Annotated in this window: 43 protein-coding genes and 1 pseudogene (2 of these 44 only partly in view); 28 read left to right on the top strand and 16 right to left on the bottom strand. The window is 67.2% G+C overall.

Annotation, left to right across the window (positions count from 1 at the left end):
- Positions 1-97: the start of a DNA mismatch repair protein MutS gene (gene mutS / locus SNE35_RS14805; RefSeq protein WP_320423682.1), read on the bottom strand. Its footprint begins 2,486 nt before the window's first position; 97 of the gene's 2,583 nt are visible here — the first part of the coding sequence; it begins with the start codon at positions 95-97; the stop codon falls past the left edge of the window.
- 193 nt (positions 98-290) lie between these two features.
- On the opposite strand from mutS, the gene SNE35_RS14800 reads away from it, so the two are divergent.
- From SNE35_RS14800 to SNE35_RS14785, 4 genes are all read left to right on the top strand, one after another.
- On the top strand, positions 291-5,912 hold the full coding sequence (locus tag SNE35_RS14800) for a CHAT domain-containing protein (RefSeq protein WP_320423681.1): 5,622 nt from the start codon (positions 291-293) through the stop codon (positions 5,910-5,912).
- A 63-nt stretch (positions 5,913-5,975) separates the two neighbouring features.
- Complete coding sequence (locus SNE35_RS14795) at positions 5,976-6,695, top strand: GntR family transcriptional regulator (RefSeq protein WP_320423680.1); 720 nt, start codon at positions 5,976-5,978, stop codon at positions 6,693-6,695.
- A gap of 224 nt (positions 6,696-6,919) precedes the next feature.
- Positions 6,920-9,610 (top strand): TonB-dependent receptor, encoded by a 2,691-nt coding sequence (locus SNE35_RS14790; RefSeq protein WP_320423679.1) that lies wholly within the window; start codon positions 6,920-6,922, stop codon positions 9,608-9,610.
- A gap of 219 nt (positions 9,611-9,829) precedes the next feature.
- Entirely contained in the window at positions 9,830-11,296 is a 1,467-nt protein-coding gene (locus tag SNE35_RS14785) for a sodium:solute symporter (protein WP_320423678.1), read from the top strand.
- 37 nt (positions 11,297-11,333) lie between these two features.
- On the opposite strand, the gene SNE35_RS14780 is transcribed toward SNE35_RS14785, so the two are convergent.
- The 6 genes from SNE35_RS14780 to SNE35_RS14755 all read right to left on the bottom strand — a co-directional run bounded on the left by SNE35_RS14780 (position 11,334) and on the right by SNE35_RS14755 (position 17,500).
- Positions 11,334-12,452, bottom strand: coding sequence for a porin (locus tag SNE35_RS14780; RefSeq protein ID WP_320423677.1), 1,119 nt, complete (start codon positions 12,450-12,452; stop codon positions 11,334-11,336).
- 142 nt (positions 12,453-12,594) lie between these two features.
- Positions 12,595-13,515 (bottom strand): 2-hydroxy-3-oxopropionate reductase, encoded by a 921-nt coding sequence (locus tag SNE35_RS14775; RefSeq protein ID WP_320423676.1) that lies wholly within the window; start codon positions 13,513-13,515, stop codon positions 12,595-12,597.
- 22 nt (positions 13,516-13,537) lie between these two features.
- Positions 13,538-14,326, bottom strand: coding sequence for an HpcH/HpaI aldolase family protein (locus SNE35_RS14770; RefSeq protein WP_320423675.1), 789 nt, complete (start codon positions 14,324-14,326; stop codon positions 13,538-13,540).
- A 31-nt stretch (positions 14,327-14,357) separates the two neighbouring features.
- Positions 14,358-15,683 carry a glucarate dehydratase gene (gene gudD / locus SNE35_RS14765; protein ID WP_320423674.1) on the bottom strand — a complete coding sequence of 442 codons (1,326 nt, stop codon included), beginning with the start codon at positions 15,681-15,683 and terminating at the stop codon, positions 14,358-14,360.
- Between the two features lie 23 nt (positions 15,684-15,706).
- Entirely contained in the window at positions 15,707-16,621 is a 915-nt protein-coding gene (gene kdgD, locus SNE35_RS14760; protein WP_320423673.1) for a 5-dehydro-4-deoxyglucarate dehydratase, read from the bottom strand.
- 105 nt (positions 16,622-16,726) lie between these two features.
- Positions 16,727-17,500 (bottom strand): FadR/GntR family transcriptional regulator, encoded by a 774-nt coding sequence (locus tag SNE35_RS14755; protein WP_320423672.1) that lies wholly within the window; start codon positions 17,498-17,500, stop codon positions 16,727-16,729.
- Positions 17,501-17,600: 100 nt separating this feature from the next.
- On the opposite strand from SNE35_RS14755, the gene SNE35_RS14750 reads away from it, so the two are divergent.
- The 6 genes from SNE35_RS14750 to garD are packed head-to-tail and all read left to right on the top strand — an operon-like array spanning position 17,601 to position 23,864.
- The gene (locus tag SNE35_RS14750) at positions 17,601-18,431 is read left to right on the top strand and encodes an NAD-dependent epimerase/dehydratase family protein (protein WP_320423671.1); all 831 of its coding nucleotides are present in this window, start codon (positions 17,601-17,603) and stop codon (positions 18,429-18,431) included.
- A gap of 50 nt (positions 18,432-18,481) precedes the next feature.
- Positions 18,482-19,468 (top strand): TRAP transporter substrate-binding protein, encoded by a 987-nt coding sequence (locus tag SNE35_RS14745; RefSeq protein ID WP_320423670.1) that lies wholly within the window; start codon positions 18,482-18,484, stop codon positions 19,466-19,468.
- Between the two features lie 17 nt (positions 19,469-19,485).
- Positions 19,486-19,980, top strand: coding sequence for a TRAP transporter small permease (locus SNE35_RS14740; RefSeq protein ID WP_320423669.1), 495 nt, complete (start codon positions 19,486-19,488; stop codon positions 19,978-19,980).
- Entirely contained in the window at positions 19,971-21,326 is a 1,356-nt protein-coding gene (locus SNE35_RS14735) for a TRAP transporter large permease (RefSeq protein WP_320423668.1), read from the top strand. Before SNE35_RS14740 ends, SNE35_RS14735 begins: the two co-directional genes overlap by 10 nt.
- Positions 21,327-21,336: 10 nt before the next feature.
- The gene (locus SNE35_RS14730; RefSeq protein ID WP_320423667.1) at positions 21,337-22,314 is read left to right on the top strand and encodes a lactonase family protein; all 978 of its coding nucleotides are present in this window, start codon (positions 21,337-21,339) and stop codon (positions 22,312-22,314) included.
- A complete protein-coding gene (gene garD, locus SNE35_RS14725; RefSeq protein WP_320423666.1) occupies positions 22,308-23,864 on the top strand; it encodes a galactarate dehydratase in 1,557 nt (518 codons plus the stop codon). The genes SNE35_RS14730 and garD overlap by 7 nt, the downstream gene beginning before the upstream one ends.
- 8 nt (positions 23,865-23,872) lie before the next feature.
- On the opposite strand, the gene SNE35_RS14720 is transcribed toward garD, so the two are convergent.
- Entirely contained in the window at positions 23,873-24,547 is a 675-nt protein-coding gene (locus SNE35_RS14720) for an HD domain-containing protein (RefSeq protein WP_320423665.1), read from the bottom strand.
- Between the two features lie 136 nt (positions 24,548-24,683).
- On the opposite strand from SNE35_RS14720, the gene SNE35_RS14715 reads away from it, so the two are divergent.
- From SNE35_RS14715 to SNE35_RS14655, 13 genes and pseudogenes are all read left to right on the top strand, one after another.
- The gene (locus SNE35_RS14715) at positions 24,684-25,655 is read left to right on the top strand and encodes a GlxA family transcriptional regulator (protein WP_320423664.1); all 972 of its coding nucleotides are present in this window, start codon (positions 24,684-24,686) and stop codon (positions 25,653-25,655) included.
- A gap of 169 nt (positions 25,656-25,824) precedes the next feature.
- Entirely contained in the window at positions 25,825-26,400 is a 576-nt protein-coding gene (locus tag SNE35_RS14710; RefSeq protein WP_320423663.1) for a hypothetical protein, read from the top strand.
- Positions 26,401-26,439: 39 nt separating this feature from the next.
- Positions 26,440-26,973 (top strand): hypothetical protein, encoded by a 534-nt coding sequence (locus tag SNE35_RS14705; protein ID WP_320423662.1) that lies wholly within the window; start codon positions 26,440-26,442, stop codon positions 26,971-26,973.
- A gap of 192 nt (positions 26,974-27,165) precedes the next feature.
- Positions 27,166-27,639: a hypothetical protein gene (locus SNE35_RS14700; RefSeq protein WP_320423661.1), complete on the top strand. Its 474-nt coding sequence runs from the start codon at positions 27,166-27,168 to the stop codon at positions 27,637-27,639.
- Positions 27,640-27,894: 255 nt separating this feature from the next.
- Positions 27,895-28,212, top strand: a pseudogene (locus tag SNE35_RS14695) (helix-turn-helix domain-containing protein); the annotation flags it as partial.
- 42 nt (positions 28,213-28,254) lie between these two features.
- Positions 28,255-30,306, top strand: coding sequence for an AfsR/SARP family transcriptional regulator (locus tag SNE35_RS14690; protein WP_320423660.1), 2,052 nt, complete (start codon positions 28,255-28,257; stop codon positions 30,304-30,306).
- A gap of 101 nt (positions 30,307-30,407) precedes the next feature.
- Positions 30,408-31,091: a DUF7901 domain-containing protein gene (locus SNE35_RS14685; protein WP_320423659.1), complete on the top strand. Its 684-nt coding sequence runs from the start codon at positions 30,408-30,410 to the stop codon at positions 31,089-31,091.
- A gap of 151 nt (positions 31,092-31,242) precedes the next feature.
- Positions 31,243-31,419: a glutathione S-transferase family protein gene (locus SNE35_RS14680; RefSeq protein ID WP_320423658.1), complete on the top strand. Its 177-nt coding sequence runs from the start codon at positions 31,243-31,245 to the stop codon at positions 31,417-31,419.
- A 233-nt stretch (positions 31,420-31,652) separates the two neighbouring features.
- Positions 31,653-35,351, top strand: coding sequence for a DUF4132 domain-containing protein (locus SNE35_RS14675; RefSeq protein WP_320423657.1), 3,699 nt, complete (start codon positions 31,653-31,655; stop codon positions 35,349-35,351).
- Positions 35,341-36,450, top strand: coding sequence for an ATP-binding protein (locus SNE35_RS14670; protein WP_320423656.1), 1,110 nt, complete (start codon positions 35,341-35,343; stop codon positions 36,448-36,450). The genes SNE35_RS14675 and SNE35_RS14670 overlap by 11 nt, the downstream gene beginning before the upstream one ends.
- Positions 36,425-38,890, top strand: coding sequence for a DUF5682 family protein (locus SNE35_RS14665; RefSeq protein ID WP_320423655.1), 2,466 nt, complete (start codon positions 36,425-36,427; stop codon positions 38,888-38,890). The genes SNE35_RS14670 and SNE35_RS14665 overlap by 26 nt, the downstream gene beginning before the upstream one ends.
- A complete protein-coding gene (locus tag SNE35_RS14660) occupies positions 38,887-40,008 on the top strand; it encodes a VWA domain-containing protein (RefSeq protein WP_320423654.1) in 1,122 nt (373 codons plus the stop codon). Before SNE35_RS14665 ends, SNE35_RS14660 begins: the two co-directional genes overlap by 4 nt.
- Positions 40,005-42,125, top strand: coding sequence for an SWIM zinc finger family protein (locus SNE35_RS14655; protein WP_320423653.1), 2,121 nt, complete (start codon positions 40,005-40,007; stop codon positions 42,123-42,125). Before SNE35_RS14660 ends, SNE35_RS14655 begins: the two co-directional genes overlap by 4 nt.
- Before the next feature lie 30 nt (positions 42,126-42,155).
- Here SNE35_RS14655 and SNE35_RS14650 read toward each other — a convergent pair whose 3' ends face one another.
- From SNE35_RS14650 to SNE35_RS14620, 7 genes are all read right to left on the bottom strand, one after another.
- Positions 42,156-44,735: a PKD domain-containing protein gene (locus tag SNE35_RS14650; RefSeq protein WP_320423652.1), complete on the bottom strand. Its 2,580-nt coding sequence runs from the start codon at positions 44,733-44,735 to the stop codon at positions 42,156-42,158.
- Positions 44,736-44,750: 15 nt separating this feature from the next.
- Positions 44,751-47,324, bottom strand: coding sequence for a PKD domain-containing protein (locus SNE35_RS14645; protein WP_320423651.1), 2,574 nt, complete (start codon positions 47,322-47,324; stop codon positions 44,751-44,753).
- 249 nt (positions 47,325-47,573) lie between these two features.
- The gene (locus tag SNE35_RS14640) at positions 47,574-48,110 is read right to left on the bottom strand and encodes a DUF2894 domain-containing protein (RefSeq protein ID WP_320423650.1); all 537 of its coding nucleotides are present in this window, start codon (positions 48,108-48,110) and stop codon (positions 47,574-47,576) included.
- Entirely contained in the window at positions 48,107-48,754 is a 648-nt protein-coding gene (locus tag SNE35_RS14635; RefSeq protein WP_320423649.1) for an OmpA family protein, read from the bottom strand. Before SNE35_RS14635 ends, SNE35_RS14640 begins: the two co-directional genes overlap by 4 nt.
- On the bottom strand, positions 48,747-50,966 hold the full coding sequence (locus SNE35_RS14630; protein ID WP_320423648.1) for a hypothetical protein: 2,220 nt from the start codon (positions 50,964-50,966) through the stop codon (positions 48,747-48,749). The genes SNE35_RS14635 and SNE35_RS14630 overlap by 8 nt, the downstream gene beginning before the upstream one ends.
- Positions 50,963-51,580 carry a DUF3348 family protein gene (locus tag SNE35_RS14625; RefSeq protein WP_320423647.1) on the bottom strand — a complete coding sequence of 206 codons (618 nt, stop codon included), beginning with the start codon at positions 51,578-51,580 and terminating at the stop codon, positions 50,963-50,965. Before SNE35_RS14625 ends, SNE35_RS14630 begins: the two co-directional genes overlap by 4 nt.
- A gap of 189 nt (positions 51,581-51,769) precedes the next feature.
- Entirely contained in the window at positions 51,770-53,941 is a 2,172-nt protein-coding gene (locus SNE35_RS14620) for a carboxy terminal-processing peptidase (protein ID WP_320423646.1), read from the bottom strand.
- A 112-nt stretch (positions 53,942-54,053) separates the two neighbouring features.
- Between SNE35_RS14620 and SNE35_RS14615 the strand changes: the two genes are divergently transcribed.
- Positions 54,054-55,217, top strand: a complete 1,164-nt coding sequence (locus SNE35_RS14615) for a DUF4034 domain-containing protein (protein ID WP_320423645.1) — start codon at positions 54,054-54,056, stop codon at positions 55,215-55,217.
- 28 nt (positions 55,218-55,245) lie between these two features.
- Here SNE35_RS14615 and SNE35_RS14610 read toward each other — a convergent pair whose 3' ends face one another.
- Positions 55,246-55,626 (bottom strand): hypothetical protein, encoded by a 381-nt coding sequence (locus SNE35_RS14610; protein ID WP_320423644.1) that lies wholly within the window; start codon positions 55,624-55,626, stop codon positions 55,246-55,248.
- A 98-nt stretch (positions 55,627-55,724) separates the two neighbouring features.
- Between SNE35_RS14610 and SNE35_RS14605 the strand changes: the two genes are divergently transcribed.
- The 4 genes from SNE35_RS14605 to SNE35_RS14590 all read left to right on the top strand — a co-directional run.
- Entirely contained in the window at positions 55,725-56,009 is a 285-nt protein-coding gene (locus SNE35_RS14605) for a DUF5990 family protein (protein WP_320423643.1), read from the top strand.
- A 194-nt stretch (positions 56,010-56,203) separates the two neighbouring features.
- On the top strand, positions 56,204-56,704 hold the full coding sequence (locus SNE35_RS14600) for a Csu type fimbrial protein (RefSeq protein WP_320423642.1): 501 nt from the start codon (positions 56,204-56,206) through the stop codon (positions 56,702-56,704).
- Positions 56,705-56,715: 11 nt separating this feature from the next.
- A complete protein-coding gene (locus SNE35_RS14595; protein WP_320423641.1) occupies positions 56,716-57,048 on the top strand; it encodes a hypothetical protein in 333 nt (110 codons plus the stop codon).
- Between the two features lie 104 nt (positions 57,049-57,152).
- Positions 57,153-57,671 carry the 5' portion of a GAF domain-containing protein gene (locus SNE35_RS14590; protein ID WP_320423640.1) on the top strand. It continues 174 nt past the right edge of the window, so 519 of the gene's 693 nt are visible here — the first part of the coding sequence; the start codon lies at positions 57,153-57,155; the stop codon falls past the right edge of the window.

The following is a 57,671-nucleotide window of genomic DNA, read 5'->3' as shown; positions in this document are numbered from 1 at the left end:
TACGGAAGAACACGAGCGAGTCCGGATGGTCCGCCTTCAGGCGGAAATATTGCTGCATGACCGGCGTGTGGGCCGAGAAATCCGGGGCTTGGCTCATGGGGCGGGTAAGGGCAGGGGCGCAGAAATGAACAGAGCCCTCGTCGGGCGAGGGCTCCTGCGGGCCGCAGTTTAGACGGATTGACGTTGACGCTGCCGTAACGCGCTTCCTAAACTGACCCGTCAAGAAGCGCCCCGACAAGCGCCGTCCGAGCAAGCGAAGCATCAAGACCTGACCCCAAGGAGACGAGACCATGGCGGAAACCATCAGCTTCCTGCTCAGCGGCGAAGCGCAGGGCGGCACACGCGGGGGCGGCGGCGCTGCCGTGTCGGCCGATCTGCCGCTGGTGCCGGGCCTGGGCGGCGAGGTGATGCACTCGGTGCGCCTCGGTGCGCGCCGCGGCGGCAATGCCGAGGCCTCGGTGCGGGTGGAGGCCGAGCCGGGCCGCGACGTCGTCGTGCTGCAGGTGGCCGACGGGCCGACCCTGGTGCTGCACCCCGAGACCGCGCGCGACCTGCTGCTGGCGCAGACGGCCGGCCAGCGCGACACCGCGCAGCCGCTGCCGCGCGAGGTGGGCGTGCCCGAGTCGCTGCAGTGGCAGGCCTTGCAGCAACTGGCCGCGCCTGCCGGGCCGGCTTCGCGCGGCGCGGTCAGCGACAAGCTCGCCGGCCTGTTCGGCAGCATCCGCATCTCGGCGCTGCAGCTGGTGCGCGGCGTGGTGGAGGACAAGGCGGCGGAACTGGCGGCCGGCGGCATCGCCCGGGCGGTGGACGAGCAGGTGGACAACGCGGTGTACCGCTTGAGCGTCACCGGCCTGGGCAAGCTCAAGGGCAGCGATTCCCGCGTCGATGCCGTGCCCGCCGCGCCCGATGGCGGCCCGCTGCTGGTGCTGCTGCACGGCACTTTCTCGACGGTGCAGGGCACCTTCCACAAGCTCTGGGAAAGCCATCCGAACCTGGTCGGCCAGATGTTCGCGTTCTACGCGGACCGGGTCTACGGCTTCGACCACCCGACCCTGGGCGAGAGCCCGATCGCCAATGCGCTGACCTTGGTGAAGACGCTGCCCGCCGGCGCGCGGCTGCACCTGCTGAGCCACTCGCGCGGCGGCCTGGTCGGCGAGGTGCTGGCGCGCGTCTGTGCCCAGCCCGACATCAGCACCGAGGCGTTGGCGCTGTTCGCCGCGGCGTCGGACCAGCAGCAGGCGCTGAAGGCGCTCGGCGCGCTCGTCAAGGCGAAGGGGATCAAGGTCGAGCGCTTCGTGCGCGTCGCCTGCCCGGCGCGCGGCACGCTGCTGGCCTCCAAGCGGCTGGATGCCTATGTGTCGGTGCTCAAGTGGACCTTGGAGCTGGCCCATGTGCCGGTGGCGCCGGAACTGGTCGGCTTCCTCGGCGCGGTGGCCAAGCAGCGCACCAGCGAGCAGACCATCCCCGGCCTGGCCGCGCAGGTGCCCGGCAGCCCGCTGATCACCTGGCTGCACGCGGCCGACGAGCCGCTGCCGGGCCAGTTGCGCGTGGTGGCCGGCGACATGCAGGGCGACTCGATCGGCTCCTGGATGAAGACCCTGCTGGCCGATTCGCTGTTCTGGACCGACAACGACCTCGTCGTGCAGACCAGCTCGATGTATGGCGGTGCGCCGCGGCGGGTCGATGCGAGCTACCTGCTGTCGGTGGGCGGCCAGGTCTCGCACTTCAGCTACTTCGACTACGAGCCGAGCGCCGAGGGCATCGTCAGCGGGCTCATCGACGACGCGCCGCAGCGCTTCCAGCGCATCGGGCCGATGTCTGCCGCCGGCCTGTCCGCCGAGGGCTGGCGCGGCACGGCGCCGGACGATGGCCAGCCGGCCGCGGCCAAGCCGGCGGTGTTCGTGCTGCCCGGCATCCTGGGCAGCAACCTGGCCGTGGGCGACCAGCGCATCTGGCTGGGCGTGCGCGTGCTCAACGGGCTGAAGCGCCTGGAGCTGAAGCCCGGCGACGGCGTGCGCCCCGACGGGCCGGTGGGCCTCAGCTACGACAAGCTGATCGATTTCCTCGGCGCCACGCACGAGGTCGTGCCCTTCGGCTACGACTGGCGCAAGCCGCTGGCGGACGAGGCGAAGCGGCTGGCCGCGGCCATCGAGGCCAAGCTCGATGCACGCAAGGCCAGCGGCCAGCCGGTGCGGCTGATCGCCCACTCGATGGGCGGGCTGCTGGCGCGCACGATGCAGATCGAATGCCCCGCCACCTGGGACCGGCTGATGGCGCACAAGGACGCGCGGCTGCTGATGCTGGGCACGCCCAACGGCGGCTCCTGGGCGCCGATGAGCGTGCTCTCGGGCGACGACACCTTCGGCAACGTGCTGGTGGATTTCGGCGCGCCGTTCCAGGACCACTCGGCGCGCCAGATGATGGCGCAGTTCCCCGGCTTCATCGAGCTGCAGGCGGGGCTCACCGACCCGCAGCTGGCGCTCGACAAGCAGCAGACCTGGGCCGACCTCGCCGACCGCGACTACAAGGCCGTGCAACAGCACAACTTCTGGCATGTGGACGACGGCGGCCAGCTGAACCAGTACCGCTGGGGTGTGCCGGACCAGGCGGTGCTGGACCAGTCGGTGGAGCAGCGCCGCAAGCTCGACGCGCAGCGCACCGATGCGCTGCCGAAGTTCGCCGACAAGCTGCGCCTGGTGGTCGGCCACGCCAAGTTCACGCCGGCGGGCATGCAGTTCGGCGAGCAGGGCCTGAGCTACCTGAACGCCGAATCCGGCGACGGCCGCGTGCCGCTGGACAGCGCGATGCTGCCCGGCGTGCGTGCCTGGCAGCTCGATTGCGAGCACGGCGACCTGGGCAACGTGCCCGCGGCCTTCCCGGCCTATCTGGAGCTGCTGCAGACCGGCAACACGGCCCTGCTGGCGGTGCAGCCGCCGCTGGGCACGCCGGCCGCGCGCGGCGCCGGCAGCAGTGCCGCGTCTGCGGCCACCTACGTGCCGCTGCGCCCCTCGCGGATGCTCCAGGGTGCCCGCGCGCCGGCCTCGGCCGGCGACCTGGGCCGGCTGGTGCCCGAAGAGTCGCTGCCCGTGCGCCAGCCGCCGGCCGGCGGCGCGCTGCGCATCGGCGTGCTCAACGGTGACCTGAAGTTCGTCCGCCACGCGCTGGTGCTGGGCCACTACCGCTCGATGACGCTGACCGGCACCGAACTCGCCATCGACCGGCTGATCGGCGGCACGATGCACGAGTCGCTCGCGATCGGCCGCTATCCCGATCTGCCCGGCACCTTGCAGATCTTCGCCAACACGGCGCCCTGCAAGGGCAACCCGCTGCAGATGCCGCGGCCGGCGAACGTGATCGTCGTGGGCCTCGGGGCGGAAGGCAGCCTGCGCGGCGCCGACCTGGCCTACACGGTGCGCCAGGGCGTGATCGCCTGGGCGCAGAAGACCTTCGAGCAGGCGGGGCTGCCGCAGGAAAGCTTCGAGCTGGCTGCCACGCTGATCGGCAGCGGCGGCTCCGGCGTGAGCCCGGGTCTCTCGGCGCAGTGGATCGCGCAGGGTGTGGCCGATGCCAACGAGCGCCTCGCCGACCCGCGCCACAACCCGCGCGGCTGGCCGCGCGTGGGCCGGCTGACCCTGGTGGAGCTGTACCTGGACCGCGCCGCCGAGGCCTGGCGCGCGTTGCAGGCGCAGGCCGCGGCGATGCCCAGCCGCTTCCGCATCGACGGCTCGGTGGAGAGCGTCACCGGCGCGCTGCGCCGGCCGCCCGATTCGGGCTATCGCGGCGCCAGCTACGACCTGATCAGCGCGATCGCCAGCGAGGACCTGAACGGCGCCGTCAGCATCGCCTACACGCTGGACACCAAGCGCGCCCGCTCCGAGATGCAGGCGCGCCAGACCCAGGGCCCGCTGGTGCGCGAACTGGTGCGCCAGGGCTCCAACGACCACAACCAGAACCCGCAGATCGGCCGCACCCTGTTCCGCCTGCTGGTGCCCATCGAGCTGGGCAGCTACCTGGCCGGCACCAGCGAGATGCTGATCGAGCTGAACCACGGCTCGGCCAGCATTCCCTGGGAGATGCTGGATACGCAGGACGATGCCAGCCGCCTGGGCGGCGACCAGCGCCCCTGGGCGATCCGCTGCAAGCTGCTGCGCAAGCTGCGCATCGAGGGCGCGCGGCCGCGCGTGCAGGACGCCAGCTTCGACGACGCGGTGCTGGTCATCGGCGAGCCGCTGGTGACCAGCAAGGGCTATCCGCGCCTGGCCGGCGCGCGCAACGAGGCCACCGCGGTAGCTGGCCTGCTCGGCGAGCCCTCGGCGCTGGGGCCGAACCTGGTGCACGCGCTGGTCAGCCCGGCGGACGAGCGCCTGCCGGGGCCGGACGCCGGCACCGTGATCAACAAGCTGATGGAGCGCGACTGGCGCATCGTCCACATCGCCGGCCACGGCGAGCCGCCGCTGCCGGCCAATCCGCGCGGCGTCGTGCTCTCGGGCGACATCTTCCTCGGCTGGCGCGAGATCGAGGCGCTGCGCGTGGTGCCCGAGCTGGTGTTCATCAACTGCTGCCACCTCGGCGCGATCGAGCTGATGCCCCTGGCCGCGGACGCGGCGCCGACGCACGACCGCGCGCAGTTCGCCGCCTCGGCGGCCGAGGCGCTGATCCGCATCGGCGTGCGCTGCGTGGTGGCGGCCGGCTGGGCGGTGGACGATGCGGCCGCGTCGACCTTCGCCACCGGCTTCTACAAGGCGCTGCTGAACGGCCGCCGCTTCATGGACGCGGTGGCGCTGGCGCGCGAGAGCGCTGCGGCGCTGGGCGGCAACACCTGGGCCGCCTACCAGTGCTACGGCGACCCGGACTGGATCTTCCGCCGCTCCGGCTCCGACGCGCAGACGGCCGTGGCGAAGGCGCCGCCGTCGCCGGCCGAGGAGTTCGCCGGCATCGCCTCGTCGCCGGGCCTGGCGCTGGCCGTGGAGAGCATTGGCATCCAGGCCAATTTCGACGACGTCTCGCCCGAGCTGAAGGCGGCGCGCCAGGAAGAGGTCCGCGCCAAGCTGCGCCACCTGGAAGGCCGCTTCGGCGCCGCCTGGGGCGGGGAGGGTGCGGTGGCCGAGGCCTTCGGCTATGCCTGGAACGCCGCTGGCGACCGCGCGACGGCGCTCGACTGGTACCGCCGCGCGGTGGCCGCGCCGGACGGCTCGGCCTCGTTCCGCGCGATCGAGCAGCTCGGCAACCTGCAGGTGCGGCAGGCCGAGGCCGGCGTGCGCGCCACCAGCAAGCCGGCCGAGCTACGCGCGGCGATGAAGGCGCTGCACGGTGCGATCGACATGCTGGTGCGGCTCGCCACCCTGCAGCCGACGATGGAGCGGCTGTCGCTGGTGGGCTCGGCCTGGAAGCGCATGGCGCTGATGGCCGACGAGGTGAAGCTGCCGCGGGCCCAGGCCCGCGAGGCGCTGACCCGCATGGTGGAGTTCTACGAGCGTGCCGAGGCGCTGGGCCGGCAGCAGGGGCTGGACAGCTACTACCCGGCGGTCAATGCCTTCGTCGGCCGGCTGACCCTGGGCCGGCGCGAGATCGACGAGCGGCAGCTTGCCGAGATGCGCCAGGTGCTGGTCGCGAAGAACCGCGACGACCCGGACTTCTGGAGCGTCGTCGGCCTCACCGAGCTGCGCCTGTTCGAGGCTATCGCCCGCGGCCGGCTGCAGGCGGAGCAGGCCGCCATCGCTGCCGAGTACGCGGCGCTGCGCGACCGCGTGTCGTCCACGCCGATGTGGGACTCGGTCCACAAGCAGACGGAGTTCCTGCGCCAGTACGCGATGGCGGGCGCGGGTGCGGACGAGCAGGCGGCGGCCGCGGCGCTGGTGGCGCAGCTGCGGGGCTACGCGGGCGGCGGCGGAGGAATGGACGGGGGCGGCTGAAACGCAAATCGGCGGCTCGATTGGTCCGGTCGTGGTACGGACCATCGGCTAGACTCCGGCGCCATGGACTCTTCCATCCTGCCGCGAACCGACAAGCGCCAGAAGCTGCGCCAGGGTCTGCTGGCCCTGATCGGCCAACACCCGGCCGGTGCTCGGCTGCCGACCGAGCGGGAACTCAGCGAGCGCTTCGAAGTCGCGCGCGAGACCCTGCGCCACTGCCTGCGCGAGCTGGAGGACGAGGGCGTGCTGCACCGCCGCCAGGGGGCCGGCACCTTCGTCTCGGCGCAGCCGGTCGTCAAGGAGGCGCGGCTGATGTCTTTCTCCGAGGAGATGCGCCAGCGCGGCCTCGTGCCTTCGAGCCGGTTGCTGTCCTGCACCACCGTGCAGGCCGGCGCCAAGCTGGCGCACCGGCTGATGGTGATGCCCGGCTCGGCGGTCATCGAGATCCGCCGGCTGCGCCTGGCCAGCCAGGAGCCGATGGCGCTGGAAACCTCCTACCTCGCCGCCGACCGGGTGCCGGGCTTCGATCCGGCCGTGCTGGAGCAGGGCTCGCTGTACGAGCTGCTGGAGCAGCGCTGGGGTCTGCAACTGCGCGGCGCGCGGCAGCAGATCGAGGCCACCGTGCTGAGCCGCGAGGAGGCCGAGCAGCTCGGCGTGCCGCCGTTCTTCCCGGCGCTGGTGATCGAGCGCACCAGCACGTCGACCACCGGCGAGGTGATCGAGTTCGCGAAGTCGCTGTACCGCGCCGATCGCTACCGCTTCGAGATCAACGTCAGCCGTTGAACCGAGGTTGAACCTCCCTGGTCTGGCTTTGGTCCAGACCCTTCCCGATGTCAAACCGGGTTTCCCCCAGGCGGAGCCCTGGAGTGCTCGTCTTCATCGGTAAAGCGCTTGCCTCGATGATTTCCGAGTGTTGCTACTTGTCTAACCCGCATTGCTTTGCCTGAACGATAGGTATACAAAAGGTACGGAACAAGACAAGACGACAACCGCAACGGAGATCGCGCATGAACCACCCGAAACCGACCCAGCTCGCCACCGCCGCGGCGAGCCTGTGCCTGCTCCTGCAAATGGCGCCCGCAGCCCGCGCTGCCGATGACCCGGACCAGAAGCTCGAGACCGTGACGGTGACGGGTATCCGCGCGTCGATCGAGAAATCGATGACGACCAAGCGCAACGCCGACACGAACATCGAGGCCGTCACCGCCGAGGACGTTGGCAAGATGCCCGACAAGAACATCGCCGATGCGTTGTCGCGCCTGCCGGGTGTCAACGTGCAGTACGGCGGCGCGCTGGCGATGGACGAGGCTGAGCGCGTCGCGATCCGCGGCACCAGCCCGAACCTGAACTTCGTGACGATCAACGGCCACTCGCTGTCCGCCGGCGACTGGCACCTGGGCGACCAGGCCGGCTCGGGCCGCAGCGTCGGCTTCGGCCTGATGCCTTCGCAGCTGATCGGCCAGACCATCGTCTACAAGACCGGCCGCGCCGACGTGCCCGAAGGTGGCATCTCCGGCAGCGTGGACATCATCACGCGCCGGCCGCTGGACTTCGCCAAGTCGATCAACGGCGAGATCTCGGTCGGCGCCGCGCATGCGACCTTGGCCAACAAGACCGACCCGCAGGTCAGCGGCCTGTTCGCCTGGAAGAACGACAGCAAGACCTTCGGCGTGCTGGTGCAGGCCTTCAAGGAAGATCGCCACCTGCGCCGCGACGGTCAGGAGGTGTTCGCCTACGACGTGCTCACGCAGGCCCAGGCCACCGCCGCCGGCCACCCGGAGCTGGCCGGCAAGCGCATGAGCAACAGCTTCAACGCCGCGATGTTCGAGGGCGTGCGCAAGCGCTCCGGCGGCTTCGTGGATCTGCAGTTCAAGCCCAGCCAGAGCGTCGAGCTGAACCTCAGCGGCTTCAAGGACCAGCTGAAGGCCGACAACTACAACAGCTCGGCCTACGCGCTGCCCTCGCAGCTGGTGCGGCTGGGCGGCTACCAGATCGTCAACCCGGTTGTGGACGGCAACGTGATCACCAGCGCCACGCTGGTGCGCCCGGCCGGCTCGACGTCGCAGGTGATCGGCGTCGAGTTCGACCACTTCATGCGCCAGGGCGCCAAGTCCACCAGCCAGTTCTTCGACCTGGACGGCAAGTGGGACGCCACCGAGACCTTGAGCTTCAAGGGCCGCATCGGCAGCACCAAGGGCGAGGGCCTGACCAATTCCGAGCCGAGCATGGTGCTCGGCCTGCTGAACCCGGCCTCGATGACGTATTCGCAGACGCCCGGCTCGCCGGCCTCGTACGCGGTGCTCGACGCCGCGGGCAAGCCGATCAACATGGGCAATGTCTCCAACTTCCAGCTGATGAGCGCTTTGGCGCCGGCCGTGACATCCACCGACAAGGAGAGCTATGCCCACGTGGACGGCGACCTGAAGCTCGGCGGCAACATCTTCACCGCGTTGAAGTTCGGCGTGCGCGGCACGCGGCACGAGCGCCAGTACGACCGCTGGGAAGGCCGCTACAACATCCAGGACCAGCCGGGCGGCCCGAACCCGCCGTTCACCAGCGTCGGCGGCGGCGTGCTGGTGGGCGGTGCGATCCCGGTCTCGGCGCAGCCGGTGCCGGCCACCAGCTATCCGTCCAACTGGTTCAGCGGCGGCAATGCCAACTTCCCGCGCGACTACTTCCGCTACGACACCTCGCAGCTGCAGGCCTGGGCCGATGCCAACGTCAACTGGGACCGCACGCTGAACCACAACTGGACCAGCGGCTTCCACATCAAGGAGACGAACACGGCCGCCTACGCGATGACCGAGTTCGAGCTGAGCCCGACCTTCAGCGGCAACGCCGGCCTGCGCTACGTGCAGACCAAGCTGGAATCCACCTCCTACCAGGCCGTGCCCGCGGCGGTCTGCGCGGCGCTGCAGCCCTGCTCGGTGCCGGATGCGATCGTCGGCTCGCGCCTGGGCACCTACGTGCCGCAGACGGTCAACGCCACGCAGCGCGACTGGCTGCCCAGCCTGAACCTGCGCTGGGACCTGGGCCGCGATCTCGTTGCCCGTGCCGCGCTGACGCGCAGCCTCGGCCGTGCCAACTACAACGAGCTGGCCGGCGCGGTGATCCTGGACGACCTGCGCGGCACCGGTTCCAGCGGCAACCCGAACCTGAAGCCGATCACGTCCAACAACGCGGATCTGACCCTGGCCTGGTACTTCGCGCCGCGCGCCATGGTCAGCGGCGGGCTGTTCACGCAGCATGTGCAGAACTACGTGAAGGCCGGCACCTCGCAGGTGGACTACTTCAACATCACGCAGGGCAAGGTGACCACCTACACGGTGACCTCGCGCAAGGGCGTGACGGCCACGATCAACGGCCTGGAGGCGGCGGTGGAGCTGCCGGTGGCCGGCGGCTTCGGCATCGGCGCCAACTACACCTACGTGGACTCGAAGGACCAGGACGGCGTTGCACTGCTGGGTACCTCGCGCAACACCTACAACCTGCGCGGCTACTACGAGGACGACAAGTTCAGCGCCAGCCTGGCCTGGAACTACCGCAGCTCCTACGGCTACGCGCTGCTGGGCGACGGCACCAACACGATCCTGCGTGATGGCTCCGGCGTGGCCACGCAGTACAACGGCCTGAACCAGTACGCCGGCTACGGCGCGCTGTCCCTGTCGCTGGGCTATACAAGATCACGCCGAACCTGAGCGTCCATTTCGACGGTAACAACCTCAACGATCCGATCCGCCACACCTACTACATCACCGAAAATGCGACCGGCTATTTCCACCAGAACGGCCGTCAATACTTCCTCGCCCTGCGCATGAAGTTCTGATTTCGGGCGATCTGCGGATGTTTCGCAGAGTTCAGGGGCGCCAACGCGGCCAGGAGGCCTGTTGGCGCCCATTCCATTTCGTCGATTGCCCATGAGTCCGATTCTTCTGCTCGTCTTCATCGCCGCCTACTTCCTGCTGCTGCTGGGCATGGCGCACTGGAAATCGAAGGGCGCGAACAGCGAGAGCTTCTTCGTCGGCAACCGCGACAGCCACTGGATGCTGGTGGCCTTCGGCATGATCGGCACCTCGCTCTCGGGCGTGACCTTCATCAGCGTGCCGGGCGCCGTGGGGCTCACGGCGTTCAACTACCTGCAGATCGTCATCGGCCAGTTCTTCGGCTACCTGCTGATCGCCTTCGTGCTGCTGCCGCTGTACTACCGGCTGCGGCTCAGCTCGATCTACGACTACCTCGGCCGCCGGCTGGGGCCGCGCTCCTACCGCACCGGCGCGGGCTTCTTCATCGTCTCGCGCACCCTGGGCGCCACGGCGCGGCTGTACCTGGTCGTCGGCGTGCTGCAGGACGCGGCGCTGGACGCGATGGGCATCCCGTTCTGGCTCACCACCGCCGTGATCCTGGCGATGATCCTGTTCTACACCTACGAGGGTGGCGTCAAGACCATCGTCTGGACCGACACCCTGCAGACCGCCGGCATGCTGCTGGGCCTGGTCATCTGCGTGGCCTTCCTGCTGCAGGCGCTGGGCCTGTCGATGCCCGAGGCGCTGGGCGCGATGCGGGCCAAGGGCCTGTCGGACGTGTGGGTGCACGATGCCGACAGCCGCTCGTTCTGGTTCAAGCAGCTGCTCGCCGGCGCGGCGATCGCCGTGGCGATGACAGGGCTGGACCAGGAGATGATGCAGAAGAACATCTCGGTGAAGACGCTGGGCGGTGCGCAGAAGAACATCGTCGTGCTGGCGCTGATCATGGTGGGCGTCGTCGCGCTGTTCCTGTTCCTCGGCGGGCTGCTGTACCTGTTCGCGGCCCAGGCCGGCATGACGGAGAAGGGCGACCACCTGTTCGTCGCCGTCGTGATGCAGCACCTGCCGGGCTGGGTGCAGATCGTCTTCGTGCTGGCCTTGATCTCGGCGCTGTTCCCGAGCGCCGACGGCGCGATCACCGCGCTGACCTCCAGCTTCTGCATCGACCTGCTGGGCCTCACGCGCCGCAGCGACTGGAGCGAGGCGAAGAAGGTGCAGGTGCGCCAGCGCGTGCACCTCGGCTTCGCGCTGGTGTTCCTGGCGATGGTGCTGCTGTTCCACGCCATCGGCAACCCGAGCATGATCGGGCTGATCCTGAAGCTCGCCGCCTACACCTACGGCCCGCTGCTGGGCATGTTCGCCTTCGGCATCCTCACGCAGCGCGCCGTGCGCGACGGCATGACGCCGCTGGTCGCGCTGGCCGCGCCGGCCCTGTGCTGGCTGCTGGAGAGCCGCTCGGCGCAATGGCTGGGTGGCTACGAGGTGGGGCTGGAGCTGCTGCTGGTCAACGGGGCGCTGACCTTCCTGGGCCTGTTGGCGTTTTCGCGGGCGGGCCCGCAAGCGGCGGCGACCGGCGCCTGAACCGGCCGGCCGCCGGGGGCAGACTCTGCCCCCGCGATCAGAAGCGATGAACGATGCCCACCTCCAGGCTGTTGATCGTCCGGCCGTTGATGTCGCTCGGGTTCGTGAACGTCGTCTTCGGGCCGGCCGATCCGCTGGGGCGCCAGCCGCCGTTGGCGTCGTTGCGCATCGTGTCGGCCATGGCCCACAGCATCGTGCGCTTGCTCATGTCGTAGTACACGCCGATCGAGCCACCGTCGCCGCCCTGGTTGCGGCCGGACTTGTCCTTGATCTGGCCCCATAGCGTACCGACGCGCATCTGCGGCGTGACGCGATAGTCCGCCGACAACTGCCAGATGTCGTAGAAGTTGTTCAGGTTGGGATCGGTGCCGGCGTTGAAGCCGCCGGAGTTGCCGACGATCGTGCCGGCGTTGTTGCTCACCGCCGTCTTCGTGTTGTTGTTGCTGTGCACGTAGGCGAGGTACACCGTGCCCTGGCCGTACATCCAGTTGAAGTACACGTTGTCGTAGACCATGTCCTTGTCGATCGCGGCGTTCGCAGGCGGCCGGCCGCGGATGCCCATGTAGCCGGCGCGCACGACGTCATTGGTCCAGTCCATCCAGAGCTGGTAGACGAGCGCATGGTTGCCGGTCGGCGTCTCCGGCAGCGAGACGTGGGTCTCGAAGGCGAAGCCACTCCAGCGCGGCGACAGGTAGCCCAGATCGTTGTCGTAGCGCGAAGGCACGCCGAAGTTGTTGATGATCGAGCCCAGGTCGCGTGCGGTGTAGTCGACGTAGGCGCCATGGGTCTGGATCGGGCCGTTCTGGCGGCCGAGGCGGATCTCGCCGAGATCCTTGGTGCCGAGTCCGACCCAGGCTTGGCGGTCCCAGAAGCGGGTGGTGTCGGCGGAGGCGCCGTTGTCGGCGCTGAAACCGCCTTCCATCTGGAACTTGGCGAACATGCCGTCGCCCAGGTCTTCCTGCCCGCGCACGCCGAAGCGGCTGCGCAGCCAGGCACCGTCTTCCAGCGCCTTGAGCTTGGTGCCGGAGCTGCTGTGCATGTAGTGCAGGTACTGGTCGAGCACGCCGTACAGCGTCACGCTGGACTGGGCCTGCGCGGCCAAGCTCGCACAGGCCAGCGCGGCGCCGGCGGCGAGGGTTTTCTGGTTCAGTTTCATCGTCTCTCTCCTTTTTCCAGGGTGGTTGCGAGTACTTCTTCGGGAACTCTGCTTGTGTCGCGTTCCGGGCGAACGCGAGCCCGCACCCGCGGCTCGACGCCGCGGATGTCCTTGTCTTCTCAGGCGCCGGGGGCGCTCGCGCTCAGCGCGGTGCGAGCTGGTGCGGGGTCAGTTCGTGCCCGGCCATCAGTTCGAGCGCACGGACGAGGGCCGAGTGGTCGAGGCCGGCCATGTCGTGCGCGGTGCAGACCTGCATCAGCTGCGCTGCGCCGGCTGTCTGCGGCAGCGCCACACCCAGCTCGCGCGCGCCCTGCAGCGCGAGGCCCAGGTCCTTCTGGTGCAGGCCGATGCGAAAGCCGGGGTCGAAAGTGCGCTTGACCATGCGCTCGCCGTGTACTTCGAGGATGCGGCTGGCCGCGAAGCCACCCATCAGCGCCTCGCGCACCTTGGCCGGATCGGCACCGGCCTTGCTGGCGAAGACGAGCGCCTCGCCGACGGCAGCGATGTTCAGCGCCACGATGATCTGGTTCGCGACCTTGGTGGTCTGCCCGTCTCCGTTGCCGCCGACCCGCGTGATGTTCCTGCCCATCGCCTGCAGCAGCGGCAGCACGCGCTGGAACACAGCCTCGTCGCCGCCGCACATGATCGTCAGCGTGCCGGCCTTGGCGCCGACCTCGCCGCCGGAGACCGGCGCGTCGATGTAGTCGGCGCCCAGTGCGTTGATCTTCTGTGCGAAGGCCTTGGTGGACATCGGCGAGATCGAGCTCATGTCGATGAGGATCTTGCGTGCGACCCCTTCGGTGGCCGCGCCGGCGAGGCCCTCGGCCACGCCGCCCTCGCCGAACAGCACCTGCTCGACGTCCGGCGTGTCCGGCACCATCGTGATGACGACGTCGGCATGACGCGTGACTTCGGCGGCGCTGGCGCATGCGGTGGCCGGCGACGCGGCGATGCCCTCGGGCAGCCTGCTGCGCGTCTTCACGAACAGCTCGTGGCCGGCGTTCACGAGGTTCAGCGCCATCGGCGCGCCCATGATGCCCAGACCGATGAATCCGACTTTCATTCAGAGCTCCTTGCTTGTCGATTCAATAGACGCTGCCGTCGCCCGTGGGCGTGCCCGCGCGCATCCGCGCCATCACCGCCTGCGCGCCGGCCGCCATCAGCCGCGCGTCCGAATTGATCGTCACGAACTGGAAGCCCATCGCGATGCGCTTGAGCGCCGCCTCGGTGCTGCCGTTGTGGATGCCGGCGACGACACCGTGTGCCTTCGCGCGTTCGAGGATGTGCTCGACGGCGTCGGCCGCCTTCGGCTCCAGGTCGTCGAAGCTGGGCTTGCAGCCGAGCGCGATCGACAGGTCCGACGGACCGATGTAGATCGCGTCGAGTCCCGGAGTGGAGAGGATCTCGTCGAGGTTCTCTAATGCCTTTGCCGTCTCGATCATCGCGAAGCAGACGATCTCGTCGTTCGCATGCTGGGGGTAGTCGGCGCCGCCGTAGATCTGCGCGCGGATCGGGCCGAAGCTTCTCGTGCCGCGCGGCGCGTAGTGCGTCCAGGCGACGAGCTTCTCGGCGTCCTCGCGGCTGTTGACCATCGGGCAGATGACCGCATAGGCGCCGGCGTCCAGCGTCTTCATCAGGATGCCGGGTTCGAGCCAGGGTACGCGGACGACGGGCACGGTGGCTGTCGTCGAGATCGCCTGCAGCATCGGGATCATCGTGCTGTAGTCCACCAGGCCGTGCTGCAGGTCGATCGTCAGCGTGTCCCAGCCGGCATGGGCCATGGTCTCGGCCGAGAAGCCGTTCGGGATGGCCAGCCAGCCGTTGACGGCCGCGCCGCCTGACGCCCAGATTCGACGGAGTCGGTTCACTCGCATGGGACGCTCTCCTTGGATTCGGCCTGACCGTTCAGCGGACGAGGGCCGGCCGCTTGGGATCGAACTTCCAGCCGGGAATCAGAAACTGCATCGCGACCGCATCGTCGCGGGCGCCGAGGCCGTGCTGCAGGTAGAGCTGATGCGCGGCCTCGACGGCATTCATGTCCAGCTCGACGCCCAGACCCGGTTTCTTCGGCACCTGCACGTGACCGCCGACGATCTGCAGCGGCTCCTTCGTCAGGCGCTGGCCGTCCTGCCAGATCCAGTGCGTGTCGATTGCGGTGACCTTGCCCGGCGCGGCGGCGCCGACGTGCGTGAACATCGCCAGCGATACGTCGAAATGATTGTTGGAGTGCGAGCCCCAGGTCAGGCCCCAGTCGCGGCAGGTCTGCGCGACGCGCACCGAGCCGGCCATGGTCCAGAAATGCGGGTCGGCCAGCGGGATGTCCACACTCTGCAGCGAGAGCGCGTGTGAGAGCTGGCGCCAGTCGGTGGCGACCATGTTGGTGGCCGTCGGCAGGCCGGTGGCGCGGCGGAACTCGGCCATCACCTCGCGGCCGGAGAAGCCTTCCTCCGCGCCGCACGGGTCCTCGGCGTAGGCGACGATGCCGCGCATGCGCTGGCCGAGGCGGATCGCATCCTTCAGCAGCCAGCCGCCGTTGGGGTCCAGCGTCACGCGGGCCTCGGGGAAGCGCTCGTGCAGCGCGGTGACGGCATCCACTTCCTCGTCGCCGCGCAGCACGCCGCCCTTGAGCTTGAAGTCGTTGAAGCCGTAGCGCTCGCGGGCGGCTTCGGCCAGGCGCACGACGGCCTCGGGCGTCAGCGCGGTCTCGTGGCGCAGGCGGGACCAGGCGTTGTCGGCATCCGGCTCGCTGCGGTAGGGCAGGTGGGTCTTGCCCTTGTCGCCGACATAGAACAGATAACCCAGCATCTCGACGGCGTCCCGCTGCTGGCCCTCACCGAGCAGCGCGGCCACCGGCACGCCGAGATGCTGGCCCAGCAGGTCCAGCAGCGCGGATTCGATCGCAGTGACTGCGTGGATGGTGGTGCGCAGGTCGAAGGTCTGAAGCCCGCGCCCGCCGCTGTCGCGATCGGCGAACTGCTGCTGCACCGCCTGCAGTACGCGCTGCTGCGCGCCGAGCGGCTGGCCGACGACCAGCTCGCTAGCCTCTTCCAAGGTCCTGCGGATCTTCTCGCCACCCGGCACCTCGCCGACACCGGTGTTGCCGGCGCTGTCGGTGAGGATCAGCAGGTTGCGGGTGAAGAAGGGCGCGTGTGCGCCGCTGAGGTTCATCAGCATGCTGTCGCTGCCGGCGACCGGGATGACGCGCAGGGCGGTGATGACAGGCGTGTTCATGGCGGGACTTCCTCGCGGCTTGCTTACTGCGGACCGAGCTTGGCGACGAGTGCCTTCAGTTCCTCGACCTCGGCCGGCAGCAGGTCCGACAGCGGGGGGCGCACCGGCCCAGCGCCATGGCCCGCCAGCGTGGCCCCCGCCTTCACGATCGAGACGGCATAGCCTTCGCCCTTGTTGCGCAGCGCGATGTAAGGCAGGAAGAACTCGCGGATCAGGCGGTCGCAGGTGGCGGTGTCGCCGGCGGCGTGGGCCGTGTAGAAGTCCAACGCCGTCTTCGGGATGAAGTTGAAGACGGCCGACGAGTAGACCGGGCAGCCCATCGCCTTGTAGGCGCCGGCGAACAACTCGGCCGTCGGCAAACCGCCGAGGTAGGCGAAGCGCTCGCCAAGCGTCTGGCGGATGGCGACGAACTTCTCGATGTCGCCGACGCCGTCCTTGAAGCCGATCAGGTTCGGGCAGCGTTCGGCCAGGATCTGCAGGCTGGCAGGCGTCAGCCTGCAGGCGCCGCGGTTGTAGACGATGACGCCGATCTTCACGCTGCTGCACACGGCCTCGACGTGCGCTACCAAGCCCGCCTGGCTCGCTTCGGTCAGGTAGTGCGGCAGCAGCAGCAGGCCCTGCGCGCCGAGGCGTTCGGCCTCCTGCGCGTACTTGATCGCGAGCGTCGTGCCGCCGCCGGCGCCGGCAATGATCGGCGTGCGACCGCGGCAGGTTTCCAGCGCGACCTGGATCACCTGGCTGAACTCCTGCGGCTCCAGCGAGAAGAACTCGCCGGTGCCACCGGCCGCGAACAGTGCCGATGCGCCGTAGGGCTGCAGCCATTCCAGCCGCTCGGCGTAAGGCCGCGGCGCGAAGCTCAGGTCATCGGCATTGAAATCGGTCAGCGGGAAGGACAGCAGGCCAGACTGCAGGACCTGCTTCAACTCGTTCGGGGACATCGATACACCTCGTCGTTTCGTTGTCAGTCATCGTACAACTAGCGGCGAAGCGAAAAACTGGGGTTAACGCTGAGGTCGGGCTTGAGTTGGTGGGGAGCCGGGGGCTCAGCCGAGGCTGGCCTGGGCTCGCCGGCGGCGTTCCCGGCTGTTCGCGAGGTGGGTGCGCATCGCGGCACGGGCGGCGTCGGCGTCCTGCGCAGCGATCGCGTCGAGGATGCTCTCGTGCTCGCCGTTGACACGGCGCAGATAGGCGCGGCGCTCGTCGCTCACGGTGCCGTCACGCGCCTCCAGCCGGGCACGCGGGATGATCGTGTTGCCCAGCGTGTTCATCAGGTCGGTGAAGTGGCTGTTCTGCGTGGCGCGGGCGATTTCGAGGTGGAACTGGAAGTCGGGCGGCACGGCGTCCTGGCCGGCCTCGACGGCGGCGGCCACAGCCTCCAGCGCCAGCCGCATCGCTTCCAGGTTCGCCGGGGTGCGGCGCTGCGCCGCCAGCGCGGCGGCTTCCGTCTCCAGGCCGATGCGCAGTTCCAGCACGGCGATCACGTCCTGCAGCGTGCCGACCTGGTCGGGCGTGATCTTGAAGCCGGGCGTCTCGCCGATGCCCAGCACGAAGGTGCCGATGCCGTGCCGCGTCTCGACCAGGCGCGCGGCCTGGAGCTTCGAGATGGCCTCGCGCACGACGGTGCGGCTGACGCCGTAGGCCTGCATCAGCGCCGACTCGGTCGGGAGCTTGTCCTCGGCCTTCAGCTGCTGGTTGCGGATCTTCTCGCTGAGGTCTTCCACCAGACCGTGTGCCAGGCTGCGGGCGCGCTGGCGGGGGCGGGCGCTGGTGGCGAGTTCGGCGGAGTTTTCGGGAATTCCCTTAGCCACGGTGTCCATGTCCCGATGATAATTCGCCGCAAGTTGTACGACGACTGATAACTGACATGACAAAGCGTAGCCCATTCCAGGCGAAGCCGCATCGGGGAAGCCTCTGCCCATGAGTACCAGCAACGAAATTTCACCCCCGCAGCGTCCATGCGGTCGGCTGCTGCTGACCGGCGCCGCCGGCGGCCTGGGCCGCGTGCTGCGCGAGCGCCTCGTCCCCATGGCCAAGGTGCTGCGCGTGTCGGACCTGGTGCCGCTGGGCGACGCGCTCGGCGCGCACGAGGAGCTGCGGCCCTGCGACCTCGCCGACAAGGCGGCCGTGCAGGCACTGCTGGAAGGCTGCGATGCGGTCGTCCACCTCGGCGGCGTCTCGGTGGAGCGTTCGTTCGAGGAGATCCTGCAGGCCAACCTGCGCGGCGTGTTCCACCTGTACGAGGCGGCGCGGCTGAACGGCGTGCGCCGTGTCGTCTTCGCAAGCTCCAACCACGCGATCGGCTTCTATCGGCAGGCCGAGCGTATCGGGGCGGATGTGCGGCATCGCCCGGACGGCTTCTACGGCCTGTCCAAATGCTTCGGCGAGGACATGGCGCAGCTCTACTTCGACCGCTACGGCATCGAGACGGTGAGCATCCGCATCGGCTCGTCGTTCGAGGAACCGAAGAACCGCCGGATGCTGCACACCTGGCTCAGCTTCGACGACCTGACATCGTTGGTGGAAGCGGCGCTGTTCACGCCGCAGGTGGGCCACACCATCGTCTACGGCGCCTCGAAGAACGGCGAGGCCTGGTGGGACAACGCGGGCGCCGGCGTGCTCGGCTGGGCTCCGAAGGACAACTCCGAGCTCTACCGCGCGAAGGTCGAGGCCGAGCAGCCGCCGCTGGCCGCCGACGACCCGAACCTGCTCTACCAGGGTGGCGTATTCACCACGCAGGGGCCGTATTGAACACCAGTCACTGAACGATTACTTGAATCCAAGATAACAAGGAGACAGACATGAAGAAGACAACATCGATCACCATGACACTGATTGCCGCCGCCGTCCTGGCGCTGGCCGGCGGCGCCGCCCAGGCCCGCGACTTCCGCTCGGCCGAGGTCCACAACAAGGATTTCCCGACGAACAAGGCGGTGATGTTCATGAGCGAGCAGCTCGCCAAGGCCAGCGGTGGCAAGGACAAGATCAAGATCTTCGGGGACAGCGCGCTGGGTTCCGAGAAGGACACCGTGGAGCAGGTGAAGATCGGCGCGCTGGACATGGTGCGCGTGTCGTCCGCCTCGTTCCACGGCATCGTGCCGGAATCGGTGATCCCGTCGCTGCCCTTCCTGTTCCGCGACATCGAGCATTTCCGCAAGGTCATGTACGGCCCGATCGGCGACAAGCTGCTGGCGTCCTTCGAGAAGGCCGGCTTCGTGGGCCTGTGCTGGTATGAGAGCGGCGCACGCTCGGTCTATGCGCGCAAGGCCATCAAGACCGTGGCCGACATGAAGGGGGTGAAGATCCGGGTGCAGCCCTCGGACCTGATGGTGGGCCTGACCAGCGCGATGGGCGCTTCGCCGACGCCGATGCCCTTCGCCGAGGTCTACACCGGGCTGAAGACGGGCCTCGTCGACGCCGCCGAGAACAACATCCCGTCCTACGAGGAGTCGAAGCACTACGAGGCCGCGCCGTTCTTCTCCGAGACGATGCACGTGATGACGCCCGAGGTGCTGGTCTTCTCCAAGAAGATCTGGGACACGCTCAGCAAGGAGCAGCAGGCGCTGCTGCGCAAGTCGGCCAAGGACTCGGTGCCGTACTACGTGAAGCTGTGGGAAGCGCGCGAGACGGAGGCGAAGGCGGGCGTCGTCAAAGGCGGCGCCAAGATCACCGAGGCCAAGGACATCGACCGGGCGGGCTTCGTGGCTGTCGAGAAGCCGGTGTGGGATAAGTTCGCCGCCACGCCCGAAATGAAGGCGCTGGTCCAGGACATCGTGAACACGAAGTGAACCGACGCGGGCAGTCCATGAACTGGTTCACCATGATCAACGCGCGCCTGTCGCGCTGGGTGATGTACCTCGCCTGTCTCTGCCTGGTCGGCCTGCTGGCTGTGGTGGTCTATGGCGTGGTGCTTCGTTATGTGTTCAACGACGCGCCGGCCTATGTCGAGCAGGTGGCGCTGCTGCTGGTTGTCTCGGTGGCGATGTTCGGCGCCGCGGCCGGCGTGCGCGACGCCGGCCACATCGGGCTCGACTCGCTGGTGAAAGTGCTGCCGAAGGTGGTGCAGCATTGGTGCAAGGTGCTGGTGCTGCTGCTGACGCTGGGCTTCGCGCTGGCGCTGATCGCCGGTGGCGCCGAGATGGCCGTCTCCACGCACCACGACACGATCCCGACGCTGGGCATCACCGAGTCCGTCCGCTACCTGCCGGTGCTGATCGCCGGCGTCCTGATCTCGCTGTTCTCTGTCGAGCACCTGATCGCCCAGTTCTCCGGCAAGGAGGTGCATTCCTCATGGCACTGACCGTCCTCTCCCTCGGCTTCCTGGTCTTCCTGCTGCTCGGGATGCCCGTCGCCTTCGCGATCGGCCTTTCGTGCCTGCTGACCTTCGCCTTCGAGGGCCTGCCTTTCGAGACCGCCATCCAGATGATGGTCTCGGGCATGAATGTGTTCTCGTTCCTCGCGATCCCGTTCTTCATCTTCTCGGGCGAACTGATGCTGCACGGCGGCATCGCCGACAAGATCGTCGCCTTCGCGCGCAGCCTCGTCGGCCACTGGCGCGGCGGTCTGGGCCTCGCCAACGTCGTCGCGTCCACGCTGTTCGGCGGTGTCTCCGGCTCGCCGGTGGCCGACACGTCCGCGATGGGCGGCGTGATGATCCCGGTGATGAAGAAGGAGGGCTACGGCGCCGACTACGCGGTCAACGTGACCACGCACGCCTCGCTCTCCGGCGCGCTGATGCCCACCTCGCACAACATGATCATCTACGCCTTCGCGGCGCAGGGTGCGGCCGGCGTGATCGCGGGCAACACGATCCGCGGCGTGTCCATCGGCGACCTGATGTTCGCCGGGCTGGTTCCGGTGTTCTGGATCATGGTCTGCATGCTGGTGACGGCCTACACGCAGGCGGTCAAGCACGGCTACCCGAAGCGCGAGGACGGCTCCTCGATGGTGTTCACGCAGTTCGCCGGCTGGGGCCAGGTGCTGCGCACCTTCATCGCCGCGATCCCGGGGCTGGCGGTGATCCTCATCATCCTGGTCTGCGTGATGAAGGGCATCGCCACGGCCACCGAGGCGGCGGCGATCGCGGTCACCTACTCCTTGCTGCTGACCGTGCTCGTCTACCGCACGATGACACGGCAGAACCTGCTGAAGTCGCTGGCCAAGGCCAGCAAGACCACCGGCGTGATCCTGCTGCTGATCGGCGTGTCCAACATGCTGCGCTATCAGATGGCCTACCTGGAGATCCCGGACACCATCGAGGCCGCGCTGCTGCAGGCCACCACCACGCCGTGGCTGATGCTGCTGTACATCAACATCATCCAGATCTTCCTGGGCATCTTCCTGGACATGGCGGCGCACATCCTGATCACCACGCCGCTGTTCCTGCCGCTGGCGATCCAGATGGGCGTGGGCCCGGTGCAGTTCGGCATGATGCTGCTGCTGAACTGCGCGCTGGGCCTGGTGCACCCGCCGGTTGGCACGGTGCAGTTCATCGGCTGTGCAATCGGAAAGATCTCGATCGGCGAGGCCACGCGCACCGCCTGGCCGTACTACGCGGCGATCTGCGTGGCGATCACGCTGGTGACCTACGTGCCGGCGTTCTCCACCTGGCTGCCCTCGCTGATCACCGGGCACGTGGTGCTGTAAGTTGCAGGTCATGAAGAAGTACGCCGTCTACGTCTCCAACGCCGAAAGCGGCGATATCGCCGTGCTGCGCCTGGACGACGGGCAACTGCATCCGCTGCAGACGGTCGCGGCCGGCGGCGAGTTGATGCCGATGGCGCGATGCGGTGAACGGCTGTATGTAGCGCGCCGCTCCGAGCCGCGCGAGGCGCTGAGCTTCGCGATCGGCGCGGACGGCACGCTGACGCAGATCGGCGCCGGCCCGCTGCCGCACAGCATGGCCTACATTGCCACCGACCGCAGCGGTCGCTGGCTGCTCAGCGCGTCCTACGGCGGCAATCTGGTGGCGGTGAACGCGATCGATGAAGCCGGCATCGTGGGCGCGACGGTGCAGATCGTGCCGACCGGGCCGAACGCGCACGCGATCCAGTGCGACGCATCGAATCGGCAGGTGCTGGCGACGAGCCTCGGCGGCGGCGTGCTGATGCGCTTCGATTTCGATCCGGCAAGCGGCCGGCTGAGCCTGCGTGACACGGTGGCGCCGCACACCGGGGCGAGCCCGCGGCACTTCCGCTTCGGCGCGGACGGGCGCTTCGTCTACCTGCTGGGCGAACTGGACGGCATGATCGACGTGCTCGACGCCGCCACGCTCGCCACGCTGCAGACGGCCAGCCTGCTGACGCCGGATTTCAGCGGCGAACCCTGGGCGGCCGATCTGCAGCTCACGCCGGACGGGCGTTTTCTGTACGCCAGCGAGCGGCGTTCCAGCCTTCTGGCCGGCTTCCGCATCGACCCGGCCAGCGGCCTGCTGGGTCTGATCGGGCACACCCCCACGGAAGCCCAGCCGCGGGGCTTCGCCATCACGCCGGACGGTGGCTGGCTGCTCAGCGTCGGTCAACGCTCCGAGCGCCTGCGCGTGTTCGCGATCGACGCCGAGACCGGCGCGCTCCAACCCACAGCCGAGGCCCCGGTCGGCCGCGGCGCCAACTGGATCGAAGTATTTCCATGTTGAACAAGCCCCTCTTCATCACGATGGACGAGCGTGACAACGTCGCCATCGTCGCCAACGACGGTGGACTGCCGGCCGGCACCGTGTTCGACAACGGCCTCACGCTGGTCGACAAGGTGCCGCAGGCTCACAAGGTCGCGCTGGTGGATATTCCAGAAGGCGGGGAGGTGCGGCGCTACAACGTGCCGATCGGCTACGCGCTGAAGCCCATCCCCGCGGGCAGCTGGGTTCACGAACGCCTGCTGCGCATGCCCGAGGCGCGCGGGTTGGACGGCCTGCCGATCGCCACCATCAAGCCCGAGCCGCAGCCGCCACTGGCGGGCTACACCTTCGAAGGCTACGTGAATGCCGATGGCTCGGTCGGCACGCGCAACATCCTCGCGATCACGCAGACCGTGCAGTGCGTGGCCAGCGTCACCGCGTTCGCGGTGCAGCGCATCAAGGCCGAACTGCTGCCGAAGTACCCGAACGTGGACGACGTCGTCGCGCTGGAGCACGGCTACGGCTGCGGCGTGGCCATCGATGCGCCGGACGCGATCGTCCCGATCCGCACGCTGCGCAACATCAGCCTGAACCCGAACTTCGGCGGCGAGGTGATGGTGGTGAGCCTCGGCTGCGAGAAGCTGCAGCCCGAACGGCTGCTGCCGCCGGGCAGCATCGCGCTGAAGGATGAACGCCAGGAACCGCAGCCGCTCGACGTGGTCTGTCTGCAGGACGCGGTGCACGTCGGTTTCATGTCCATGGTCGAGTCGATCCTGCGCCAGGCCGAGACGCACTTGCAGCGGCTGGACGCGCGTCGCCGCCAGACGGTGCCGGCAAGTGCGCTGGTGGTTGGCGTGCAGTGTGGCGGCAGTGATGCTTTCAGCGGCGTGACGGCCAACCCGGCGGTCGGTTTCTGCACCGATCTGCTGGTGCGCGCCGGCGCCACCGTGATGTTCTCCGAGGTCACCGAGGTGCGCGACGGCATCGACCAGCTCACCTCGCGTGCGACCACGCCCGAGGTGGCCGAGGCGATGATCCGCGAGATGGCCTGGTACGACGCCTACCTGAAGCGCGGCAGCGTCGACCGCAGCGCCAACACGACACCGGGTAACAAGAAGGGCGGGCTTTCGAACATTGTTGAAAAGGCGATGGGTTCGATCGTCAAGAGCGGCTCATCACCCATTGCCGGCGTGGTCCCGCCGGGCGAGCGCGCGGCGCAGAAGGGTCTGCTCTACGCCGCCACGCCGGCCAGTGACTTCATCTGCGGCACACTGCAGCTCGCTGCCGGCATGAACCTGCACGTGTTCACGACCGGCCGCGGCACGCCCTATGGCCTGGCCGAATGCCCGGTCATCAAGGTCGCCACGCGCGACGACCTGGCCCGCCGCTGGCACGACCTGATGGACGTCAACGCGGGCACGATCGCGACCGGCGAGCAGACGATCGCCGAGGTCGGCTGGGAGATGTTCCGGCTGATGCTGGACGTGGCCAGCGGGCGCAAGAAGACCTGGGCCGAGCACTGGAAGCTGCACAACGCGCTGGTGCTGTTCAATCCGGCGCCGGTGACCTGAACCGATGTTCAGGCGCAAGCGGGACAGCCACCCGACTGCGCATGGTCGTTCCACGCGGAGCCGAGGATGATGCTGCAGAAGTTCAGCCGCCGGTAGCTCGGGTCCTTCAGCGCCAGCACGTCGGCCTTCACGTTGCCGAAGGTGGTCTCGGGCTTGTGGCGCGTGCCCTCGGCGAAGGCGTCGATGATCGCCTCCTTGAAGTTCTCCTGGCGCGGATGCACTGCCACGACCTGCTCGCGCTGCTCGCGCGGGAACTGGTCATAGGCCAGGCCCAGCACGTCCATCTCCACGCCGGAGGTCAGCAGCGCCACCACCGGTTTCTTGTGCTGCGGGATGCCCGGCGTCGTGTGCAGGGCGATGGCGTCCCAGACCTGCTCGATGTCGGCCTCGGGCACGTGCCACGCGTCGAGGAAATCGCGCGCCGCGTTGGCGCCGTCCACCTCGAAGCGTTCGGTCTTGCTGGAGAACTTCGGCACCAGGCCCATGTCGTGGAACATCGCGCCGACGTAGAGTAGCTCGGCGTCGAACTTCAGGCTGCGGCGCTGGCCGGTCAGCGCGCCCCACAGGAAGACGCGGCGGGAGTGGTGGTACAGCAGGTCGCTCTCGCTCTCGCGCACCAGATCGGTGGCGGCGCGGGTGATAGTGCTGTCGGGGATAGCGATGCCGGCGATGGTCTGACTCATGAGAGGGCGCTCCTGCGTGGAAGAATGACTTGAGGATTCAAAGTCTCGCGGCGGGGCCGGCACGCTGGCCGCCATTCCGCCGTCGATCCCTGCCAGCCATCCGTCGTTGGCTGTCACCCCTTGCCGTGGATGCACCGTGCGCCGAGTTGTCCTTGCCATCTTTCCCGGCGTCCAGGCGCTGGACGTCTCCGGTCCGCTGGACGTTTTCGCGGAAGCGAATGACTACCTGCCCGAGGGCGAGGGCTACTACGCCGTGCTGGCGAGCGCGGACGGCGGCGCGGTGCGCGCCTCCAACGGCATGTTGATCGGTGCGGACCTGCCGTTCGACGAGGCCACAGGCCCCTGGGACATCGCCCTGGTCGCCGGCGGCGCGGCGCTGCCCGGATCAGACGTGGACGAACCGCTGCTCGCCTGGCTGCGGGCCATCGCCGCCAGCAGCGCCCGCTACGGCTCGATCTGCACCGGCGCCTTCGCGCTCGGCGCCGCCGGCCTGCTCGACGGCAAGCGCGCCACGACCCACTGGCAGTCCGCCAGCAAGCTCGCAGGCCGCTTCCGCGCGGCCCGGGTCGAGCCCGACCGCATCTTCTGCCGCGACGGTGCCTTGATCACCTCGGCCGGCGTCACCGCTGGCATCGACCTGGCGCTGGCTCTGGTGGCCGAGGACCACGGCGCGGACCTCGCGCTGATCGTCGCAAAGCGCCTCGTCGTCGTCGCGCAGCGGCAGGGCGGCCAGTCGCAGTTCAGCCCCTACCTGGTCGCGCCGCCCAACGATCCGCAAGACCCGATGGCCAAGGTGCAAGCCCATGTGCTGGCCAACCTGCGCGAGCCGCTGTCCGTCGACACGCTGGCCCAACTCGCCGGCATGAGCGCCCGTCACTTCGCACGCGTCTTCGTCCAGCGGACCTCGGTGACGCCGCACGAGTTCATCGAGCGCGCCCGCGTGGACGTCGCGCGCCGCCTGCTGGAAACCAGCGAGCAGCCGCTGAAGACCATCGCCTGGGAATGCGGCTTCGCCTCAGCCGACCGGATGCGGCTGGTCTTCCTGCGCCGGCTGGGTGTGACGCCGGGGCAGTACCAGGCGAGCTTCGTGCGCAAGGAGTCGACCTGAGGGAACTCCTGCTGTCGGCAACGAGCCGGCAATATTTGGCGAAAAGGTTTGTCTGGAGCGCGTTCAGACCCGATTTCCCTCTTCCGAGGGAGCGCAGTGTTCAAACACTGACGGTAGCCTGACTTCAGATGGCAGCAAGCAGTTCCGTACGGAACTACAGGATGAGCACATGGCGGCGTTTCGGGGACTGGTTGCAATATTTCTATCGCTCGTGCTTGCCGCCTGCGGTGACAAAACCTATGCGTGGCGCGAGCAGGTACTCCTGCAGGATGGGACGCGGGTGCTCGTGGATCGCACGGCGCGCTTTAGCGAGAACTGGGTCGCGGGCGGTGGTGGCGGATCGGTCAACAAGGGCATGACACTGCGTGTGGTGCAGGGTCCCACACTCACATTGCCGCCGGTCTGGGACGACCGTTTCGTTCCGATCGTGCTGGAGCTGGATGCGAGCACCGGGGAGTGGGTCATCGTCGCCACCTTCTTCCACTGCGACAGCTGGTACGAACTGGGCCGGCCACCCTTGCCTTACGCGGAGTATCGCTATCGCGATGGTCGTTGGACGCGGCAGGCGCTACTCAAGCATTGGGTGGGCCACTCAGCCAATGTGCTGGTCGTAGATCTCACGGACAAGGATGTGATGACCGGGCGCGAAGTGCTCACCATAGAGCGCAAGAAGGCCATCGATGAGCTATCGAACGCACTCCCCGAATACAAGCGTGTCGTCGATCACTGGACCACGGGGTGCTGACCAGCTCAACAGTACAGAGACTTCGATATGACTCGATGGATGAAGCGCCGCTGGTGGTTGATTGCCCTGCTGCTCGGGTGGGCGGGGCTCGCCTATGGCTGGTACGTCTATCGCTTTTCCGCTTGGACCGAAGAGGTGCTGCTGCCGGACGGGCGGCGCATTGCAGTGCATCAGCGCCGCGATCTGATCGAAGGCTACGGCACACGCCGGACCTGGCTGCGCTTTTCATTGCCTGAGATGGGTGGAGAGCAGGTGTGGTCCGAATGGCTCTACCCCACGATGATTGGTGCGGCCGACGGCAAGGTGTACGTGATCGGTCGGGCTCCTGGTGGCAAAGAGTTCCGCATGTACTCGGATCCGCGCTACATGTACGTTGCCTACCAATGGCAGCACGATCGCTTCGTGCGCATTCCGTTCATGAGCGTCGCTGCGTCTGCGCGAGAACGTGCGCTGGTGCCTTCCGGGCGGCCGCGATTCACGCGAGCCTGCATCGGTCCCGGCTGGGGCTTGGTGCAGTTGGCCTGCACCGCCGATCCGGAGCGACCCATATTTCGCCAGACCACAGGACGTTGACCTGGCAATACGCGAGCGCGAGGCCATATTCTGGGCACGCCTGAGTGGCAGCAAGCCAAGCTCCGATTGAGGGACTTCAAGGACACGCGACATGAAGAACTCACTGTTTATCAGGACCACGACCACCGGCTGCCTTGTCATCGGGCCTGAATCGGACCTGGCGGATCGCTACGCCCTCTCGCGGGAGCGCCTTTGAACCGCCGCTCGTTGCTTTCCCTGGGGCTCGTGACACCTTGGCTGCATGGTTGCCAGAGCGAGCGCTTCGTTGAACTCTCCTGGACGGAGGATGTCGCGCTGCACGACGGCAGCGTGATCGTGGCCTCGCTGCGATTCATCTACGAACGCATTGGCGGGCCATTTCACACCGATCGATTCTCGGGCCTCATTCTTCGCGATACCGAGCTTTCGTTCGACGCTGGCTCGCCTTCAGGTCGTATGACGCAACTCTTCAAGCGCCAACGACCCATGGTGCTGGAACGCGACGCCACGGGCGGGTGGTTGCTGGTGCTGCAGGGGCGCGCATCCTTCGCGCCCGGCACAAAACAGCCCGATTGGGGACCTGATCAAAACGGCAATGGCCAGCGCATGGCGAGGTTGCAGCACGACACGTTCGTGCTCGCTCATCTGCGTGACCTGCCTTCGTGGTCGATGGCGCCAACTTTCTGATGGACTACGCACCGCTCGAAGAATTGGCGCGCTTCAACAGGCAACGACTTTCTCTATCCGACAAGCAGGCATACCTGGCGAAGTACCCGCTGGGTTCTAGCGATCGGCATATTGCCCGCCCTCAATCTGTCAACTGATCACCGCTGAACACGAAGTTCCCCCATTTGCGTCGAAGGAGGCTGCGGGGCCTGGCGGTAGTGATCTGGTCGATTGACTTGCCCTGCCGCTTCAGGGCTGCGACTTCGCTGTGCAACCAAGGTGCAGGCCCACGTGCTGGCGAACCTGCGCGAGCCGCTATCGGTCGACGCGCTGGCCGAGCTCGCCGGCATGAGCGCCCGGCACTTCGCCCGCGTCTTCGTTCAGCGGACTTCGGTGACGCCGCACGAGTTCGTCGAACGCGCCCGCGTGGACGTCACACGCCGCCTGCTGGAAACCAGCGATCAGCCGCTGAAGACCATCGCCTGGGAATGCGGCTTCGCCTCGGCCGACCGGATGCGGCTGGTCTTCCTGCGCCGGCTGGGTGTCACGCCGGGGCAGTACCAGGCGAGCTTCGTGCGGCGGGAGTCGAGCTAGGTATCCCACCGATTCCGCGAGCGGCATCGCCTGGGTACGCTGATGCCTGCCCAGCTCTCCCCAGTATTCACGATGGATCGATCAGTCACGGACTCCGAGCTGGCCTCTGCCCTCGCGAGCGCTCATGCCGGCAGCAGTTGCGCCTGGGACCGGTTCGCCGGGCTCCGCGAGCGGGCGGAGCCCGCAGGCCCATCCGACCTGCGCCTGCTCGCGACGGCGGGGTTCATCGTCACGGCACACCTGACGGGCCGCTATGAGGGCATCGAAGCCTGCGTCGACGAGCTGATGACGGCGCGAGACCCGGAGCGAGCTTTCGCTGCCGCCGATGAACTCCTGCTGCTGAACGGGCAGCTCATCGGCTTCCTGCTGTTCCGGCCCAGGGATCCTCATGTCGATGCTTGCGCGTCGCGCCTTCTCGAGCTGGTGGACTCCGGCCTCGACGTCAACCTGACGCTCGCCGCGGCGAGAACCCTGATCTATCACTTCGACTCCTGCGGCGAGCGCGAGGTCGTGATGCGGCTCCACGTCTCGCTGCAGCGGCGATCCGACGATGCCGAGGCCACGCCCTACCGTGTTGCCGAATGGCTCAACCTGGTGCGCAGGTCCGCGCACTACGGCAAGGACCCCCGGCTGGCCGAGCAGGCGCTCGAACGCATGCGCGCGCTCGCCAGGCAGCATGGCTTGCGATACATCGATTTCCTTGCCGCCCTGGCCGATCTGGACACGGCGCTCCCGCGCGGAAACATCGCCCTGGCCCGATCGGCCATCGAGCGGGCAGAGTCGGTGAGCGAGGCTGCCCAGCTGCGCGAGCTGCTGCAGCTGGAGTTTGCGAAGTCGCGGCTGGCCCGCTTGCGGGGTCAGGCGGATTCCGCGGTCTACCACGGCACGCGTGCGGCGAAGCTGGCATCGGAGCTGCGCCTCCCGCCCATCATGCGGGCGGTGTACGTCGTCAACGAAGCGCAATCGTTGTTGCTGAACGATGAGTTCGAAGATGCGCGCGCCGCGATGCTGGCCGAACTCGAATCGCTGCCCGAGGGCTATGCGGACGAGGTGCGCGCCATGGTGACGGGCATCGATGCCTATCTCGCGGTGAAGGAAGGCGCCGAGGGCGCGGTCGATCGCCTGGCGGAGCTGTTCAGGCACCTGCGGGAACGTCGCATCTACGACCTGTTCGAGGGCTTTCCCGAATTCGGTTCGCGATTGTGCGTGTTCGCGCTGGAGCGCGACATCGAAGTCGACTTCGTGCGCAGCCTGATTGCCAAGTGCGCGCTCCTGGCGCCGGAACTGGCGCCCGTGTCGTGGCCGTGGCCCATCCGCATCGAGGCCCTGGGCGGCTTCGCCGTGTATCGCGACGACGTGCAGCTCGTCACCGAGGGCAAGAGCCCGCGCAAGCCCCTGATGCTGCTGAAGGCGGTGATCGCTCTCGGTGCCACGCGGGAAGACCGCGGTGTCGAGATCGACCGGCTCATCGATCTGCTGTGGTCGGACGAGGATGCGGCCGACCCCAAGTCTTCCTTCGAAGTCGCGCTCTCGCGGTTGCGCAAGTGGCTGGGCGTCGAGGGCGGCCTGAAGATCTCGGACGGGCGGCTCTCGTTGAACCCGCGCCTGATCTGGTGCGACGTGGACCGGTTCGAGAGAACATGCGAAGCCTTGCTCCGCGCCGCTGCGCCGCACGGAGACGCCACGGCCCTGCCGGCATTGATCACGCAGCTGGGCTCCCTGTATCGGGGAAGGCTTTTCGGCAGCGCGCAGCTCGAGCCCTGGAGCGTCCTGGCTTGTGAGACCGTCTCGCTACGCTTCTCCCGCGCGGTGAGAGACGCGGGCATGTTCCTTGAGACCCGCCTTCGTTGGGCCGACGCCATCCGCCTCTACGAGATGAGCCTGGTGCGGGACATGCTCTCCGAGCCCATCCATCGGGGCGTGATGCGCTGCTACCTTACCCTCGGGCAACGCGCCGACGCGCAACGGGCGTTCGAACGGTGCCGGGCGGTGCTCGAGGCGGAGTTCGGCCTGCCTCCGAGCCCCGAGACCTTGCAGCTCATGGAGCCGGGCACCGAGTGGATTCCCCGACGCAGTGCAGCGGTGAATGAATGAGCGAGGGAAAAATGCGTAGGTGTCAGCCATCGGTAGGTCGGCGGGTGAAATCTGTCACGAAGATGACTTCCGTCCCCAACCCTCACTACAAGGCTCACACAATGCATTCTGTTCGTTCAGCCGCTGGCGGCATCAAGCGTATTGCTGCCATTGCCTGTCTGTCCCTGTCGCCGTTCCTGGCGCATGCCGCCGATGTGTACTCGCAGCCGTTTGCCGAGACCGCGGCCGGGGGCTATTTCTCGACGGCACCCGGACAATTCCTGCAGTACGACGACTTCGTCGTCAGCACCAATTCGACGGTGACGTCGGTGACCTGGTGGGGCGCCGACCTGGCGGAACTGATGCCCGGCTATACCGTCAATCCCACCTCGTTCACGGTCTCCATCTTCGCGGACAACGGCAACAACGCGCCGGGCACCGAGCTGTCGGTCACCACGATCGGCAACAGCGGGAACGCGACGGTGGTGGGCGACCTGCTGGGACTTTCCCTGTTCCAGTACAGCGGCTCACTGTCGACACCGTTCACGGCCGTCGCCGGCACGAAGTACTGGATCGGAATCACCGATCCCACCGACAACGACAACTGGTACTGGGCCACCGGCAGCGGCCCCAACGGCACGCACTTCGCTCTCATCGGGGGCAATGCCATGACGGTGGACGACGACATGGCGTTCACGCTGGGAGGCGTCGCCGCCGCGGTTCCCGAACCCTCGAGCGCCGCGCTGATCCTGCTGGGTGGCCTTGGCTTGTTCGGCATTCGCAAGCGTCAGCGGCAGCACAGCTGAACGGGTACCGGAGCGGCGGGCGGGTCGATGGACTCGCTTGCCGAGATGCGTTCGTCGGGGTAGGTCCTGGAACGTTCAGAATCCTGCGCACGCTGAGCGTCCGTGTGGCGGATCGCCCCTATCCACTGCGCGACACACCTCTCTGGCCGACATGGCCATCGCGCCGTTCATACGGCAGTTCGCGGCCTTCAAGCCTGGCTGGTTCGGGAAGGCTCCGTTCGAACCGCTGCAAGCGTGGCTGAACCGCATCGTGTCGTCCGAGTTGTCTGATGCGGTGATGACGAAGCTCGACCCCTGGCCGTCGGGCGATGTCGAAACGGTCTTTTGAACGGAGCGGCGCCCCGGGTGCGAGCTTTACCGGGTGGCTGCACCAGCTCCAGTGCGGTGATCGCATCCATCTGCGTCGGCAACAGGTGCAGGTAGCCCAATCCTTGTCGCAACTATTCGATCAGCGTTAGCCGAGAGGTGAAAAGACCCCAAACTTACCCGTGACAGCCGCGGCGGGAGGGATGCAGAAGTAACGAATAATCCGCGCCAAACAATTTGCGATGGGAGCGACGCATGTTGGGCTGGATCAGCAGTTTGCTCGGCGGTCAATCGGCTGTCGTACCGGACGATATCCCCAGGGCGTGGGTCGAGCAGTTGCAGGCGCGGGTCGCGCCGCTCGGCGCTGAACTGTCGCGAGACACTCTCTCGTTCGTGCTGCACGGTGAGCCTCCGGGCGTGCTGGCCAGGCTTGCGTCCGAAGCGGGTACGGATGCCAAGCTGGGGCTGACGGGCTTCGCGGACGACAAGACAGCGGCCAAGCTCTACGAACATTTCGATCAGGTACCTGCGACCTTGGCGCTGCGTTGGGCTCAGGTGCTGGAGTCTGCCTCAAGTCAGGGGCCTGGCAGTTGCAGGATGACCTTCGAGCGGGGCGTGCATTGGCCCGAGCTTCTGCTGGTGCACAGCTCTGGCTGGGGCCTGAATACCTGGGGCAGTCGAGCAAAACCGGCGCAAGGCTTGACGGCGCAGCGTCTGGAATCGATGTGCGTTGCTGATGGCTTGTCTCCAGCCGCATGGTTGCTGGGTGGATTCCAGTTGCCAAGCGGACGCAACTTCTTCGGCGAGCAGCGTCCTCTGATGCTGACCGATTTGCCCGGATACCCGGATGCGCTGTTGCGGCATGCCACGGCACTCGCATCGCAGCTTCTGCCCGCTACTCTCAACGGAAGGCTTCACGCGCTCAAGATGATCGCTTCGGCTCCGACTGCCGCGCTGGACTATTGGGCACCGCAGATCGCCGAACTGGCCTCAAGCAATAGCAAGCAGGTGCGCGCGGCCGTTGAGCCGCTGCTGGCACGCGCCGGAGTACCGGTGATCGACGAACTGCGGCGAACCGCTCTGCATGGCAAACCGGATGCACGCTTGCAGGCCCTGCGCGCGCTGTTCAATCTCGCTAGAACACGTGACGACCAACCGCTCGAGTCGTTTTTGCGCGAGTCCGCTGGGGTAGACAAGGCACCGGCCGTGCAGGCCTTGTTGGTCGAGTGGGACAGCCAGATATCGACGCCGGCCAAAGTCAGCTACGACTACGAAGTGCCTGTCATCGACTGGCGTGCCGAGAGCAACGCCGTTGCGCCTGATGTCCAGGCGAAGCTTTGGTCCGAGGCGAATATCGCCATCGAGAAATCCAACACTCAATCGAGAGAGCATCATGCCAAAGGCAAGGCTCTAGGACGCAACTGGCCTTTGCGGCTCGATGAGTGCTTCAAGGATGCCGACGCACAGGCGTTGGCTCGCGTGCTGGCGGTTGATGTACCCGAGCCGAACGCCGGCAAGCTCTCGCCAGCCAACCACAACGCGAGACGCTTTCTTGGGCCGGCCTTACTCAAGTTGGTTGAGGGTGGCCATTTCACCCCCGTAGCGCTCGTCAAGACCATGTGGGTGCTGGGCTTCATCGACGGGGAGAGCCGCCACGTCGATCATTTCCTGGCCTCGTGTGTGAACAAGCTGCACGTCGCCACGGGCCGACCCAGCCTGTTGGAGCTCGCGGAAATTCTGCGGAGCTATGACTACTCTCCGGAGCGCATTCTGCACAGTTATTGCTCGCGCTGGGGCAGCCCGCTCGCGTCGGGCTGGCCGGATAGCGATGTCTGGCCTTTTGTCGCCCAGCATCAGGATCTCGTGGCGCGCATGCTTCGTGACGTGAGCACCAATGACTGGTGGTTCTCTCGAGCCGGACTATTCCAGGCCATCGCCACCCTGCCGGCACCTCTGCCGGAACTGGTGAACCTGCTTTTTGAGCTGGCGCTGGGGTCGGCCAAGGTTGATCGTGCGCTGGCCCAGGAGGCACTGAAGAATCAGCCGGACAAGGAGTCGCGCATCATCGCTGCGCTGGAGAGTGGCAAGGCCGAGGTGCGCATGGTGGCGGCGCAGTGGCTCGCGCGGCTGCGCCATGAGCCTGCCGTCGCGGCGCTCGAGCGTGCTGTGCGCAAGGAGAAGCAGGATGTCGCCAAAGGCGCGATGCTCGATGCCCTGCAGTTGCTGGGGCAGCCCGTCGAGATCTATCTTGATCGGGAGTCGCTGGCCCGCGACGCAGCCAAACTGCTCGCCAAGGGCTTGCCCAAGGATCTCGACTGGTTCCCCTGGGCGGCTTTGCCTGCTGTGCATTGGGTCGATACCGGTGCTGCCGTGACACCCGAGGTGTTGCAATGGCTGATCACCCAGGCTTGCAAGCAGAAGAGCCCCGAGCCCAACGCTGTGTTGCGCAAGCTCTGCAGTCTGATAGTGCCGCGCGAGCGCGAAGCGCTTGGGCAGTTCGTGCTCGAGACCTGGATGGCCGAAGACGTCCGCTCGGGTTCGCCCGACGAAGCCGCCAAGCAGGCCCTCAGCTCGGCGCAGTCGCAGTGGAACAGCGTCCAGGCCTACCAGCAGTACTATCAGGGCAGTCCGATGCTGCAGATGAGCGTGGAGCAGATCGCGGCGCAGATGCTGCCCGGACTGCTGCGCCAGCCGATCGGCTCGGCCATCGGCAGCAAGGGTCTGCTCGCGGTGGCTGCAGCCTGTTGTGCCGAGCGCGCCGCCCCGCCGGCGCAGCGGTATCTCAAGGAGTGGTACGGCACGCGTGCCTCGCAGGGCAAGGCGTTGATCGCGATGCTGGCGTGGATCGAGCATCCAAGCGCTACGCAGCTGATGCTGTCCATCGGCAGCCGCTTCCGCACCAAGAGCTTTCAGGAAGAAGCTTCCCGACAGGCCGAGGCCCTGGCCGAACGCAAGGGCTGGAGCCTGGCCGAACTGGCCGACCGCACCATCCCTTCGGCCGGCTTCGACGAGACAGGGACGCAGACGCTGAGCTACGGCTCGCGGCAGTTCACGGCGCAGTTGCTGCCTGACTTCAAGATCGAACTCTTCAATCCCGAGGGCCGCAAGATCGCCGCGCTGCCCGACTCGCGCCAGGACGACGACGAGGCGCAGGCCAAGGACGCCAAGAAGGCGCTGAGTGCGGCTCGCAAGGAACTCAAGAGCATCGTCGAGTTGCAGGCCGATCGGCTGTATGAGGCGCTGTGCACGGCGCGCGATTGGCCGGTGGCCGATTGGAGCGATTACCTGCTGAGGCATCCGGTGCTGCGCCATCTCGTGCAGCGATTGGTGTGGATACAGACGCTCGAAGACGGCAGCACCCGGAGCTTCCGGCCGTTGGATGACGGTAGCCTCACCGACGTGAACGATGATCCCGTCGAGCTTGCCAGCGGTGCACGCGTGCGGCTCGCTCACGATTCGCTGCTCGAGGCGGAAGCGGCCGGCACCTGGCAGCAGCATCTCGTCGACTACGCCGTCAAGCCGCTGTTCCAGCAGTTTGGCAAGGGCCGCTACGTGCTGCCCGCCGACAGGGTCAATGCCACCGAAGTGACGGACTTCCAGGGCCATCTGCTCGAAGCCTTCGCGCTGCGCGGCCGTGCAGCCAAGCTCGGCTACACGCGTGGCAACACCGAAGACGGTGGCTGGTTCTACACCTACGAGAAGCGCTTCACCACGCTGGGGCTGATGGCCGTCATCGAGTTCACCGGCAACGGCCTGCCCGAGGAAAACCGCACGATAGCGCTGCGCCACCTGTCCTTCTCGCCCACCGGCGCGGGCGATCGCTGGTCGAGGTCGAGCCAGCCGCTGAGCAAGGTGCCACAGGTGCTGCTGTCCGAGTGCTATGACGATTTGCGCTTGATGGCCGCCGACGGCTCGGGGTTCGACCCCGAATGGGAGAAGAAGAGTGAGTACTGAGGAAGAAGCCATCCTGCGCGCACCCGCAGAACAGGTGCACGCAGAGGAACTGACGCGTCTGGCCGAGAAGGACGACGCGCCACGCCCGCCCGGCTGGCAGCTCTCGCCGCGAGCCGTGCGGCGCTTCGTGCTGGGCGACGACAAGCTCGGCATCGCGCGCAAGTTCTACGGTGACGACGCCCTCATCGATCGCTGCATCGTCACGCTGATGAGCGATCGTGGCCTGCTGCTCGTCGGCGAGCCGGGCACGGCCAAGTCCATGCTCTCCGAGCTGCTGTCCGCTGCAATCTCCGGCCGTTCCACCTGCAGCATCCAGGGCACTGCGGGCACGACGGAAGACCAGATCAAGTATGGCTGGAACTACGCGCTGCTGCTGGCCGAAGGCCCGACGCCGCGCGCACTCGTACGCGGTCCGATGCTGCAGGCGCTGCACGCCGGCTGGCTGTGCCGCTTCGAGGAGATCACGCGCGTGCAGCCCGAGATCCAGGACTGCCTCATCAGCCTGCTGTCGGACAAGCTGCTGCAGATCCCTGAACTCAAGGGCCCCGAGGCCGCCGTCTTCGCCGGGCGCGGCTTCAACGTGCTGGCCACGGCCAATATCCGCGACCGCGGCGTGCACGAGATGTCCAGCGCACTCAAGCGCCGCTTCAACTTCGAGACCGTGCGCCCGATCGCCGATCGCAAGCTCGAGACCCAGCTCATCCGCGAACGCACGGAGGCGCTGCTCCGGCATGCGCAGATCGAGGTCGAGTTCCGCCCCGACGTCGTCGAGCTGCTCGTCACGACCTTCCACGACCTGCGCCAGGGCGTCACCGCCGAAGGCGTGGTCGTCGAGAAGCCGACGGCCGTGATGTCTTCGGCCGAGGCCGTTTCGGTGGGCTACGCAGCCTGCCTGGATGCCCACTATTTTGGCGATGGCAGCGTGGGCGGCGAGCACGTCGCACGGCAACTGATCGGCACCGTGCTCAAGGACAACCCGGACGACGGCAAGAAGCTGCGGCACTACTTCGACGTCGTCGTGAAGCAGCGAGCGCAGAAGCTGGTCGGCGCCTCGCAGTGGAAACGCGTGTTCGATGCCCGACGCGAGCTGGATCGCTGACGCACCGGGTGTCGACGCTTTGCGCGCGCTGGGCGCGCGGCTGCAGACACCCGAGCTGATCGTCTTCCCCGTGCGGCACCACAGCCCGGCCTGTGCCTGGCAACTGCGGCGCCTGCTCGAGCGCACGCCGGTCAGCGCCGTGCTGGTCGAAGGGCCGCGCAGCTTCACGCGGCTCATCCCGCAGCTCACGCATGGCCAGGCGCGCATGCCTTTGGCCATCTACGGCTATTGCGTGTTCAAGGGATCTGGCGAAACACCGGCACGCCGCCTGGCCGCTTATTACCCCTTCTGCGACCACTCGCCCGAACTTGTCGCACTGCGGCATGCGGCGGCTCGCGAGGTGCCGGCGCGCTTCATCGACCTGGATCCCGCCGAGCAGTTCGCACTCGACCTGGAAGAGCAGGGCGATGAACTCGCCCGCTCGCTGCTGGACGAGCGTCACCTGCAACGCAGCCGCTACCTTGCTCACCTCGCGCAGCGCCTGGGCTGCCGCAACCACGAGGAGCTGTGGGAACACCTGTTCGAGGCGCCGGCCGTCACGCGCAGCGTGGAGGAACACATCGCCGACATGGCCGCGTACTGCCAGCTCTCGCGCATTGAGCATGGAGACGACGAACTGCGCGCAGACGGCACTCTGGCACGCGAAGCCGAGATGGCCGCCGCCATCGCCGAGGCGCTCGCGCAGCGCGAGCCCGGCGCCGGGCCTGTGCTGGCCGTGGTCGGCGGCTTCCATGCGGTGGTGCTGCCGGAACTCGTTGCCGCCGGCACGAAGCGCCCGGCCCTGAAGACTCCCGCCGTCGAGGATCAATCTGCCGCGCTCATCCGCTACAGCCAGGAGCGCCTGGACCGGCTCAACGGCTACTCGTCCGGCATGACATCGCCGGCCTGGCACCAGGGATTGTGGGAGCGCATGCTCAAGCGCGGCAAGGCCGGGGTGGACGTGGGCGCCAAGCTGCGCCGCGAGCAGACGCTGGCCGTGCTCTTCGATGTGGCTGCCGAGCTGCGAGACAAGCACCGCATGCCACTGCCCATGCCGACACTGGGCGCAGCCTATGAGCAGGCGCTGCGCCTGGCGGCGCTGCGCGGACGCGATGCGCCGCTGCGCGAGGATCTGCTGGACGCCGTGACCAGTTGCTTCGTCAAGGGCGAACTCGATGCCGAAGGCGCGCTGGTGCTCGGCGTGATGCGCCGTCAGCTTGGCGGCCAAGCCATCGGCCAAGTGCCGCCGGGCACCGATCGTCCGCCGCTGCTGCGCGATTTCGAGGCGCGCGCACGTCGCCAGCGGCTGAAGATCGACGACCCGCAACCGCGCCGCCTCGTGCTCGACCTCTACCGCCGCCAGGACCACCGCCTCACGAGCCGCTTGCTGCTGGGCGTGTCGCTGCTCGGCGTGCCGCTGGCCGTGCGCGTCTCCGGGCCGGACTTCGTCAATGGCATGGGGTTGGCGCGCCTGCAGGAGCACTGGGAGTACAGCTATTCCGCGATGACGGAGGCGGCGCTGGTCGAGGCTTCCGTCTACGGCACGACCTTGCCGCTGGCCGTGACCAACCGCTTCGAGGTGCGGCTGCAGCGACTCACCGACGGCGAGGATCCGCGCAACGCCGGCGCCGCGGCGGCGCTGCTCGTGCAGGCCTGCGTGCTGGGCCTGCACGACCATCTGCGGGCCGTGATGGGTACGCTGCTGCAGGTCGTGGGCGAGGAGGCGAGCTTCGAATCCGTCGCCAAGGCCTGCAGCGTCCTGGGCCTGCTGTGGGAATCGTGCGAGCCGCTGGAGGCGCGGCAACTGAGCGAACTGCCGGCTTTGCTGGCCGCCTGCTTCCAGCGCGCGATGTTCCTGGGCCGCGACCTGCGCGGCGCCGAAGGTGACGGCAGCGGGCTGATCGAGGGTCTGTCGCGCCTGCGCGAGCTGCTGATCAGCGGCGCCGGGCGGGGGCTCGATGCCGGCCTGTTCTGGCAATTGCTTGAATACCTGCAGGCGCAGCACGACCTCAGTCTCATCCGCGGCGCCGCTGCGGGCCTGCGCCATTGCTCGGGCCAGCTCGACGCTGCGGAGCTCGAGGTGTTGCTCGGCGGTCATCTGCAAGGCGGCGTGTCACCCGGCGAGGCAGTGGCCTTCTTGCGCGGACTGTTGAGCACGGCGCGCGAGACCGCCTGGCAGCAGCCGCGCCTGATGGAGGCGCTGGACGGACGGCTGCGCGAATGGGACGAAGCTGCCTTCGTCTCCGTTTTGCCCGAGCTGCGCCTGGCCTTTGCCGAGATGACGCCCAAGGAGACCGATCGCATCGCGCAGGCGGTGGCCGGCCTGCATGGGCGGGACGGTCCCGGCCCGCTGGTCCGGCATGACATCGACGCTGCATCCGTCCAGCTCAATCTGGGGCACTCCGCACAGCTGCTCGAGCGGCTGCGCAGCGACGGCCTCGGCGCGTGGCTGCAATCATGAGCACGCTCGAACGCTGGCGCCTCGTGCTCGGCCGCTACGCCGAGCAGCAGCTGAGTCCGCAAGGCCTGAATGGGCAGAGCGGCAGGCGCGACCGCGCGCTCGATCACCTCTATGGCCGCGAGTACAAGGGCCGCGGCCTGCGCGGCGACGGCGAACTTGCGGGCGGCTCGCTCGAGGCCTCGCAACCCGATCTCGTCACCTGGCTCGGCGAAGTCCGCGAGCTGTTTCCGCGCGAAACGGCCGAGATCATCGAGAAGCACGCGCTGGACCGCTACGGTCTGACCGAACTGGTCACGGATCCGCAGACGCTGGAGCGGCTGGAGCCCAACCAGCAATTGCTGCGCACGCTGCTCACCCTGCGCGGTCACCTGCACGGCGAGGTGCTGCACCTGGCCAAGCGCATCATCCGCCAGGTGGTGGAGGAGCTACGCCGCAAGCTTGAGGCCGAGGTACGGCAAGCCTTGTCGGGTCGACTCAACCGCAACCGCCATTCGCCGATGACCATGGCGCAGAACTTCGATGCAGCGGGCACGCTGCGCGCCAACCTCAAGCACTACGACCGAGAGCGCCAGCGCCTCGTCGTCGAGAACCTCAAGTTCTTCGAGCGCAACAGCCGCCGCCTGCCATGGCACATCATCCTGTGCGTGGACCAGAGCGGCAGCATGGTGGACTCCGTCATCCACAGCGCCGTCATGGCCGGCATCTTTGCGGCGCTGCCCGCCTTCCGCGTCAAGCTGGTACTGTTCGACACCAGCGTCGTCGACCTCAGCGAGCATGCCGACGATCCTGTCGAGGTGCTGATGCAGGCCCAGCTCGGCGGCGGCACCGACATCGGCAAGGCCGTGCGTTACTGCAGCCAGCTCGTCGAGGTGCCGCATCGTACGGTACTCGTGCTCGTGACCGACTTCTGCGAAGGCGCCATGCCGGGCGAACTTGTGCGTGCCATTCGCCAGCTTGCCGAGGCGCGCGTGCGCATGCTGGGCCTGGCCTCACTGGACGGCAACGCCCATCCCGTCTACGACCGCCAGATGGCCGAACGCCTGGCCGCCTGCGGCATGGAGATCGCCGCGCTGACGCCGCAGAGGCTGGCGCAGTGGCTGGTGAAGGTGATCTCGTGAGCAGTCTGCGCACGCAGTTGCAGGAGCAACTCGCCCGCTTCGACGACGACGGACTTGCCGCGCTGGCCAACCGCGGCCTGTTGCGCCGTGCGCAGAAGGACCTGGAGCGAGTGACGGTCGAGATCATGGAGGAGGGCGCCGACCACCTGGTCGTCGCGGTCGGCCCGCAACGAGTTCGCTTCGATGCACGCGGTCCAGCGCAGGCGCGCTGCGACTGCCCGGCCAACGATGTTTGCCAGCACATCCTTGCGGCGATCATCGGCCTGCAGCGCCTGGGCGGAGCTCCGCCGCCCGCGGCTTCGGATGCGGCACAGAGTGCGGCAGACGACCCGCTCGCCACCCTGCGCGAAAGCCTGCTTGCCGTGTCGATGGCCGAGCTGGTCAAGCACGCTGGCAAGCCGGGCTACCGCTGGGCCTGGCAGTACGTGCAGGACCTCGATGACACCCAGGCCTTGCAGATCGGTGGCGAAAGACACCTCGTACTGCAGCTGCAACGGCCGCGTCTGACGCTGCGCTACATGGGCGGTGCACTGGCCAACCTGATCGTGGATACGGAGATTGCCCAGGTCGAGAAATATCGCGTCGCCGCGGTACTGGCGTTTCAGCGTGCACACGGCCGTGAGCCGGCACCGCTCGAACCCGCCGAGGCTCCGCGCGCGCAGGCGCTGGATCTCGGGGTCGATCATCAGCTGGCGGCTCCGAGCGGGGCCGCCCTGGATGATTCGCGCCGGCGCCTGCGAGAGGCGGTACGGCAACTGCTTGCCGACGCCGTCGGCCTGGGGCTGGCACACTTGTCCGAAGGCATGCACGAGCGCTTCACGACCTTGGCCGTGTGGGCTCAGGGGGCTGAGTTCCATCGCCTCGCGCTGCTGTTGCGCCGCATTGCTGACCACATCGAGCTCCTGCTGCAACGCGCGGGCGGTGCCGATGAGCACCGGCTGTTCGACGAACTCAGCCTGGCTCAGGCGCTGGTCGACGCGCTCGGAGTCGCGGCGGTGCGCGGGCTGGCGCCGGTGCATCTGGTCGGTCGCGCGCGCACGCGCTACGAAGAAACCGGCACGCTGGAATTACTGGGCCTCGGGGCTCGCGCCTGGCGTTCGGCCAGCGGTTACGTCGGCCTGACGATGATGTTCTGGTCACCCCGCGAAGGCTTCATGTCCTGCACCGATGCGAGGCCCGAGTCGCTGCGCGGCTTCGATGCCATCGCGCGCTACAAGGCCGCCGGTCCCTGGAGCGGCCTGGGCGCGCCGCATCAGGCCACCGGCCGCCGATTGGCGCTGGTGGGTGCCCAACTCAACGAGGCGATGCGGCTCTCGGCGCGCGACAGCACGGCCGCAATCGTGTTGCAAGCCGATCGGGCTGATCGGGCTGATGGCGCCGCGTGGTCGGCCGAGCAGCTCAAGCCCTGGACGCGCTGGGCCGAGTTGACCCAGGCCCGTAGCGCCGGTCGCAGCCTGCTCGCACGGCCTGCACCGATGCAGGACTGGGTGTTCCTGCAGCCTGGCCGATTCGGCCCCAGCCAGTTCGACGAAACGCGGCAAACGCTGCTGTGGCCGCTGTGCGATGCCGACGGCCAGATTCTCATGGCCGAGCTGGCCTTCGATCGCTATACCGAACATGCGATGGAGCGCATCGAGGCGCTGCCGGCGGGCCCCAATAGCGACGCACTTATCCTTGTGGCTCAACTGCGCAACCACGGCACCCGCCTGGTCGCCGACCCCTTGAGCCTGATTTGCAGCGGCGCTGCCATGCCGGTCGACGCGCTTTACTTCGATGGCGAGCCAACTGGAGAAGGGCTGTTGGCTCGCTGGCGAAAGGCCTGGTCCGCGCGAGCTGCGGTCGCGCCCGCGCCGTCGATGGTCACCGCGCCACCGGCGGCGCTTGCCGAGGCGAGGCGCAGCCTACAGCGTTTTGCGGAGCGCGGCCTTCCGGTCGATGCGCCGCAAGCATGGAAGTCAGAGCAGGAACACTTGCTCGAGCAGACCCGCGTCGCGGGTCTCACGGCCTTTGCCGCCATCGGCACATCAGTGCGGGAGGAAGAGCGGCTGCTGCGGATGAACTACATCTGTATGGAATACGAGGCGCTTACAGGTCATGCAGCCGAGTCGCTGGAATGAGATTCCGTTCAACAGCCCGCTGTAGCAATCTCAGCGTCTCACGAGGTAGTAATTCACCCCTGCGGTGTCGCTGCGATTGGCGCTGCCTGTCTGCACGAACATCACGTGGCGCCCTGTGGAACTGTGGAAGACCTTGATCCCGTAGCTAGGCACACCATTGATGTACGGCAGGGCCATGTAGTCCTGAGCATAGAAGCCGTAGCGCATGTCATAGCGCGCATAGGTCGTCGGCAGCAGGGCAGCGTTCTGGTTCCAGATCAGCGCGAGGCTTTCCTGCATGGCGAGCGAATGGCTGAAGCTGATGATCTCGGTGTAGCTGACGGACGCGACTCCGTCTACCCTGCCCACGTCGGCGAGGGTTTGGCTGTCGTACACCCAGCCGAAGCCGGTCATCAGGAAAGACTGGTCTTCGGCCAGAAACACTTCGTTGTTGAAAGTGATTGCCGGCCGGGCGTCACTGCGGCTCAAGCCCTGGTTCGTCGCGGTGTCAAAGTTGAAGGTGACCAGATTGGCCGGGGGCGTGTAGTCTTGATCACGTAAGAAGATTTTGCCGTACCGATCGGCCAGTACTGGATAGCCGACGAATTCTGCCCCGTCGAATTGGGTCTGCTGCGGGATGAAGTTGCCCGTATGCCCGTCGGCCACCAGCACGATGTGGTGCGTGTAGGGAACGTCCTCTTCGGCAAATAGCCACAGTACGCCACCGTTGGTCACCACGCCGGACTCAAGATAGTCCGTCGAGACTACCGTTCCGAGAATCGTCGCAGTGCTCACGTCGATCAGGCTCGCAGCCTGGCCTCGAACGGCGACTGCCAGCTTGCCATCAGGGCTGAGGTTGAGGACGTTTGGCGCGGACGGCAAGGCTACGGTGCTGACGGCCCCCGTCGCAGGATCCACGATGGCCACACCAGGCGCGGAGGTCAGCATCACAAAGCGATCGAGGCTGCGGCTGTAGCGCGCCATGGCGGGCAGGGTCAGGTTGTTGAGCGCGATCGCGGGCGGCAGGACCGTGACCGCCACCGGCGCAACGCTGGTGCGCCTACCGTCGCTGACGGCGACAGACAGCACGTAAGAACCTGCGACGTCACCGCTGAAGCTCGTGCTGGCGCTTCCCGCCGCAGCAGGCAAAGCGGCGCTGCCTGTCGGCGCGGAGGTAACGCTCCATTGATAGCTCAAAGCGTCGCCGTCGTCGTCAAAGCTCAATGCCGCAGACAGCGGCACGGTGGAGCCGATCACACCCGTCACGGCCTTGGTGTCAAGGACAACGGCGGGTGCATGGCCGCCGACCTGTAGTGTGATTTGCCGCTCGCCGTAGGCCCCAGAAGGATCGGTCACGCGCAAGGTGAACACATAGCTGCCTTCCTGATCGGGCACGAATGTGGGCGAAACGGCGGTCGCGGAGGACAGCTGCGCGTTGCTGGAACTCGGGCGGCTGTTGATCGACCACGCATAGGTCAAGGAGTCACCGTCCGGATCTGTGCTGGTATCCCCGCGCAAGGTCACTTGCGTGCCCAGCGGCAGCAGGAAAGAGGGCACATTGGCCCCCGCGCTGGGAGCGGTGCCGGCCACGATGTTGGCCACGGGGCGGCGGTTGGCCACATGCACGGTGGTCGTGTAGGTGGATAGTTTCCCAGTCGTGCTGGTGGCAGTGAGCGTGACGACGTAGTCGCCCAGAAGATCGGGACTGAAGTTTGCGGTCGGCCCGGTCGCGCTGTTCAGCGCTGCCGAGCTGCCAGCCGGCTTGGCGCTCAACTGCCAGCCATAGCTGAGCGCAGATGAGCCGTTGCTTGTGGCCGCCGCGTTCATGAGCACGTCGTAGCCCGCAACGGCTGAGATCGCTCCTGCGGTGAGATCTGTCGCCGAGGCAATGATGATCGGCTTGGGCGCCTCGTTGCTGACCCAGAAGGTGTAGTTCGTCTCGAAGCCGATGCCCGAGGCATCGGTGCCGGAAGCCTTGGCCATGTAGGTGCCCAGTACGTCCGGACTGAAGCGCGCTGTCTTGTCTCCGAGGGTCAGGGCAGCGTTGCTGCCTGCAGGCCGTTGCGTCAGGGTGAACGAGACAGCGCTCGCGGCCCCTTCCGTCGTGGTACCGCCACTGGCGTCCAGGACGATGTTGGTGCCCAGACTGATCTGCTGTCCCGGGGGGATGCTGCTGCCGACACGCTGTACGGCGACGACGACGTTTGCACTGAGCGCCGTGTTGTCCACCATCACGTTGAAATTCTGCGTGCTTGATGCGCCGCGTGGATCCGACACCTTCAAGGCATAGGTGTAGGCGCCCAGTGCGTTGGGCTGCCATTCAAGCGCTGCTCCAGTACCAGACGCTGGCGCGTTGCCGCCAGTGGGTTGACTGATCAAGGTCCACTGGTAGCTCAGTGTGTCGTGATCGTCGTCAGTGCTGTTGCTGCCGTCGAGTCGCACGGTGCCGTTCAGGCTCGCATGGATCTGCCCGCCCTGCAGGCTCACATTGCCGGCGGCGAGGGCGCGAACATGCAGGCCAGCGTCTGCAACCTGGGTAGCGCTCGGTGAGCTACCTGAACTACCGCCACCGCAGGAGGTCAACAGGGCGAGGGACACCAACGACGCAAGGCCACGAATCGCTTTCCACATGGGCTGCTCCAGAAATCAGGGCGTGACGAGGAAATAGCTCACGCCGGACGTGGCCGACTTGCTGGCGCTACCGGTCTGCACCAAGGCCACGGGGACACCCACTGCGCTGTGGAAGACTTGAATGCCATAGCTCTGCGCACCGTTCACCAGCGGTAGCGGGACGTCGGCCGCGGGTATGAATGCGGCGCCGGTAAAACGTTCGTACGAAGCGGGCCAGTCGGTTGCGCCGGGGCTCTGCGCAATCACGAATGTCTCGCGGGCCGGCCCCCAATAGCTCAGACTTTGCACTTGCAGGTGTTGACTGTTGGTATCGAACAGCGAGGCGATCGGGCTCTGACTTGCTGTGTCGTACACGAGCCCTGAGGCAGCAAAGACCAGGGTTTCGTCCTCGCTCATGACCAGGGGTACTTGCCCCTGTACCTGTATCTGCAACTGTCCGTAGGACTGAAACTTGCCCGTGACGGGGTCCACCGTGTAGTACCAACCGAACGAGTCCTGGCCGAGAATCGCGTTGAATCGGTCTGCGTAGATGGTGTCGATGCTGCTGCTCGAATGCACCGGACCGCTGAGGGTGCTGTCGAGGTGCAAGCCCGTGCGTCCGTCGAAGGACTCGTAGTACACAGTACTCGGGGCGGAGCAGCAGGTCAGCATCCAGACTACGCCTGTGTTGGCCACGTCGATGGTTTCTGGATTCAGGGTGGAACTCGCCGTCTTGAGCAGCGTCGCGGTGTCGATGTCCAGGAGGCTGTATCCATCGCTGTGCATCACGGCGGCCAAGCGTCCATCGGGACTGAGCTTGAGACGCCACGTGGGCTTGGGCAGCAACACCGTTCGGACCACGCCGTTGAAGGGGTCGACGATGCGCAAGCTCGGCACCGGCGAGTTCGAGATCATCACTGCCTTGTCGAGACCCCGGCTGTACCGCGATTCCTTGGGCACGAAGTTGAGCGCAACCGGGCCACTGAAGGCCGCAACGGCCTTGATGGCGACATAGCCGATCTGCGATTCCAACCCGTCGTCCACGCGCACGGCCACGACGTAAGTGCCAGCCGTGTCGGGCGTAAAGCTGACCGCGCTGCTGCTGGAACTCAGCGCTGCAGTACTGGCCACGGGCTTCGCGTCCACGCTCCACTGGAAGTGCAATGTTCCCCCGGTCGCCGAGCTGCTCAATGCGGCTGACAGTGCTGCGCTGTTGCCGAGCTTGACGGTGATGCTGCTGCGGTCCACCACCGTGATCAGGCTTCGGTTGACGACGTTGATGTGGATGTCTTGCTCCGAGTACGCACCGGAGCTGTTGGTGACACGAAGCCGATAGACCCAGGTGCCGGCTATGGCCGGTGTCTCCGTCAACTTCGCGTTGACGCCCCGCAGGTAGCCCCAGGTGTTGTTTGGGTCGGAGACCAGGATCCAGTTGTAGGTCAAGGGCCCCGAAGCAGCATCACTGCTGCCCGATCCATCAAGCGTGAGCGTTGTGCCCATCGGGACGGTCAATGTCCGCGCGTTCGTCAGCCCACTCGAAGCCGTGGTCGCCACGATATTGGCCAGCGGCAAGATGCTGTTCACATGGACGGTCGTGACGTAGGTGCTGGCCGCACCGAGCATGTCCTTCGCGGTAAGCGTGACGACGTAGTCGCCCAGCACGTCGGGCGTGAAACCAGAGGCAGCGCCGCTGCTTCCGTTCAGGGTGGTCGCACTACCCGACGGGCGACTCGTCATCTGCCAGGTGAAGCTCACAGGAAGCCAAGTGCTGTCGATCGCGGAGCCGTTCAGCAAGACGTCGGTGCCCAGCGATGCCTTCACATCGGTGCCACCCCCATCATGCAGATCGGCGATGGAGGTGACGATCACCGGACGAGGCGCCTGGTCGCTCGCAACATAGACATAGGTCGACTCGAAGCTGTCGCCCATCGCGTCTGTGCCGGTCACCTTGACGCGGTACTCGCCTGCTGCGTCGGCCAAGAAGCTCGTCGTGGCATTGCTGGTCGTGTTGAGCGATGCGGAACTCGTGATGGGGTACTGCACCAGCGCGTAGGTCACGGTCAGCGCATGCCCATCCGGCGTCTGGCTGCCAGACGCGTCCAATGCCACCACAGCTCCTATTGGCACGGTACGTGTTGGCGCTGTGTACGGCGTTGCCGTGAACTGCGCCGTGACGACCGCAGCAGGAGCACGGTTGTTCACCACGACGCTGAGGCTCTGAGAGTTGCTGGCGCCCTGCAGATCCGTCACGGTCAGGCTGAAAACATAGGTCCCAAGTTGGTTGGGTTGCCATTCGAGCTTGACACCAGTGAGCGACGCGGGCGCATTTCCACCCATGGGCTGACTTGTCAGTGTCCATTGATAGCTCAGCGCGTCGTTGTCGGCGTCGGTGCTGGCGCCGGCATCCAGCCGGACGGTACCGCCCAAGGTCGCACCGATCTGCCCTCCCTCCATGGCCACATCACCGGCGGCCTGCGCGATTGCTTGGGGGGCATGGTTGATGGCTTTCGGCCCTTCATCTCCTGAACCGCTACCGCCGCCACCACCACCACAAGCGGACAAGAAGCCAATGGCGATCGCCACCAGCGCGCCGCGAACTCGCAACAACATGACCTACTCCCCTATGGCTTTGCGTGGAGAGTTCGCCAGCCATGCTTGTTCTCAGATATTCACCCACTCGGCAACGCGGCCCGCAATTCAGACAGCCTCGCGAAAGGTCGTCAATGTAAAGGGATTTGTTTTTTTAAGAACGGGTGGAAATACCAGACCAGAGTGACTGTAGGTAGTCGTTCTAGGGGGCGATGTTCTGCAAGCAATCGAGAGTGACTTGCGCTGTGAGACGTGTTTCCAGCGCGGATCTCACCGCCGCCGCTCAGCCGTCTTCTTCCTGCCTGCCCGCACCGGCTTCTCTGCATCACCCGGAGCCTGCAACTGCTCCAATGCCGTGATCGCATCCATCTGCGTCAGCAGCCTGTGTAGATAGTCCGGCGCCAGCGCCTGGATCTGCTGGAGCGCGCGGGTCGCCAGTGCCTGGCCGTTGAGCGGGCCCAGGTGCCCGGCGACCGGCGCGTGGAGGTCGGCAAGGCTTCTTGCGACGCGGAGCTGGCGCCAGGTGTGGTGGTGGATTCGAACCTGGCGCAGTTCCTGGCCGGCATCGGCTTGAAGCAGGGCGAGCAGATCGGCCAGCGGATGGGTGGGGGCAGGGGCTTGCGGCTTCCGGGTCGGCAGCGGCGCTCTCGATGCGCGCTGGCGCAGTGTGGCGATCAGCTTGTCGCGCAGGGCGCCGGGAGGCTGGGCTGCCGCGCGCAGGGCGAGCGTGTGCAGGATGCGCCGGCGCACCGGGTCGGCGGGCTGTGTGGCCGCCCAGGCAATAGGATCGTCGATGCCGTCGCTCACGGTGCAGATGCCGCAGCGGCGCGGCGGGGCCGTGGTGTCGGCGCGATTTCCACGCGTCGATTGAGGGCCCGGCCTGCCGCTGTGTCGTTGGAGGCGACGGGCTGCTGCGATCCGAACGCGGCGGAGAACACCGAGTCGGGTGGAAGGCCGTCCGCCAGCAAGGCGCGCGTCACGTTCAGCGCGCGTCTGGCGGAGAGGTCCCAGTTGTCGGCGAACTGCATGCCGGCCACGACGCCTCGGTCGTCGGTGAAGCCGCTGACCATCAGGATCTCGTCGCGTTGAGCGAGGTAGGTGCGAAGCGGTGTCGCCAATGCGCTGAGCAGGGTTCGACCTTCGGCGAGCAACTGGTCCGATCCCGTCGCGAAGAGCACCGCGCTGTTGATGCCGATGCGACCTTCCACCAGCGTGATGCGGCCATCGGCGAGCGGGCCGGCCAAGGCGCGCTCCAGCGCTTCCCGCCGGTTCTGCTCGGCGATGCGCTGCCGCACTTCGGCCTGCAATTGGTTGGCGAGATCCAGCTGCCCGACCAGGGCCGCGGCAAGCACCAGGACGAAGGCGCCCAGCACGCCGGCCATCAGGTCACCGAAGGCCGCCCATGCGGGGGCGCCGGTGCCTTCCTGCTCGATCTCCAGTTGATCATCCATGGGCCGCGGCGCCCTGCAATGCATCCAGCACCTGCTTCTGCGAACCCAGGCACAGGTCGATGACCTCGCGCGCCTGGGCCACGTAGTAGCCCAGCTGGTCGTCGCTGCGCGTCATCGCGGCGGAGAGGCGTTCCTCCAGCACGGACAGGTGCTGTACGAGCTGCGCATTGGCGCCCTGGAACTGCTCCACCGCCACGCCGAAGCCTTCGCCCACGCTGGCGACGTCGGCCGCGCCGGCGGCCAGATTCGTGGCGGCTTCGGAGAGGGCGGTGGCCGATCGGTCGACGAGCGAATCAATCGCGGAGCGCTGCTCGCCCGCGGCTTGCTGCAGCGAGGCCAGCAAGGTCGACACGGTCGTCATCAGCTCGGCCCGCTCCTGCAGCGCTGCGCGATCCTGGGCCTGGCTTTGGGCAAGCTGCTCCCGCAGTGCAGCGACCACCTCGACTGCAGCGCGCGGCGCTTCGCCAGCCGCTTGCAGCAGCGCGCCGGCTTCGGAGAGGGTGCGCTGCGAGTAGGACTCGGCCTGGGCCACCAGGCTGCGCGTGTTCGCCAGCAGGCCGTCGGCCAGCACCTGCTGCTGCTCCAGCTGCGCGGTGCCGGCCGATGCCAGCTCGGCGCGCCATGCCGCAAGCCGCTCCGCGTCATGGCTTCCGTGGTCGGCCTGCAGTTTCGCGAAGGCATCGGCCAGGGCGGCGACGGCGGCCTGGGTCTGCTCGGCGCCCAGGCGGGTGATCTCGGTCAAGGCAGCCTGCACCTGGGTGCCGCTGTCGCGCAGCAGCTGCTGGGCTTGCTCGCGTTGCGTGCGCGCGGCATCCGCATCGACGCTCAGCTCGGCGCGACGCTGGGCGTCACGCTCGGCCAGCGCGCTGAGGTGGCTCGCCTGGCCATCGGAGACACGGTCCAGCAGGGCCTGCGTCTGCGTTGCGAACTGCTGGGCGGTCTGCGCAAGGATCTCTCGTGCCGATGCCTGGTGCTCGGCGAGCGCGTCGATGTGGGTCTTGAGCAGTGCCAGTCGTGCTTGATCCGCATCGGCCTGCGCGGCCTGGTGGCGGGTAGCCGTGGCGTCCAGCGCGCCGAGCAGCGCTTGCGAATCGGCGGCCCAGCGCTGCGCCTGGAGTTCGATGGCGCGATGCGATGCCGTGCCGGCATCTGCCAGCAGTTGCAGCGCGACTTCCCGCTGCTGGCTCAGCGCCGCAGCCTGCGCCTGGGCCGCAGCCTCATGCTGATGAGCGATGCGCTGGGCTCCGTCCTCGAAGCGGCTGCCGAGTGTGGCCAGCTGATCGGACACCAGGGTGCCCACGCGCTGATGCAGCGATGCGGCCTCGCGAGCGATGCCGGCCATCGCTGCTTCCGCCGCCGGTTTGATCGCCGCACCGGCTTCACGGGCCGCTTCGGTCAGGCTGGTGCGCAAGGTCGTGTCCACGCTGCTGGCCAGTGCGGCGTAGGCCTTGCTCGTCTCGCTGTGGAAGAGGCTGTTCTGCGCGGACAACTGGCCCGCGATGCGTTCGGTGAACTGCTGCAACTGGGCCATCAGCTCCAGTTGCCTCGTGTTCTCGCGCTCGATCGCGGCGGTACTCAGGGCCTGCTGCTCGATCTCAAGCCGATGCGCGGAGGTCAGCGGGCGCAGCCGGCCCCGCAGCGCGGCATCCAGCAGCGCGCCGGCGGCCGCGCGTTCCCTGCGGGCGAGGGCCACCATCAGCCCCAGCATGGCCGAGCCCGCGACACCCGCTACGCTGGCGCTGAACGCCAGGCCCAGGCCCTGGATCGGGGCACCCAGCGCGGAGCGCAGGGCGGCCAGGTCCGCGGATGCCCCCAGTGCGCTGGCCGTGCTGCTCAAGGTGATGACCAGGCCGATGAAGGTGCCGAGCATGCCCAGCAGCACCAGCAGACCGGCGATCGCCGGCGCCAGGGCCAGCCCCGGAAGGGCGACGCGCAGGCCGTCCAGGCGCATCTGCACCGCGCCGCGCAAGGCGGCCGGCACGGAGAGCATCCAGTCGTCGGGCTGCTCGCGCTCCGCGGCGGCGGCCAGGGCACGGCTGTCCCGCCGGAAGGCCGCGAGCTCCCACGCCGCGATGGCGAAGAAGACGGCGATCAGCACCGTCATGACCAGGGCGACGGGATGATTCCTCGATGCGGCCATGCCGGCGCCGGCGATGCCCGCCAGGCCGGCAGCCATGGCGATCGGGTAGAGGGCGTTGAGAGCTCGGTTCATGCGGTGCTGCTGGTGCTGCTGGTGTTCAAGGCCTCGATGAGGCCCAGCACGGGTTGAAGGCTTCGATCCAGCTCGGCCCGCAGCAATCGCTGCAGGTCCGACCGGAGGCGCGGGCGCCAGCGGAGAGGGGCGGTGGCGTGGTGCTTGTGCGCCCGGATCTCCAGCAGCGCGGAGAGCCCGGCCAGCGTGCGGCGATCGGGCGATCCCAGTGCGCGCTCGATGTACTCGTCCCACTGCGCCAGCCGTGCGAGTGGCTCCGAGGCGTTCGCCAGACTGGCGCGCAGGCGCGCCCGGAAGGCGGAGATGCGGCCGGTGATCGCGCGCTGCTGCTGCGCGAAATGCTGCAGATAGGGGGCCAGCAGCTCCGCGAGCGGTGCGCCATCGGGCGCGGGCTCGGATTCGGAGGCCGGCTCCTTCAGTTCGAAGCCGGAGGCCAACTGGGCCTGGACCTGTTCCAATTCGGCGCTGGCCCAACGCAGTGCCTCGATCCGGGCGGCTTCGGAGGCCGCGCGGCCCGGAGGCGTGGTCAGGACCTGGGAGATCGCGATCGCATCCGCCCAGCCGAACCACGAGCCCAGCCGTGCGGCAGCAGATGCTGGGGGAACGGAGGCCAAGCCCCATTCCCGTATCAATCGGGATAGTGACTCGGGCGGGGAGGGCTGTACCGGCTGGGAAATGAATTGCATGCCGGGAAGCCGACGCCTGCGCTTTTGCTGCTGAAACGTGGCATTTTAGTGAAGGTCCCCGGCATCACCCATCACCCGTCCCCTGATCGCGCCCGGAACCGGCCGGGCAATGCAGCCTTATTGCTTCGCTGGCGCCGCCGACTGGGCGGTGAGCACGACCGGGCGGGTCGACAGCGCGCTCGCCGCGATTTCGGACTTGCCCTCTTTCAGCGCCGCGCTGTCGGACACGATGCTGAGCGCCTCGTTCAGCAGAACGTCGTTGGCGGACTCCCGGGTCTTCTCCAGGGCCAGATCCTTGCTGAGCTTGCGTTCGTTGAACTGCAGGCCATCGTCGGTCAGCGCTTCGCTCGAACCCGTTCCGTCCGCGGCCCGCAAGGCCGCCTGGCGCGCCTCCGAAGCTGCACGCTCCTTGCGTCGCACCGCCTCGTTGAGCGAAATCACGTTGTTCTTGCGCTGGTCTTTCGCCTTTGCAATGTCTTCCAGCAGACTCTGGTACTCGTGGTCCTTCTGGATGCGGCCTTCATGCCAGGCCAGCAGGCGGGGCAGTTGTGCCTTCACGTCGCCCACGGGCGCGTAATCGGCCGCCTTGATGCGGGTCCAGGGCAGGGGGTTGTCGAAGCTCGACTCGCCGAATTGCGTGTCGTCGCCGGTCGGCGGAGTGCTGATGTCCGGCGTCACGCCACGCAGTTGCGTCGTTCCGCCGTTCACCCGGAAGAACTGTGCGATGGTCATCTTCAGCTCGCCATACTCCGGCGTGTCGTTCTTCGCGAGCTGGTCGAGGCTGGCCACGGTCTGGACCGTGCCCTTGCCGAAGCTGGGCTCGCCGATGATCAGGCCGCGGCCGTAATCCTGGATCGCCGCCGCGAAGATCTCCGACGCCGAAGCCGAGGCCCGGTTGATCATCACGCCCATCGGGCCGTCCCAGGCCACACCGATCTCGGCGTTCTTCTCCACGCTGATGTCGCCCTTGGCGTTGCGCGTCTGCACCACCGGCACCTTGCCGACGAACAGGCCCGTCAGCCCGACCGCTTCCCGCAGCGAGCCGCCACCGTTGTTGCGCAGGTCCATCAGCACGCCATCGACCTTCTGCGCCTTCATGTCCGCCAGCAGCTTGGCCACGTCGCGCCCGGCGCTGCGGTAGTCCTTGTCGCCCTTGCGCAACCCGTCGATGTCCTCGTAGAACGAGGGCAGGGTGATCACGCCGATCAGGCGCTTGCCCTCACCCGTCATCACCGAATAGACCTTGGCCTTGGCCGCGCCGTCCTGGACCTTGATGGTGTTGCGGACCAGGCTGACGGTCTTGTTCGACGCATCGGGCCCGCTGTCGGCCGGCAGGATGTCCAGCCGTACCGTGGAGTTCACCGTGCCGCGGATCAGCGCGACCGTGTCGTCCAGCCGCTGGCCGACCACATCGTTCATGGGGCCGTCCGCGCCTTGCGCGACGCCGACGATGCGGTCTCCGACCTTCAATTGCCCCGACTGGCTCGCCGGCCCACCGGCCACCAGTTCCCGGATGGTCACGTAGCCATCGATCTCGGTCAGAACGGCGCCGATGCCCACAAGCGACAGTCGCATCGCGATGTCGAAATTCTCCGCGGCGCGCGGGCCCAGATAGTTGGTATGGGGCTCGATCGCCATCGTGTAGGCATTCATGAACGCCTGGAAGGCCTCGGCGCTCGTGATCTTGCTGATTCGCTTGGCGGTGCTGTCGTAGCGCTTGTCGAGGATCTTCGCGATGGTCGCGTCATCCTGGCCCGCGAGCTTGAGCCGTAGCCAGTCGTTCTTCACACGCTTGCGCCACAGGTCGAGCGACTCCGCCTCCGTTGCGGGCCAGGGCTGGTCCTTGCGGTCGATCATCAGCGTTTCGTCGCTGTCGAAATCGAAACCCTTCTGCAGCAGGCTGCGCGCATAGGCCATGCGCTCGACCGCCCGGCGTTCGTACAGGTTGAAGATCTCGAACGGCGCGCGCAGGTCTTCGTTGAGGATCGCGTCGTCCAGCCGCGTGCGGTCCGCGGCCACGTGGTCGATGTCGGCCTGCAGGAAGTACAGCTTCTCGGGGTCGAGCGCCTTCAGGTACTGGTCGAACATCTGGCTCGACAAGGCATCGTCGAGCGGGACGGCCTTGTAGTGGAAGCGCGAAAGCACTTCCGCCGCCAAGTGGGCCGCCTTGGCCTCCTGCGCCACCGGCTTCAACACCGGCGGGTAAGCAAGCTCCGAATCCGCCGTGGCGACCTGCGTCGTGACCGCCAGGGTCAGCAGGAATCCAATCAGTTTTTGCTTCAATCTCACTCCACCACGGTTGAACCGGAAATCTCAGGGCGAAGGATACCCGCCGCACGTATCCCGCCATTAGTCATGGGCCTTGCCGGGATCGAGAGGTCGAGGGCATAGTGCTCGCTCCATGAAGCTTGCTTTCTCGCTCATTGCTACGGCAATTGCCGCCTGCCTCGCCACTGCCTCTCCGACGAGCCACGCGCGCGTAGGGCAGGATGATGTGGCGGCATTGCTGCTCAGGCATGACTACGCCACGCTGGAACGGTCGCTGTCCGCCGTGCAGCAGGAGTTCGAGGCCGGTCAGCTGACGGAACTCGAATTGAAGCGGGCTTTCGAACCCTTTGCTGCGCTCGCGGATGCGCAGGCCTTGCAGGCGGTGCGCGAGTGGGTGGCGCAGTCGCCGGACTCGTATGTGGCACATCTGGCGCTTGGGCTGAGCTATCGGGTCCAGGGCAGCGATGCGCGCGGCAGGAAGTACTGGGAAGACACGACGCCGGAGCAGCGCAAGGGAATGTTGCAGAACTTTGCACTGGCGGAGCCCGAGCTGCGCCGTTCCATCACGCTCACGGCCAAGCCCTACCTGAGCCTGCTGAACCTGATGTCCATCGCCGCCAACATGGGGAATCGGCCCGTCCTCAACGCCACACTGGTGATGGCCAACGAGGCCTTGCCGGACAACCGGGCGGCGCGCCTGCAGTACGCACGCTACCTGCTGCCACGCTGGTCCGGCAGCAGCTATGACAAGCTCGACGCCTTCGTGGCCCAGTCTCGGGCGCAGGGCGTGGCCGAGGGTACGCTGCTGCAGATCCAGGCCATCGAGCTGAACGACCGCGGCCAGGTCTTGAGCGCCGAGCATCACGGCACCCGCGCCCGCGAGTTCTTCAGGCAGGCGTTGCAACTGGCGCGCCAGGCGGGCGACATCAAGGGCTTTCGCGCGAGCTACCTTGCATCGGCCATCAAGCACGTCTGCAAGGAGGACGGCACCGACCGCGATGAGCCGATCTGCCAGGCAGCGCAAGGCGATGCGCCGGCTGCCACGACAAAGCCGCTCACCTCTGCCGGCAATCCGGGTCAGGACATGGCCCACGCCGTCGTCATGCCCGCGGTGGACCATTTCGAGGGCGTGCGCACCGAGTACGCCTGGCTGGCGCTGCGTCATCCGGGCGCTACGCGCACATCGCAAGCGCTATTGCCGCAGGATGGCCGGGTGTACGACTTGCTGTCCGTCACCACGACGGACAGCCATGAGCTGAAGCTCTACTTCGACATCACCGCCTTCGCCGCTCCGTGATGAAACTCCCGCCGATCGGCGGCCAGGCCTATTGCAGCCGTCGGAAGCGCAGGTGGTCGATGAGCCCTTTGCCATCCGAACCTGAGCCGCGACGCTCATCGACGATTTCAAGGCGACCTTGATCGGCCAGGGCGTGAAGCTCGCGGGCGGCGCTGTCGAACACCAGCGGGTGTTCCAGCGCGCTGCCGGCGCGCGGCAGTTCGGTCACTTCACCGAACGCGGAGTCCAAGAAAGCGGTCATGGCAAGCGATCCCATACGGCTCATCCTTTCGTGCAATTCACGGAGTGACCCGGCGGCAAATGCCGCGCCAAGGCCGCAGTCTTGACACAGGTCGAGATGGTAGAGACGAGTGCACACAGGTGCCTGCGGGAATGCCTGGGTCTCGATCGCCTTGACATGGGTTTCCATGAGGGTATTCCAGTGCCGCTCCCGGCGATGTGTTCTCCGCCAGCCAGCGCTTTCGCAATTGCATGCGGCTCAGCGCGGGCAGTGCCTGGACGGAACGCATGGTGCAAGTCAAGGCGGGCGCGTCGGGCGCGCCCCTGCTTCTCAGGCCGTTTGTCCATGGGCCCCAGGCCGGGCGATTCCTCTACCTTGGATGGCGCGACCTGCGTGGCACCTTTACCCAGCGGCTCAAGCTGCCGCTTTCCGGGGTCACTTGGGACCAGATCCGCGATGCCGTCAGCGCAGGCAGGCCGCTGGTCGGGACCTTGGTCGACCGCCAGCCGCGTGTGACCTCGACTGGACAGAACATCGGCGGTACTCGGCCGCTGCTCTGGAAGCCGCTCTGAGCCTCAAGACCACCTCGTCTTGTGACGCACTTCACGGGCTTGCAGCCACGTAGGCAGGTCCCCTACGGCAATTGCCTCTAACCCCGGCACGCGACTGCCGGATTCGCCTTCTGCCGGCGAAACCCCCTCTCCGGAAAACTAGCGTCATCGCAACGGGCACCCGCCCAGCAACGTGAAACCAAGGGGAGACGACGATGACGAACTTCAAGCGCACTCTGCTGATCGCCGCACTGCTGACGCCGGGCCTGTCGATGGCCGTGACCGCGAGCAACACCTTCCAGGTGACGGCCACCGTGATCAGCTCCTGCACCGTCTCGGGCACGACCCTGAACTTCGGCAACACCATCGACTCGCTGGCCACGCCGACCCCGGTGGATGCCACCTCGACGCTGACGGTCACCTGCTCGAACACCACGCCCTACACCGTCGCGCTGAACGCCGGCACGAACGCCGGTGGTGCCTCCAACTTCAGCACCCGCAAGATGAAGAGCGGCAGCAACACGCTGAGCTACCAGCTCTACACCGACACCGGCCGCTCGACCGTCTGGGGCGACGGCACCGCCAGCAGCAGCACCTCTGCCGGCACCGGCACCGGCAGCGCGCAGACGCTGAGCATCTATGGCCGCCTGCCGTCGATCGCCAATGCCGTGCCGGGTGCCTACACGGACACCGTGACCGTTACCGTCACCTACTGAGAGAGCCAACCATGATGAGAGCCGCCGCACAGGCCATCTGGAGTGCATTGAGCCGGGACTGGGCTTCCGGCGCCGCGGCGATGCAGATGCCGCCAGACAAGCTCGTCATTACCCTCATGGCAGGCGACGATCCCGAAGGCGCGGACGAGATGGCGCACGACGTTGCGCTGGTTCTGCCGCAGGGTGTCTGCATGGCATTTGCGAACTCGACACCGGCCGAGCGCGCCCTGATGGGAACCCTGGTTGCCGATCAGCTGGTCTCGAGGATAGGAAGGCCTGCGCAATGGATCGGGGCGCGCCCGTCTACCGAAATCGAGATACCGATGGGCTGGCTGAAAGCTTGAACAAGGGCTGAACGAGGTCCGAGGCTGCCCCTCGCACCGACAATAGCTGCATTGAAATGCCCGTCTCGGTCATGGGCATCGATCCTTCATCGAGGAGTCTGAACATGCAGCTTGAAACCTACTGGGCCTGGTGTGGCCTGGAGGGCGTACCCGCCGATCTGGCCGAGGCGGTTCGTGGATATCGCAAGGAAATGGAACTGCGCCTCCAGCCCGAGGCGCTGGAGCGCGTGGAGGTGCAATGGGCCTACCGCGTCCCGGAGCTGGGTGAGGGCGGCTCTTGCTCCCTGTTCGGCCAGCTCGCCGAGCGCCCCTACGACCTCGCCGGGACGCTCGGCGGACGCACCGATGCCAACCGCCGGCTGCTGGGCATCGCCGCGACGGCCGTCCAGTACTACCGCGAGCGCAGCCGCAGCCAATGGTTCGGGGTCTATCAGAGCCGAGGCCATGCAGCGGGCAACCCGGTCTTGGTCAAGCTCGCCTACTTCGGCGCCGAAAGCCGCGCAGAGTTCCCGCTGACCCCGGAGTTCGCCGCGGGCAGCAACAACAGCGCCGTCGGCCTGAGCGGCACGGGCCGCCTCATCAACGATGTGGCCAGCTATGTCGCCGAAGGCGGTGGCTACTAC

Origin of the sequence: Roseateles agri, assembly GCF_034043675.1 — a bacterium.
In the GTDB taxonomy this organism is placed as follows: domain Bacteria; phylum Pseudomonadota; class Gammaproteobacteria; order Burkholderiales; family Burkholderiaceae_C; genus KK5.
Note: the sequence above shows the minus strand (reverse complement) of the source record. Positions and strands in the feature narration are given on the sequence as shown.

Coding starts and splice junctions, on each gene's coding strand:
- SNE35_RS14800 (WP_320423681.1), top strand. CDS start 291: ATGGCGGAAACCATCAGCTTCCTGCTCAGCGGCGAAGCGCAGGGCGGC.
- SNE35_RS14795 (WP_320423680.1), top strand. CDS start 5,976: ATGGACTCTTCCATCCTGCCGCGAACCGACAAGCGCCAGAAGCTGCGC.
- SNE35_RS14790 (WP_320423679.1), top strand. CDS start 6,920: ATGAACCACCCGAAACCGACCCAGCTCGCCACCGCCGCGGCGAGCCTG.
- SNE35_RS14785 (WP_320423678.1), top strand. CDS start 9,830: ATGAGTCCGATTCTTCTGCTCGTCTTCATCGCCGCCTACTTCCTGCTG.
- SNE35_RS14780 (WP_320423677.1), bottom strand. CDS start 12,452: ATGAAACTGAACCAGAAAACCCTCGCCGCCGGCGCCGCGCTGGCCTGT.
- SNE35_RS14775 (WP_320423676.1), bottom strand. CDS start 13,515: ATGAAAGTCGGATTCATCGGTCTGGGCATCATGGGCGCGCCGATGGCG.
- SNE35_RS14770 (WP_320423675.1), bottom strand. CDS start 14,326: ATGCGAGTGAACCGACTCCGTCGAATCTGGGCGTCAGGCGGCGCGGCC.
- gudD (WP_320423674.1), bottom strand. CDS start 15,683: ATGAACACGCCTGTCATCACCGCCCTGCGCGTCATCCCGGTCGCCGGC.
- kdgD (WP_320423673.1), bottom strand. CDS start 16,621: ATGTCCCCGAACGAGTTGAAGCAGGTCCTGCAGTCTGGCCTGCTGTCC.
- SNE35_RS14755 (WP_320423672.1), bottom strand. CDS start 17,500: ATGGACACCGTGGCTAAGGGAATTCCCGAAAACTCCGCCGAACTCGCC.
- SNE35_RS14750 (WP_320423671.1), top strand. CDS start 17,601: ATGAGTACCAGCAACGAAATTTCACCCCCGCAGCGTCCATGCGGTCGG.
- SNE35_RS14745 (WP_320423670.1), top strand. CDS start 18,482: ATGAAGAAGACAACATCGATCACCATGACACTGATTGCCGCCGCCGTC.
- SNE35_RS14740 (WP_320423669.1), top strand. CDS start 19,486: ATGAACTGGTTCACCATGATCAACGCGCGCCTGTCGCGCTGGGTGATG.
- SNE35_RS14735 (WP_320423668.1), top strand. CDS start 19,971: ATGGCACTGACCGTCCTCTCCCTCGGCTTCCTGGTCTTCCTGCTGCTC.
- SNE35_RS14730 (WP_320423667.1), top strand. CDS start 21,337: ATGAAGAAGTACGCCGTCTACGTCTCCAACGCCGAAAGCGGCGATATC.
- garD (WP_320423666.1), top strand. CDS start 22,308: ATGTTGAACAAGCCCCTCTTCATCACGATGGACGAGCGTGACAACGTC.
- SNE35_RS14720 (WP_320423665.1), bottom strand. CDS start 24,547: ATGAGTCAGACCATCGCCGGCATCGCTATCCCCGACAGCACTATCACC.
- SNE35_RS14710 (WP_320423663.1), top strand. CDS start 25,825: ATGGCGGCGTTTCGGGGACTGGTTGCAATATTTCTATCGCTCGTGCTT.
- SNE35_RS14705 (WP_320423662.1), top strand. CDS start 26,440: ATGAAGCGCCGCTGGTGGTTGATTGCCCTGCTGCTCGGGTGGGCGGGG.
- SNE35_RS14690 (WP_320423660.1), top strand. CDS start 28,255: ATGCCTGCCCAGCTCTCCCCAGTATTCACGATGGATCGATCAGTCACG.
- SNE35_RS14685 (WP_320423659.1), top strand. CDS start 30,408: ATGCATTCTGTTCGTTCAGCCGCTGGCGGCATCAAGCGTATTGCTGCC.
- SNE35_RS14680 (WP_320423658.1), top strand. CDS start 31,243: ATGGCCATCGCGCCGTTCATACGGCAGTTCGCGGCCTTCAAGCCTGGC.
- SNE35_RS14675 (WP_320423657.1), top strand. CDS start 31,653: ATGTTGGGCTGGATCAGCAGTTTGCTCGGCGGTCAATCGGCTGTCGTA.
- SNE35_RS14665 (WP_320423655.1), top strand. CDS start 36,425: ATGCCCGACGCGAGCTGGATCGCTGACGCACCGGGTGTCGACGCTTTG.
- SNE35_RS14660 (WP_320423654.1), top strand. CDS start 38,887: ATGAGCACGCTCGAACGCTGGCGCCTCGTGCTCGGCCGCTACGCCGAG.
- SNE35_RS14650 (WP_320423652.1), bottom strand. CDS start 44,735: ATGTGGAAAGCGATTCGTGGCCTTGCGTCGTTGGTGTCCCTCGCCCTG.
- SNE35_RS14645 (WP_320423651.1), bottom strand. CDS start 47,324: ATGTTGTTGCGAGTTCGCGGCGCGCTGGTGGCGATCGCCATTGGCTTC.
- SNE35_RS14635 (WP_320423649.1), bottom strand. CDS start 48,754: ATGGATGATCAACTGGAGATCGAGCAGGAAGGCACCGGCGCCCCCGCA.
- SNE35_RS14630 (WP_320423648.1), bottom strand. CDS start 50,966: ATGAACCGAGCTCTCAACGCCCTCTACCCGATCGCCATGGCTGCCGGC.
- SNE35_RS14615 (WP_320423645.1), top strand. CDS start 54,054: ATGAAGCTTGCTTTCTCGCTCATTGCTACGGCAATTGCCGCCTGCCTC.
- SNE35_RS14610 (WP_320423644.1), bottom strand. CDS start 55,626: ATGGAAACCCATGTCAAGGCGATCGAGACCCAGGCATTCCCGCAGGCA.
- SNE35_RS14605 (WP_320423643.1), top strand. CDS start 55,725: ATGGTGCAAGTCAAGGCGGGCGCGTCGGGCGCGCCCCTGCTTCTCAGG.
- SNE35_RS14600 (WP_320423642.1), top strand. CDS start 56,204: ATGACGAACTTCAAGCGCACTCTGCTGATCGCCGCACTGCTGACGCCG.
- SNE35_RS14595 (WP_320423641.1), top strand. CDS start 56,716: ATGATGAGAGCCGCCGCACAGGCCATCTGGAGTGCATTGAGCCGGGAC.